This window comes from Serratia sp. CY32780 (assembly GCF_052169135.1).
Classification (GTDB): domain Bacteria; phylum Pseudomonadota; class Gammaproteobacteria; order Enterobacterales; family Enterobacteriaceae; genus Serratia; species Serratia sarumanii.
In genome coordinates, this window is the sequence record NZ_JBJNLI010000001.1 from 1 (window position 1) to 55,122 (window position 55,122).

The 55,122-nt window shown below is 59.4% G+C and carries 53 protein-coding genes, 3 tRNA genes and 2 rRNA genes; 38 read left to right on the top strand and 20 right to left on the bottom strand.

Annotated elements, in window-relative coordinates; genetic code table 11:
* The 4 genes from ACJ8HH_RS00005 to dkgB form a co-directional block, all read left to right on the top strand.
* A 23S ribosomal RNA gene (locus ACJ8HH_RS00005) occupies nt 1–233 on the top strand; the annotation flags it as partial.
* Between the two features lie 103 nt (nt 234–336).
* A 5S ribosomal RNA gene (gene rrf, locus ACJ8HH_RS00010) occupies nt 337–452 on the top strand.
* Nucleotides 453–546: 94 nt separating this feature from the next.
* Nucleotides 547–623: transfer RNA gene (locus tag ACJ8HH_RS00015), tRNA-Asp, on the top strand.
* A 212-nt stretch (nt 624–835) separates the two neighbouring features.
* Nucleotides 836–1,639, top strand: coding sequence for a 2,5-didehydrogluconate reductase DkgB (gene dkgB, locus ACJ8HH_RS00020; RefSeq protein ID WP_033649906.1), 804 nt, complete (start codon nt 836–838; stop codon nt 1,637–1,639).
* Between the two features lie 43 nt (nt 1,640–1,682).
* On the opposite strand, the gene yafC is transcribed toward dkgB, so the two are convergent.
* Entirely contained in the window at nt 1,683–2,570 is an 888-nt protein-coding gene (gene yafC / locus ACJ8HH_RS00025) for a DNA-binding transcriptional regulator YafC (RefSeq protein ID WP_033637190.1), read from the bottom strand.
* Nucleotides 2,571–2,901: 331 nt separating this feature from the next.
* Here yafC and ACJ8HH_RS00030 point away from each other — a divergent pair, with 331 nt between their 5' ends.
* The gene (locus ACJ8HH_RS00030; protein WP_028127832.1) at nt 2,902–3,696 is read left to right on the top strand and encodes an endonuclease/exonuclease/phosphatase family protein; all 795 of its coding nucleotides are present in this window, start codon (nt 2,902–2,904) and stop codon (nt 3,694–3,696) included.
* A gap of 52 nt (nt 3,697–3,748) precedes the next feature.
* Here the strand turns inward: ACJ8HH_RS00030 and mltD are convergent, their stop codons facing one another.
* Nucleotides 3,749–5,134, bottom strand: coding sequence for a murein transglycosylase D (mltD, locus tag ACJ8HH_RS00035; protein ID WP_033653353.1), 1,386 nt, complete (start codon nt 5,132–5,134; stop codon nt 3,749–3,751).
* Nucleotides 5,135–5,205: 71 nt separating this feature from the next.
* Complete coding sequence (gene gloB / locus ACJ8HH_RS00040) at nt 5,206–5,961, bottom strand: hydroxyacylglutathione hydrolase (RefSeq protein WP_060387313.1); 756 nt, start codon at nt 5,959–5,961, stop codon at nt 5,206–5,208.
* A 44-nt stretch (nt 5,962–6,005) separates the two neighbouring features.
* Here gloB and ACJ8HH_RS00045 point away from each other — a divergent pair, with 44 nt between their 5' ends.
* Nucleotides 6,006–6,725: a class I SAM-dependent methyltransferase gene (locus ACJ8HH_RS00045; RefSeq protein ID WP_033637192.1), complete on the top strand. Its 720-nt coding sequence runs from the start codon at nt 6,006–6,008 to the stop codon at nt 6,723–6,725.
* On the opposite strand, the gene rnhA is transcribed toward ACJ8HH_RS00045, so the two are convergent.
* Entirely contained in the window at nt 6,722–7,189 is a 468-nt protein-coding gene (gene rnhA, locus ACJ8HH_RS00050; RefSeq protein WP_060451942.1) for a ribonuclease HI, read from the bottom strand. The two genes, ACJ8HH_RS00045 and rnhA, sit on opposite strands and share 4 nt — an antisense overlap.
* Nucleotides 7,190–7,261: 72 nt before the next feature.
* Between rnhA and dnaQ the strand changes: the two genes are divergently transcribed.
* On the top strand, nt 7,262–8,005 hold the full coding sequence (gene dnaQ / locus ACJ8HH_RS00055; protein ID WP_004930195.1) for a DNA polymerase III subunit epsilon: 744 nt from the start codon (nt 7,262–7,264) through the stop codon (nt 8,003–8,005).
* Nucleotides 8,006–8,149: 144 nt separating this feature from the next.
* Nucleotides 8,150–8,226: transfer RNA gene (locus tag ACJ8HH_RS00060), tRNA-Asp, on the top strand.
* Between the two features lie 104 nt (nt 8,227–8,330).
* On the opposite strand, the gene ACJ8HH_RS00065 is transcribed toward ACJ8HH_RS00060, so the two are convergent.
* A complete protein-coding gene (locus ACJ8HH_RS00065; protein ID WP_060451941.1) occupies nt 8,331–10,571 on the bottom strand; it encodes a TonB-dependent siderophore receptor in 2,241 nt (746 codons plus the stop codon).
* 230 nt (nt 10,572–10,801) lie between these two features.
* Here ACJ8HH_RS00065 and ACJ8HH_RS00070 point away from each other — a divergent pair, with 230 nt between their 5' ends.
* The 4 genes from ACJ8HH_RS00070 (at nt 10,802) to hpxK (ending at nt 15,359) form a co-directional block, all read left to right on the top strand.
* The gene (locus ACJ8HH_RS00070) at nt 10,802–11,680 is read left to right on the top strand and encodes a siderophore-interacting protein (RefSeq protein WP_060451940.1); all 879 of its coding nucleotides are present in this window, start codon (nt 10,802–10,804) and stop codon (nt 11,678–11,680) included.
* A gap of 136 nt (nt 11,681–11,816) precedes the next feature.
* Nucleotides 11,817–12,656, top strand: a complete 840-nt coding sequence (locus ACJ8HH_RS00075; protein WP_060451939.1) for a MurR/RpiR family transcriptional regulator — start codon at nt 11,817–11,819, stop codon at nt 12,654–12,656.
* 208 nt (nt 12,657–12,864) lie between these two features.
* Nucleotides 12,865–14,109, top strand: coding sequence for a pyridoxal-phosphate-dependent aminotransferase family protein (locus tag ACJ8HH_RS00080; RefSeq protein WP_060437029.1), 1,245 nt, complete (start codon nt 12,865–12,867; stop codon nt 14,107–14,109).
* Nucleotides 14,106–15,359: an allantoate amidohydrolase gene (gene hpxK, locus ACJ8HH_RS00085; protein ID WP_060451938.1), complete on the top strand. Its 1,254-nt coding sequence runs from the start codon at nt 14,106–14,108 to the stop codon at nt 15,357–15,359. The genes ACJ8HH_RS00080 and hpxK overlap by 4 nt, the downstream gene beginning before the upstream one ends.
* Here the strand turns inward: hpxK and ACJ8HH_RS00090 are convergent.
* Complete coding sequence (locus ACJ8HH_RS00090; RefSeq protein WP_060387314.1) at nt 15,351–16,124, bottom strand: amidohydrolase; 774 nt, start codon at nt 16,122–16,124, stop codon at nt 15,351–15,353. The genes hpxK and ACJ8HH_RS00090 overlap by 9 nt on opposite strands.
* Nucleotides 16,112–17,272, bottom strand: coding sequence for a pyridoxal phosphate-dependent aminotransferase (locus ACJ8HH_RS00095; protein WP_039567062.1), 1,161 nt, complete (start codon nt 17,270–17,272; stop codon nt 16,112–16,114). The genes ACJ8HH_RS00090 and ACJ8HH_RS00095 overlap by 13 nt, the downstream gene beginning before the upstream one ends.
* 164 nt (nt 17,273–17,436) lie before the next feature.
* Here ACJ8HH_RS00095 and ACJ8HH_RS00100 point away from each other — a divergent pair, with 164 nt between their 5' ends.
* Genes ACJ8HH_RS00100 through ACJ8HH_RS00110 form a run of 3 tightly spaced genes read left to right on the top strand, consistent with a single transcriptional unit; the run spans nt 17,437 to nt 19,276 of the window.
* A complete protein-coding gene (locus tag ACJ8HH_RS00100; RefSeq protein WP_060427838.1) occupies nt 17,437–18,051 on the top strand; it encodes a methylthioribulose 1-phosphate dehydratase in 615 nt (204 codons plus the stop codon).
* Entirely contained in the window at nt 18,048–18,737 is a 690-nt protein-coding gene (gene mtnC / locus ACJ8HH_RS00105; protein ID WP_049233710.1) for an acireductone synthase, read from the top strand. Before ACJ8HH_RS00100 ends, mtnC begins: the two co-directional genes overlap by 4 nt.
* Nucleotides 18,734–19,276, top strand: a complete 543-nt coding sequence (locus ACJ8HH_RS00110) for a 1,2-dihydroxy-3-keto-5-methylthiopentene dioxygenase (RefSeq protein ID WP_015376726.1) — start codon at nt 18,734–18,736, stop codon at nt 19,274–19,276. Before mtnC ends, ACJ8HH_RS00110 begins: the two co-directional genes overlap by 4 nt.
* A gap of 17 nt (nt 19,277–19,293) precedes the next feature.
* Here the strand turns inward: ACJ8HH_RS00110 and mtnA are convergent, their stop codons facing one another.
* The gene (gene mtnA, locus ACJ8HH_RS00115; protein WP_060451937.1) at nt 19,294–20,322 is read right to left on the bottom strand and encodes an S-methyl-5-thioribose-1-phosphate isomerase; all 1,029 of its coding nucleotides are present in this window, start codon (nt 20,320–20,322) and stop codon (nt 19,294–19,296) included.
* Nucleotides 20,323–20,468: 146 nt separating this feature from the next.
* On the opposite strand from mtnA, the gene mtnK reads away from it, so the two are divergent.
* Entirely contained in the window at nt 20,469–21,668 is a 1,200-nt protein-coding gene (gene mtnK, locus ACJ8HH_RS00120; RefSeq protein WP_060451936.1) for an S-methyl-5-thioribose kinase, read from the top strand.
* Between the two features lie 73 nt (nt 21,669–21,741).
* On the opposite strand, the gene ACJ8HH_RS00125 is transcribed toward mtnK, so the two are convergent.
* The gene (locus ACJ8HH_RS00125) at nt 21,742–21,894 is read right to left on the bottom strand and encodes a Hok/Gef family protein (protein ID WP_004930217.1); all 153 of its coding nucleotides are present in this window, start codon (nt 21,892–21,894) and stop codon (nt 21,742–21,744) included.
* 290 nt (nt 21,895–22,184) lie between these two features.
* The gene (fadE, locus tag ACJ8HH_RS00130; protein WP_033649924.1) at nt 22,185–24,641 is read right to left on the bottom strand and encodes an acyl-CoA dehydrogenase FadE; all 2,457 of its coding nucleotides are present in this window, start codon (nt 24,639–24,641) and stop codon (nt 22,185–22,187) included.
* 246 nt (nt 24,642–24,887) lie between these two features.
* On the opposite strand from fadE, the gene lpcA reads away from it, so the two are divergent.
* Entirely contained in the window at nt 24,888–25,469 is a 582-nt protein-coding gene (gene lpcA / locus ACJ8HH_RS00135; RefSeq protein ID WP_004930220.1) for a D-sedoheptulose 7-phosphate isomerase, read from the top strand.
* A gap of 97 nt (nt 25,470–25,566) precedes the next feature.
* On the top strand, nt 25,567–26,370 hold the full coding sequence (locus ACJ8HH_RS00140; RefSeq protein ID WP_060451935.1) for a class II glutamine amidotransferase: 804 nt from the start codon (nt 25,567–25,569) through the stop codon (nt 26,368–26,370).
* Here the strand turns inward: ACJ8HH_RS00140 and dpaA are convergent.
* Nucleotides 26,305–27,075: a peptidoglycan meso-diaminopimelic acid protein amidase gene (dpaA, locus tag ACJ8HH_RS00145; protein ID WP_060451934.1), complete on the bottom strand. Its 771-nt coding sequence runs from the start codon at nt 27,073–27,075 to the stop codon at nt 26,305–26,307. The two genes, ACJ8HH_RS00140 and dpaA, sit on opposite strands and share 66 nt — an antisense overlap.
* Nucleotides 27,076–27,627: 552 nt before the next feature.
* Here dpaA and ACJ8HH_RS00150 point away from each other — a divergent pair.
* The 8 genes from ACJ8HH_RS00150 to nqrM are packed head-to-tail and all read left to right on the top strand — an operon-like array spanning nt 27,628 to nt 34,737.
* Nucleotides 27,628–28,977, top strand: coding sequence for a Na(+)-translocating NADH-quinone reductase subunit A (locus tag ACJ8HH_RS00150; RefSeq protein WP_039567060.1), 1,350 nt, complete (start codon nt 27,628–27,630; stop codon nt 28,975–28,977).
* A gap of 3 nt (nt 28,978–28,980) precedes the next feature.
* Nucleotides 28,981–30,222, top strand: coding sequence for an NADH:ubiquinone reductase (Na(+)-transporting) subunit B (locus ACJ8HH_RS00155; RefSeq protein WP_060437021.1), 1,242 nt, complete (start codon nt 28,981–28,983; stop codon nt 30,220–30,222).
* Nucleotides 30,212–31,006 carry a Na(+)-translocating NADH-quinone reductase subunit C gene (locus ACJ8HH_RS00160; protein WP_015376731.1) on the top strand — a complete coding sequence of 265 codons (795 nt, stop codon included), beginning with the start codon at nt 30,212–30,214 and terminating at the stop codon, nt 31,004–31,006. Before ACJ8HH_RS00155 ends, ACJ8HH_RS00160 begins: the two co-directional genes overlap by 11 nt.
* The gene (locus ACJ8HH_RS00165; protein ID WP_033653338.1) at nt 30,999–31,628 is read left to right on the top strand and encodes an NADH:ubiquinone reductase (Na(+)-transporting) subunit D; all 630 of its coding nucleotides are present in this window, start codon (nt 30,999–31,001) and stop codon (nt 31,626–31,628) included. Before ACJ8HH_RS00160 ends, ACJ8HH_RS00165 begins: the two co-directional genes overlap by 8 nt.
* A gap of 6 nt (nt 31,629–31,634) precedes the next feature.
* On the top strand, nt 31,635–32,231 hold the full coding sequence (gene nqrE / locus ACJ8HH_RS00170; RefSeq protein ID WP_015376732.1) for an NADH:ubiquinone reductase (Na(+)-transporting) subunit E: 597 nt from the start codon (nt 31,635–31,637) through the stop codon (nt 32,229–32,231).
* 15 nt (nt 32,232–32,246) lie between these two features.
* Entirely contained in the window at nt 32,247–33,470 is a 1,224-nt protein-coding gene (gene nqrF, locus ACJ8HH_RS00175; protein ID WP_039567058.1) for an NADH:ubiquinone reductase (Na(+)-transporting) subunit F, read from the top strand.
* Complete coding sequence (locus ACJ8HH_RS00180; RefSeq protein WP_060438108.1) at nt 33,471–34,502, top strand: FAD:protein FMN transferase; 1,032 nt, start codon at nt 33,471–33,473, stop codon at nt 34,500–34,502.
* A gap of 7 nt (nt 34,503–34,509) precedes the next feature.
* A complete protein-coding gene (gene nqrM, locus ACJ8HH_RS00185; protein WP_004930244.1) occupies nt 34,510–34,737 on the top strand; it encodes a (Na+)-NQR maturation NqrM in 228 nt (75 codons plus the stop codon).
* Nucleotides 34,738–34,770: 33 nt separating this feature from the next.
* On the opposite strand, the gene ACJ8HH_RS00190 is transcribed toward nqrM, so the two are convergent.
* Nucleotides 34,771–34,992, bottom strand: coding sequence for a hypothetical protein (locus ACJ8HH_RS00190; protein ID WP_033649930.1), 222 nt, complete (start codon nt 34,990–34,992; stop codon nt 34,771–34,773).
* 216 nt (nt 34,993–35,208) lie between these two features.
* On the opposite strand from ACJ8HH_RS00190, the gene ACJ8HH_RS00195 reads away from it, so the two are divergent.
* Nucleotides 35,209–35,742 (top strand): hypothetical protein, encoded by a 534-nt coding sequence (locus ACJ8HH_RS00195; protein ID WP_033649931.1) that lies wholly within the window; start codon nt 35,209–35,211, stop codon nt 35,740–35,742.
* A gap of 4 nt (nt 35,743–35,746) precedes the next feature.
* Nucleotides 35,747–36,166, top strand: coding sequence for a putative T6SS immunity periplasmic lipoprotein (locus ACJ8HH_RS00200; RefSeq protein ID WP_033649932.1), 420 nt, complete (start codon nt 35,747–35,749; stop codon nt 36,164–36,166).
* 65 nt (nt 36,167–36,231) lie between these two features.
* Here the strand turns inward: ACJ8HH_RS00200 and ACJ8HH_RS00205 are convergent, their stop codons facing one another.
* Nucleotides 36,232–37,128 (bottom strand): glycerophosphodiester phosphodiesterase family protein, encoded by an 897-nt coding sequence (locus ACJ8HH_RS00205; RefSeq protein WP_041033490.1) that lies wholly within the window; start codon nt 37,126–37,128, stop codon nt 36,232–36,234.
* 183 nt (nt 37,129–37,311) lie between these two features.
* On the opposite strand from ACJ8HH_RS00205, the gene dinB reads away from it, so the two are divergent.
* Nucleotides 37,312–38,373, top strand: coding sequence for a DNA polymerase IV (gene dinB / locus ACJ8HH_RS00210; RefSeq protein ID WP_033653334.1), 1,062 nt, complete (start codon nt 37,312–37,314; stop codon nt 38,371–38,373).
* Between the two features lie 42 nt (nt 38,374–38,415).
* Here dinB and pepD read toward each other — a convergent pair whose 3' ends face one another.
* Nucleotides 38,416–39,876, bottom strand: coding sequence for a beta-Ala-His dipeptidase (pepD, locus tag ACJ8HH_RS00215; RefSeq protein WP_033649935.1), 1,461 nt, complete (start codon nt 39,874–39,876; stop codon nt 38,416–38,418).
* Nucleotides 39,877–40,215: 339 nt separating this feature from the next.
* On the opposite strand from pepD, the gene gpt reads away from it, so the two are divergent.
* From gpt to ACJ8HH_RS00245, 6 genes are all read left to right on the top strand, one after another.
* Complete coding sequence (gene gpt, locus ACJ8HH_RS00220; RefSeq protein WP_033637215.1) at nt 40,216–40,674, top strand: xanthine phosphoribosyltransferase; 459 nt, start codon at nt 40,216–40,218, stop codon at nt 40,672–40,674.
* Between the two features lie 141 nt (nt 40,675–40,815).
* Nucleotides 40,816–42,063 (top strand): esterase FrsA, encoded by a 1,248-nt coding sequence (frsA, locus tag ACJ8HH_RS00225; RefSeq protein ID WP_033649936.1) that lies wholly within the window; start codon nt 40,816–40,818, stop codon nt 42,061–42,063.
* A gap of 60 nt (nt 42,064–42,123) precedes the next feature.
* Nucleotides 42,124–42,525, top strand: a complete 402-nt coding sequence (crl, locus tag ACJ8HH_RS00230) for a sigma factor-binding protein Crl (protein ID WP_004930258.1) — start codon at nt 42,124–42,126, stop codon at nt 42,523–42,525.
* A 116-nt stretch (nt 42,526–42,641) separates the two neighbouring features.
* Nucleotides 42,642–43,745, top strand: a complete 1,104-nt coding sequence (proB, locus tag ACJ8HH_RS00235; RefSeq protein ID WP_033637217.1) for a glutamate 5-kinase — start codon at nt 42,642–42,644, stop codon at nt 43,743–43,745.
* Between the two features lie 9 nt (nt 43,746–43,754).
* Entirely contained in the window at nt 43,755–45,008 is a 1,254-nt protein-coding gene (gene proA / locus ACJ8HH_RS00240; RefSeq protein ID WP_060387321.1) for a glutamate-5-semialdehyde dehydrogenase, read from the top strand.
* 181 nt (nt 45,009–45,189) lie between these two features.
* A tRNA-Thr gene (locus ACJ8HH_RS00245) sits at nt 45,190–45,265 on the top strand.
* A 181-nt stretch (nt 45,266–45,446) separates the two neighbouring features.
* Here ACJ8HH_RS00245 and ACJ8HH_RS00250 read toward each other — a convergent pair.
* Together ACJ8HH_RS00250 and ACJ8HH_RS00255 are read right to left on the bottom strand one after the other, a co-directional pair.
* Nucleotides 45,447–46,574 (bottom strand): MFS transporter, encoded by a 1,128-nt coding sequence (locus ACJ8HH_RS00250; RefSeq protein ID WP_047569141.1) that lies wholly within the window; start codon nt 46,572–46,574, stop codon nt 45,447–45,449.
* A gap of 140 nt (nt 46,575–46,714) precedes the next feature.
* Nucleotides 46,715–47,851 (bottom strand): alpha/beta hydrolase, encoded by a 1,137-nt coding sequence (locus tag ACJ8HH_RS00255; RefSeq protein ID WP_033647518.1) that lies wholly within the window; start codon nt 47,849–47,851, stop codon nt 46,715–46,717.
* 187 nt (nt 47,852–48,038) lie between these two features.
* Between ACJ8HH_RS00255 and ACJ8HH_RS00260 the strand changes: the two genes are divergently transcribed.
* Together ACJ8HH_RS00260 and ACJ8HH_RS00265 are read left to right on the top strand one after the other, a co-directional pair.
* Entirely contained in the window at nt 48,039–48,923 is an 885-nt protein-coding gene (locus tag ACJ8HH_RS00260) for a LysR family transcriptional regulator (protein ID WP_060387322.1), read from the top strand.
* A 613-nt stretch (nt 48,924–49,536) separates the two neighbouring features.
* Nucleotides 49,537–49,755 (top strand): TM2 domain-containing protein, encoded by a 219-nt coding sequence (locus ACJ8HH_RS00265; RefSeq protein ID WP_015376761.1) that lies wholly within the window; start codon nt 49,537–49,539, stop codon nt 49,753–49,755.
* Between the two features lie 50 nt (nt 49,756–49,805).
* Here the strand turns inward: ACJ8HH_RS00265 and ACJ8HH_RS00270 are convergent, their stop codons facing one another.
* Nucleotides 49,806–50,333 (bottom strand): hypothetical protein, encoded by a 528-nt coding sequence (locus ACJ8HH_RS00270; RefSeq protein WP_033647405.1) that lies wholly within the window; start codon nt 50,331–50,333, stop codon nt 49,806–49,808.
* 485 nt (nt 50,334–50,818) lie between these two features.
* On the opposite strand from ACJ8HH_RS00270, the gene ACJ8HH_RS00275 reads away from it, so the two are divergent.
* Nucleotides 50,819–51,934: a hypothetical protein gene (locus tag ACJ8HH_RS00275; RefSeq protein ID WP_226884603.1), complete on the top strand. Its 1,116-nt coding sequence runs from the start codon at nt 50,819–50,821 to the stop codon at nt 51,932–51,934.
* A gap of 3 nt (nt 51,935–51,937) precedes the next feature.
* On the opposite strand, the gene ACJ8HH_RS00280 is transcribed toward ACJ8HH_RS00275, so the two are convergent.
* The 3 genes from ACJ8HH_RS00280 to ACJ8HH_RS00290 are packed head-to-tail and all read right to left on the bottom strand — an operon-like array spanning nt 51,938 to nt 55,117.
* Nucleotides 51,938–52,642, bottom strand: coding sequence for a hypothetical protein (locus ACJ8HH_RS00280; protein WP_033647404.1), 705 nt, complete (start codon nt 52,640–52,642; stop codon nt 51,938–51,940).
* Between the two features lie 16 nt (nt 52,643–52,658).
* Nucleotides 52,659–53,834, bottom strand: coding sequence for a hypothetical protein (locus tag ACJ8HH_RS00285; RefSeq protein ID WP_033647403.1), 1,176 nt, complete (start codon nt 53,832–53,834; stop codon nt 52,659–52,661).
* Complete coding sequence (locus ACJ8HH_RS00290; RefSeq protein WP_033647402.1) at nt 53,831–55,117, bottom strand: hypothetical protein; 1,287 nt, start codon at nt 55,115–55,117, stop codon at nt 53,831–53,833. The genes ACJ8HH_RS00285 and ACJ8HH_RS00290 overlap by 4 nt, the downstream gene beginning before the upstream one ends.
* Nucleotides 55,118–55,122: the final 5 nt, after the last annotated feature.

Below are 55,122 nucleotides of genomic sequence, written 5' to 3' on the forward strand. Positions count from 1 at the left end.
TGAACGCACCACTGGTGTTCGGGTTGTCATGCCAATGGCATTGCCCGGTAGCTAAGTGCGGAAAAGATAAGCGCTGAAAGCATCTAAGCGCGAAACTTGCCTCAAGATGAGTCTTCCCTTGGACTTTGAGTCCACTGAAGGAACGTTTAAGACTAAGACGTTGATAGGCTGGGTGTGTAAGTGCAGCGATGCATTGAGCTAACCAGTACTAATGATCCGTGAGGCTTAACCTTACAACACCGAAGGTGTTTTAGAGACGAAGAGATTTTCAGCGAAGTTCCGAGATTGGTTCTGATGGCGACACGAGAGTGAAGCGGTTGGAATGAAACGAATTTGCCTGGCGGCAATAGCGCGGTGGTCCCACCTGACCCCATGCCGAACTCAGAAGTGAAACGCCGTAGCGCCGATGGTAGTGTGGGGTCTCCCCATGCGAGAGTAGGACACTGCCAGGCATCAAATAAACGTTATCAGCGTGACGACTGGTAATGCGCAAATCGCAGAGCGCGATATTGCCGGCATCGAAAGATGCAACGTAAAAGAATCGGTGGAGCGGTAGTTCAGTTGGTTAGAATACCTGCCTGTCACGCAGGGGGTCGCGGGTTCGAGCCCCGTCCGTTCCGCCACTTAATTGATAAGCCCTGAGTCTCTGACTCAGGGCTTTTTCATATGCAAAATTAATAAAGCCTCGTCGAATTTGTCGCCGTTCCTGCCGCTTCCCTCAATATTGTTGCCTGTTGATCAAAAGTCTTATGCCGAACCTGGCGTTTTTGCTCACTAAAAATATTGCCATACTCTCTCGCATCGCTATTTATCCACTAATGAGAGAGCAAATATTGTGAGCATCCCTGCATTTGGTTTAGGTACTTTTCGCCTTCAGGATCAGGTCGTTATCGACTCTGTGAGCACGGCACTCGAATTGGGCTATCGGGCTATCGATACCGCACAGATCTATGAAAACGAAGCGGCCGTCGGCCAGGCTATCGCCGCTAGCGGTGTGCCGCGTGACGAGTTGTTCATCACAACCAAGATCTGGATCGCGAATCTGGCTAAGGGCGCCTTAATTCCCAGTCTGCGAGATAGCTTGGCCAAGCTGCAGACCCCGTATGTCGATCTGACGCTGATTCACTGGCCATCGCCAAATGATGAGGTGCCTGTCGCAGAGTTTATGGCTGAACTGCTGGAAGCCAAGCGATTGGGGCTGACCCGTCAGATTGGTGTATCTAACTTCACCATCGATCTGATGCAGCAGGCGATTGATGCGGTTGGCGCCGATCAGATTGCGACTAATCAGATCGAACTGTCACCGTTCTTGCAGAATGAAAAAGTGGTGGCGTTCGCACGGCAACATGGTATCGCCATCACCTCTTATATGACGCTGGCGTATGGCAAAGCGTTGCAGGATGAGACGATCAAAAGCATCGCCGCACGTCACAATGCGACGCCGGCACAGGTGGTTCTGGCCTGGGCGTTGAAGCTGGGCTACGCGGTGATCCCTTCTTCGACCAAGCGCGAAAACCTGGAAAGCAACCTGTTAGCGCAGCAACTGACGCTGAGTGACGAAGATATGGCGCAGATTGCGGCGCTTGAAAGCAACGGCCGATTGGTCAGCCCGGAAGGCCTGGCCCCTAACTGGGATTAATCTCTGGACATCATGATGCCAGGCGCCCCAAGAGGGCGCCTTTTTATCGCTTTAGCCGCTCGCTGATAAAATCGATAAAGCTGCGCAGGCGATTACTGACAGCGCTATCGCTGTAGTACACCGCGTTGATCGGCATTTCGAGTGGCAGCGTGTCTCCTACCAGAAGGGGAACCAGGTTCCCGCGTTTGACGTCTTCATCACTCATAAAGTCCGACAGGCAGGCGATGCCGTTGCCGTGCAGGCACAGGTGGCGCTGGGTTTCGCCGCTGTTGGTGGTCAGCCCCGGAACGATCTCCAGTTGTCGACCATCGGCACAGGTCAGCGGCCAGCGGTTCAGGTTGGGCAGATCGTTAAAGCCGATGCAGCAATGGTGCTCCAGGTCGGCTACCGTCTTTGGCGCGCCATATTGCGCCAGGTAGGCGGGGGAGGCCAGGATGCGTCGATAGCTGGCCATCAGCTTGCGCGCTTTCAGCGTAGAGTCCGTCAGCTCGCCGACGCGGATTGCGATATCCACTTTTCGTTCGATCAAATTGATGAAGTTTTCCGAAGAGACCAGCGACAGGGACATTTCCGGATAGCGTTCACGAAACTCGGCGACCAGCGGCGTCAACAGATGCAAGACGACCGGCGTTGCGGCATCGACGCGCAGCAGCCCCTGCGGGCGTTGACGGCTTTCCATCAACGCATTTTCCGCTGCGGCCATATCGCTCAACACTTTCTGCACCTGCCGAAAGTAGTTTTCGCCTTCCTGGGTCAGACTGATTTGGCGTGTCGTGCGGTTGAGCAGGGTTACCCCCAGCTTGCTCTCCAGCTTTTTTACCGTCCGACTGACCACGGAGTTGGCCTGCTGCAGGCGCTCGGCCGCTCTGCTGAAGCTGCCGCTTTCCACTACGGTGACGAAGGTGATGAGCTCGTCCGAATTCGCTTTCATTTTTGCTCCAAAGGCAAACTCTGTTCTAAATTTTTAGCGATTTCGTCATTTAAACACGTCGGAGCATCGTCGTCACCCACAGGAATCTGATTGCGCATATTCCTGTTTCCCCGTCTGCATTTTGCTGGCTCTTTCGCATTTTTCACCTCTGCTGCATCACCTTTACACTGCTATACCCTCAGAAGATTGAAATCGCCGCAGGCGGCCCCTATAACTGAAAAGGTTATGCCTGTAAAAGCCATGCCCTCTGTGCGGGGCAGGCGTATAATCAATTCACCGTTGGCGAAGTCTTCATCGCCAGTTTCATGCTAATGGGTTATAGGCGAATCGCGTGCCGAAACGAACTTATGCAATGAGGTATGTTGCAGGCCAGCCAGTTGAGCGAATCTTTCCTGGCGCCGTTAATCAGCCGTTGCCGCCAGGGGCGGCGCTGCCGACGACCGGCGCCTTGCGCGTTATGGTGTGGAATATTTTCAAACAGCAGCGAGCCGACTGGCTTTCGGTGCTGAAAAACCATGGCAAAGATGCGCAGCTGGTGCTGTTGCAAGAAGCGCAAACTACGCCGGAGCTGGTGAGCTACGCTACCGCCAACTATCTGGCGGCCGATCAGGTGCCGGCCTTTGTGTTGCCGCAGCACCCTTCCGGCGTGATGACGCTGGCGGCCGCTCATCCGGTTTACTGCTGCCCGCTGCGCGAGCGAGAGCCGCTGCTGCGGCTGTCCAAGTCGGCCCTGATCACCGTTTATCCGCTGTATAACGGCGAGCTGTTGATGGTGGTGAACATCCATGCGGTGAACTTTAGTCTGGGAGTCGACGTCTACAGCAAGCAGCTGGGGCCGATCGGCGAGCAGATCGCCAGCCACCGGGGGCCGGTGATCATGGCCGGGGACTTCAACGCCTGGAGCCGCAAACGTATCAATGCCTTGTATGACTTTGCCGGTGAGATGGCGCTGCGCGAAGTGAGCTTCGCCGACGATCACCGCCGTAAGGCTTTTGGCCGCCCGCTGGACTTTGTGTTTTATCGCAATCTTGGGGTCGTAGAGGCGTCGGTACTGGTGACCAGCGCGTCGGATCACAATCCGCTGTTGGTGGAGTTCCACCCGGAAAAAGATTCTCCCGTCTGGTGAATCGCAGGCAATAAAAAAGCACCCCGAAGGGTGCTTTTTTTGTGCCGGAAACTTAGGTGTCCGGCGTCAGCTTGTTGCCGACAAACAGGGTTAACTTCAGACCGGGTTGAAGGCTGTTGCCTTTACCGAGCGTTGAATTCCAACGCATCACGTCGTTAATATCGACGCCGTGACGACGTGCGATACTGGCAAGCGAATCACCTTTACGAACCTGATAGGTAATACTGCTGTTACCGCCAGTATTGCTGGCCACTTGCAGGGTTTGCCCAACTTTTATGGCGCTCTTGGCGCGTAAGTTGTTCCAACTCTGCAAATCGCTGGTCTTAACGTTCAGCCGCTTGGCAATGCCCGATAAGGTGTCGCCGGAGCGTACTTTATACGAACTGCCACCGGTCAAACCGCTGTTCTTCGCCAACTGCGTCGTTGGCTGAGTCACGGCGATCTGGCCATCGGCCAGCGAGTCTTTCAGTTGCTCGGCATGCCCTTTGGGAACCATGATGTAATGGGGCCCGTTGGGTGCCGTAACGCCTTTTTTGTAGCCTGGGTTATACGCTTTCATCTTGGTGACTGAAAGCCCCGCCATCTCAGCCGCCTGAGTCAGCTGGATCTGCTGCCCGACATCGATACGCGCCAGCGCACGGGTTTCATCCGTTTTCGGGAGTTTCACACCGTACTTCTTGCTGTTCTTGATGATGTCGCTCAGCGCCAGCATTTTCGGGACATAGATTGACGTTTCACGCGGAAGCGACAATGCCCAGAAATTGGTTGGCTTACCCTGGCGTTTGTTTGCCTTCACCGCTTGCATCACGCGGCCTTCACCACTGTTATAGGCGGCTACGGTCAGTAACCAGTCGCCGTTAAACATGCGGTTCAAGCGCTGCATCATGTTAAGCGCAGCGGTTGTCGAGGCGACGACATCGCGTCGACCGTCATACCACTGATTGTTTTTCAAACCATAATTGCGACCCGTTTGCGGCACGATTTGCCATAGCCCTGCGGCGTTGGCACTTGACGTGGCGTGGGGGTCAAAAGCGCTCTCCACTATGGGTAGCAGTACCAGTTCCATCGGCATATTACGTTTCTTAATCTGCCCGACTATCCAGTACATGTACGGCTCTGCCCGTAATGTTACATCGTGGAGATAGCTCTTACTTTTTAAGTACTTTCTTTTCTGATCACGGATCCGGGAATTTTCCGGAACCTCCATCTTCAGCTCGTCGCTAATGAAGTTCCACAGGTCCTGTTGCGCGGCGGGACTGTTGTTATCCAACCACCGCGCCGAGCTCGCTCGGCCATTTGCTGTGTACTCTCCTGCTTCACCATCTTGACCAGCCGAAGACAAACTCTGTGCATGCTGTTCTGGCGCCGGTGCGTCCTGCCTGGACGACTGGCAACCCACTAGCAAGACTGAGGCGAGAAATATCGCTTTAGCCTTCATGTGTGTGTCAATGTAGTTGCTTAAAAGACGAGCAATAATACTTTGCTTCGCTAAATAACACAACTAAAAGCTTAGAAGTTATCTTTCCGCAGGCGTAATTCGGAAAAAACTGAATGAAGGCTTTCCGGTGGTGAATTAAAGCCTAATTTCTTTTGTAAATCAGCGTCATGGCAACGTAAAAACAGGTTAATTTTGCGCTCTAATTGCAATGTGGTTGGCACGCTGGCTTGGCCTTTTGCCCTTAACGCTTCAACATGTTGTTGATATGTTTCAATCTCTCGATCTTCCGGCAAAATAGCCCGCGCAAACTTAAGATTTGAAAGAGTATATTCATGCGCGCAGCAAATTAAGGTGTTATCGGGAAGTTGCGCGAGTTGTTGAAATGAGTCGTACATTTGTTTGGCGCTGCCTTCAAACAGCCTGCCGCAGCCGGCGGAGAAAATTGTGTCGCCGCAGAACAGATAAGGGGCACTATAGAATGCCACATGGCCCAACGTATGGCCGGGGACGGCGATAGTCTTGTATTGGCAGCCATCGATGGCAAAGGTGTCGCCGTCGCGTACGATGTGGTTGGCGCCTTTGTCCGCGGTTTCTTGCGGCCCATAGACAGCCAGGCCGGGATATTGCGCCACGATCTGCGCTACACCGCCGACGTGATCGTGATGATGGTGGGTCAGCAGGATCGCCGCCGGCGTCAGCTGCAGGCGCTGCAGCGCTTCGAGCACCGGCTGCGCCTCACCCGGATCGACGATAATGCAGCGCCCCTGCCGGTCATCCAATAACCAAATGTAATTGTCCTGGAAGGCGGGAATGCTGATAAGATTCATGGTGTACCTCTCGTTGGCAACGGCTTGAAAGAAGATAATAAATCATGAAACCAGCCCATACTCTACAAAAGCTCACCGGCCCGCAGTCCTGGGCGGAGCTGCCGTGGGGGGAATATTATCGTGAAGCCCTCGAGCGGCAGTTGCAACCCTGGTGGCCAAAGCTGTTTGGTTTCCATCTGCTGAAGATGGGCATGCTCAGCGCCGAGCTGGCCACGGATAAATGCGCGATTTCCCATCAGGTCAACGTAGGGTTGGAGGGGGAAGGGCTGCAGGTGATCGCCGATGCTTATCAACTGCCGTTTGCCGCCAAGTCGGTGGATGCCTGCCTGTTGGCGCATACGCTGTCCTATGCGGACGATCCGCACCGCATGCTGCGTGAAGTAGACAGGGTGTTGATCGACGATGGCTGGTTGGTTATCAGCAGCTTCAATCCGTTCAGCCTGCTGGGATTGGGCAAACTGGTGCCCGGATTGCGTCGCCGCCAGCCCTATGTCAGCCGCATGTTTACCCAGATGCGGCTGCTGGATTGGCTCAGCCTGCTGAATTATGAGGTGTTGTACCAGGCGCGTTTTCACGTGCTGCCATGGCACCGCAAGGGCGGCAAGTTTTTATGCACTCATTTGCCGGCGCTGGGCTGCATGAGCGTGATTGTGGCGCGCAAACGCACCTTGCCGCTGACGCCCACGCCGATGAAACTGGGGGCGAGAAAACCTTCTCTCAGCCGCGCGGTGGGCGCGACCAAGAGCTATCGCAAACTGCCTTAGGCTTCCGGTTGGTAACCGACGTCTTCCTGCGTCGGCTTACCGGCCGCTTCGCGCGCCAGCACGTCACAACGTTCGTTCTCCGGGTGGCCGGCGTGGCCCTTGACCCATTTCCATTTCACCTCGTGGCGCTGAATGGCCAGATCCAACCGCTGCCACAGATCGACATTCTTGACCGGCTTTTTGTCGGCGGTTTTCCAGCCGCGCTTCTTCCAGTTATGGATCCAGCTGGTGATGCCCTGGCGCACATACTGGCTGTCGGTGCTGAGCGTCACGGCGCAGGGCACGGTCAGCGCTTCCAGCGCCACGATCGCCGCCATCATTTCCATGCGGTTATTGGTGGTCAGACGAAAACCCTCGCTGAAGGTTTTTTCCGTCTGCTTATAGCGTAATATCGCGCCGTAGCCACCGGGGCCGGGGTTGCCAAGGCAGGAGCCGTCGGTGAAAATTTCTACCTGTTTGAGCATCTCTGGTAGACTCTTCCTATCAGTTTTATAAAAGCCAAGTCTGACATAAACGAGCGCTGTGAGCACTGCAATATGATCTCTACAACCACCAGACAGATTGTCCTCGATACCGAAACCACCGGTATGAACAAGCTTGGGGTGCACTACGAAGGGCACCGCATCATCGAAATCGGTGCGGTGGAGGTGATTAACCGCCGCCTGACCGGGCGCAATTTCCACGTTTACATCAAGCCGGACAGGCTGGTGGATCCGGAAGCCTACGGCGTACACGGCATCAGCGACGACTTCCTGGCCGACAAGCCGACCTTCGATCAGGTTGCCGAGGAATTCCTCGACTTTATCCGCGGCGGCGAACTGGTGATCCATAACGCGGCGTTCGATATCGGCTTTATGGATCACGAATTCCGCATGCTGCAGCAGGGCATCCCGAAGACAGAGACCTTCTGCACCATCACCGACAGCCTGCTGATGGCGCGCCGCCTGTTCCCGGGCAAGCGCAACAACCTCGATGCCTTGTGCAGCCGTTATGAGATAGACAACAGCAAGCGTACGCTGCACGGCGCATTGCTCGATGCCGAGATCCTGGCGGAAGTCTATCTGGCGATGACCGGCGGTCAGACCTCGATAGCCTTCCAGATGGAGGGGGATACCCAGCAAAACGACGCTGCACAAGAGATTCAGCGCATTGTCCGCCCGGCGACCGCGATGAAAGTGGTCTACGCCAGCGACGAAGAAGTGAAGGCGCACGAGGCGCGTCTGGATCTGGTGGCGAAGAAGGGCGGCAGCTGCCTGTGGCGCGGAGCGCCGGCCGAATAACGGCGTTTTTGCGTGAAAAAACCTCACCGGATGAACCTTCGTTGAAAAACTGTGCAAACGGTTCATTTGGTGAGAAAAAGGCGTTGACGGAACCGAAAGGCGTCCGTAATATGCGCCTCGTTCCCCCGCAAGAGGGAATGGCGCGGAGCGGTAGTTCAGTTGGTTAGAATACCTGCCTGTCACGCAGGGGGTCGCGGGTTCGAGCCCCGTCCGTTCCGCCACTATTCAGAAGCCCTGAGTTAGCGATAACTCAGGGCTTCGTCGTTTCTGCTCTCTGAAAACGGTGCGGCTCAATGAACGGGGCCGGCAGACCGGCCCCTTATCCTCAGAATAACACCGAGTAGTTCAAGCCGAAGGTGCGTCCACGGCCTTTATAGCTGTACAGCTCAGGCGAACCGTAGGTTGGGCTGTACAGTATCGGCGCGCGTTGGCCCCAAACGGTGGTGTACTCCTTGTCCAGCAGGTTTTCCACGCTGAAGCTGATTTTCCCCACCGGCAGGGCATAGCTGCCGAGGAAATCGAGGGTGTTGTAGCCATCGATCTTGCGGCCCTGAGTGGAATTGGCCTTGGTGTAATCACCGTCGTCCGACACGTCGAAGGTCTGCTGCGACTGTAAGCGCAGATTCCAGTCGCCCGGCGCCCAGCCGACATAGGCGGTGACTTTAGATGGGCTGGCGGTATCCACCACCAGCTTCTTCCATTCGCCGTTGACCTTGGTTTCGGAACGGATAACGTTGAAGTTGGTGCCGGCGCTCCAGTCGCTGTCTTCAAAGAAATAATCCACCGCACCTTCCACCCCGTAGATGCGGCGCTTATCCGCATTGACGTTGATGGTCATGTCGGTTTTGTTGATGGCGATGCTCTTGTCGGACAGCGAGTAGTAGGCGGCGATTTGCGTGCGCAGGTTATCGCCGGTATAGCGCCAGCCCAGCTCGTAAGCATTGACCTTGATGCCTTCCAGCCTGGAGTCGCCGACGTTAACGCTTTTCAGCAGTTGGTAGTGGCCGCCGTTCAGCGCGTAGGTGCCGTTGCCGTAATACTTGCCCGGATCCGGGATCTCGAAGCCCTGAGAGAAGTTGAACCAGGTTTGCTGGCGCTCGGTCAGGTGCGCCAACAGGCCGGCGTTGAACAGCGCATTGTTGTAGTCGGTTTTCCCTCCCGGAATGGCGTCGGCGGAGGCGGCGGCACCGGTAGCGATCGCCTGCTGCTGGTTATAACCGACGAAGTCGTCGATCTTGTTTTCGGTGTACTGGTAACGCACGCCGCCGCTCAGGGTGAAGATCGGGTTGATGTCGTAACTGGCCTGCAGGAACGACGCCAGATTGCTGGTGGTATAGCTCGGGTAGCGGCCGGTGCTGTAGGCGTTCTCCAGCGTCATGCCGCCGGATTGTTGCGCCTTCGCCAGGTTAAAGAACTGTTGGTTGGCGTTGAAGCTCTCATGCTCGGCGTCGATGCCGTAAGTCAGTGTCAGCGCGTCGACAGGTTTGCTGTTTAACGTCAGTTTGCCGCCGTAGAAGTCGGTTTTTTGCTGCGAGGCGCCAATGCTGCTGACGTAATAGTTCGGCGCTTTGCCCGCCAACGTCGGGAACGGGTAGAAGGTCAAGGTTTCGTCGCGGTAATAGACTTGCGCCACCAGGTCCTGGCCGAGGAAATCGGTGTTGGAATACTGCAGGTTGATCAGATGGCGTTCGGTGCCGGGGATACGGTCGGAATTTAAGTTGCCGCTGTTGTTGGCCTTGGCGTTGCCGGTCACCGCCGCGAAGTTTTCTCCCAGGAACAGGCCGTGGTCGCCGTCGGACTGGCTTTTGTAGTATTGGGTGGTCAGCTGCAACTGTTGATGATCGTCGATGTTGAGGGTGCCGGTGCCCATCACATCAAGGCGATCGGAATACTGCAGGCCGGTTTGGGTGTTGTCGATCAGCACCTCGTTGCCTTTGCCGTCATACCAGCCGCCGTAGCGCTGGTAAGAAACGGACAGGCGCCCCGAGGCGTTGTCGTTGCCGCCGCTGACCGCCGCCGCCACGTTCTCGTCGTGATCGTTATGGCCGCCAAAGCCGGTTTTACCGCCGATCTGCAACTCGACCTGCTGTTCCGGTTGCCCCTTTTTGGTGACGATGTTGATCAGGCCGCCGGTGCTGCCGCCGCCGTACAGCGATGTCGCGCCGGAAATCACCTCAATATGATCGATATTGAACGGATCGATAGAATCCAATTGGCGGCTGTCGCTGCGCGATGAGTTCAGGCGTACGCCGTCGATCATCACCATCATCGAACGGCCGCGCATATTCATGCCATAGTTGGTGCGGCCCTGGCCGCTGACGTCCATGCCGGGGATCAGCTGCGCCAACATGTCCTTGATCTCTTTGCCGCCCTGGACCTGCTGTTCGATCTCCTGGCTTTCGATGACCCAAATGGTCTGCGCCATTTCCGCCACGCTGCGGTGTGAACGGCTGGCGGAGACCACCAACTGCTCTTCGTTGCCGGTTTTCTGATCTTCTGCCCAAGCCGCCGGCGCAAGCATTGCCAGCAGACAAGGGTTCAATACCCAAAGGTGTTTGCGTTTCATCGTTATTTCCCAGGTGATTTTGTTATTACTCTATTTTTGAGAATGCTTCTTTTATCAATAACGTTTCTTGTTATCAATAAAATCATGATATGATTTTTTGCGATACATTAACGTAATTAATTAGTTTTATTAACATTTTATCCGCTGCGCGATCGCGCGCCCCACGCCGTCAACGCGGCAGCCGATCGGCTATACGTACAAGCGACAGCCGTTGCCGGAGAATTGAGAACATGTCCGCCAGCTACAGAATTTTTGATATCACCCTGAAAAGCAAAACGCTGATTTCGCCTTCGCTGGTGCGCTGCGTGTTTGAAGGTGCGGATATTCATCGGATGAAGCTTGAAGCGCCGGATCAGCGCATCAAACTGTTGTTCCCGGCGGCGGACGGCCAGAGCCCGCAGTTGGCCAACGGCCCGGATTGGTACGGCGATTACATGGCGATCCCCAAAGAACAACGGCCGGTGATGCGCACCTATACGCTGCGTGCGCTGCGCCGTGAGCAGAATCAGATGGACGTCGAATTCGTGCTGCATGGTGTGAACGGCCCGGCTTCCGCCTGGGCGACCCACGCCGAGCCGGGTGACGCCATTCAGACGGTCGCGCCCAACGGCGAGTTCGGCGGCGACAGCGGCGGCTACGAATGGGCGCCGCCGGCGCAGTTGCAGCAGGCGCTATTGATCGCCGATGAGACGGCGGTGCCGGCGGCGATGGGCATTCTGGAGCAGCTGGCGCAGCAGACCAATCCGCCGCGGGTGCAGGCGTTCTTCGAAGTGCCGGTGGCGGGGGATTGCCTGGATTTGGCCCGTTTCCCGTTCGCCGAGGTTTACTGGCTGCCGCGCGACGTGGGCCGCCAGTTGGCGCACGGTACGCTGCTGGTGGAAGCGGTGCGCCAGCGGGTCGATATCCCCGCGTCGGCGTGTGCGCAGGCGCAGTCCCTGGCGGAAAGCAGCCTGAGCGATGAGGTGCTGTGGGAGCGGGCGGCCGGCGGCAACGCTTTTTATGCCTGGGTGGCGGCCGAGTCTTCCACGGTGAAAACGCTGCGGCGTTATCTGATCGGCGAACGCGATCTGGATCGCGCTACCGTCAACTTCATGGCCTATTGGTGCTGAACGCGCGGCCCTTTTCCGGCATTGACGCGGGAGAAGGGCATGCCGCTGCCATTCCCCACCAACGAATAATCGCTTGCCAGCGGGTAGTTCGACCGTGTTATGTTCCGCTGAAACGAAGGTTACAGCGAGAACGATAATGCAACGGTTCGACGAACGCCTGCGCCGCGACTACCCACAGTTGACGCCGCAGGAGCAGCGGGTGGCCAACTTCATCTTCGATCACTATGACGATTTGATCGGCTACAACAGCGCCGAGCTGGCGCGTCTGAGTGGCGTTTCCAAAGCCACGGTCAGCCGCTTGTTCAAACGGCTGGGCTACCCCAACTACCGCGCCATGCGCGATGAGCTGCGCACCCTGCGCCAAAGCGGCATGCCGCTGACCGACAGCCGCGATGCGGTGCAGGGCGATACGCTGTTGGCGCGGCACTGTAAGCAGGAAATGGCCAACCTCACCCGCTGGGTAAAGCAGATCGATGCGGTACAGTTCAGCGCGGCGATCGCCGCACTGGCGCAGGCGCGAAGCGTGATGCTGCTGGGGCTGCGCAACAGCTATCCGGTGGCGATGCACCTGCGCCAGCAGCTGATGCAGGTGCGGGAGCAGGTGCTGCTGGCGCCGCAGCCGGGGCAAACGCTGGCGGAAGATCTGGCGGGGCTGACGCCGCAGGACATGGCGGTGGTGGTGGCGTTCCGTCGCCGGCCGCGCCAGATAAAGGCGCTGCTGGCGCTGTTGCAAAGCCGCGGGGTGCTGACGCTGCTGATCTGCGAACCGCAGGCGCAGGCGTTGTTCCCACTGGCCAACTGGCACTTGACCGTGCCGCTCGACAGCGTGTCGGCGTTCGACAGCTATGCCGCCGCCATGAGCCTGGCCAGCCTGCTCAGCAATGCGTTGCTGCATGAGCAGCTGGCGCAGGGGCGGCAGCGCATTCACCACGTCGCCGAACTGTTCCAGGCGCTGGACGAACTGGAGCTGCGTTAAGCGCGGCAGGCCATTTCCCTTCCTGCACCTTCCGCCGTTTAAGACGGATCGGTCACCTTATTATGTTACTTTGGTTTCATTAATTGATCATAAGAATCTTTTGTTTCAACTGAATTCCTATCGGGAGTAGGCTGTTGGGCAGCAAACAAACGTCATGTCGACGCTGAAGGCATAACTCAATAACTTACTAAGCTGACAGGGAATGAACATGTTGGATATCTCGCAATTCGATCAGATTAACCCGCCGGCGCGCCTGCTGATGGGGCCGGGGCCGATCAACGCCGATCCGCGCGTGCTGCGCGCCATGTCGAGCCAGCTGATCGGCCAGTACGATCCGGCGATGACCGGTTACATGAATCAGGTCATGGCGCTGTATCGCGCGCTGTTCCGCACCGAAAACCGCTGGACGATGCTGGTGGATGGCACCTCGCGCGCCGGCATCGAAGCGCTGCTGGTTTCCGCCATTCGGCCGGGCGATAAGGTGCTGGTGCCGGTCTTCGGCCGTTTCGGGCATCTGCTGTGCGAGATTGCCCGCCGTTGCCGCGCCGAGGTGCACACGATTGAGGCGCCGTGGGGCGAGGTGTTCAGCGCCGATCGCATCGAAGACGCGATCAAGCGTGTGCGCCCGCGCCTGCTGCTGACGGTGCAGGGCGACACCTCCACCACCATGCTGCAGCCGCTGGATGAGCTGGGCGATATCTGCCGCCGCCACGGCGTGCTGTTCTACACCGATGCGACGGCTTCCTTCGGCGGCAATCCGCTGGAGACCGATGCCTGGGGGCTGGATGCGGTCTCCGCCGGGCTGCAGAAGTGCCTGGGCGGCCCCTCCGGCAGCTCGCCGGTCACCCTCAGCCCGCAGTTTGAAGAGGCAGTGCGCCGCCGTAAATGCGTGGAGGCGGGGATCCGCACCGCCGAGCATGCCGACGGCGACGACGAGATGATTTACTCCAACTATTTCGACATCGGCATGATCATGGATTATTGGGGGCCGGAGCGCCTCAATCACCATACCGAAGCCACCAGCATGCTGTTCGCGGCGCGAGAATGCGCGCGGGTGATCCTTGAAGAAGGGCTGGATCAGGCCATCGTCCGCCACCGGCTGCATGGCGCGGCGATGCTGGCGGGCATCCGGGGCATGGGGCTGGCGGTGTTCGGCGATCTCGAACACCGCATGAATAACGTGCTCGGCGTGATGATCCCGCCGCAGGTGCATGGCGAACTGGTGCGGCAGATGATGCTGAACGACTTTGGCATCGAAATCGGCACCTCGTTCGGCCCGCTGCAGGGCAAGATCTGGCGTATCGGCACCATGGGCTACAACGCGCGCAAAGATTGCGTGCTGCAAACGCTGGCGGCGCTGGAGGCGGTGTTGAACCGTCTCGGCTTCGCCAGCAAGCAGGGCGAGGCGTTGCAGGCCGCCTGGAACGTTTATGACGCAGGCAAGCGTGGATGACGCCGCTGGAGGCGCAGCAGGCTGCCGCACGGGTGATGGCGCGCTGTGACGAGCTGGCGGCGATCAGCGCAGAGCCCGATCGGCTGACGCGTCTTTATCTCTCTGCCGAACATAAGCGCGCCAATCGCCTGGTCGGGGAGTGGATGCGTGAGAGCGGCATGCAGGTTTGGCAGGACAGCGTCGGTAATATCTGCGGCCGTTATGAAGGGCTAACGCCCGGCGCCTCCGCACTGCTGCTCGGTTCGCATCTGGACACGGTGCGTAATGCCGGGCGCTATGACGGCATGCTCGGCGTGCTCACAGCGCTGGAAACGGTGGCGCACTATCACCGTCAGGGGCATCGATTACCGCTGGCGCTGGAGGTGATCGGCTTTGCCGACGAGGAGGGCGCGCGCTTTGGCGTCACGCTGCTCGGCAGCCGCGGCCTGACCGGCCAGTGGCCCGCAGAGTGGCTGACGCGTACCGATGCCGATGGCGTGAGCATAGCGCAGGCGATGCACGACTTTGGGCTGGATCCGGCGGCGATCGCGCAGGCGCGTCGCGCACCAAACGAAATTCGCGCCTATCTCGAATTACATATCGAACAGGGGCCGTGCCTGGAGGCGGTCGATTTGGCGCTGGGCGTAGTGACGGCGATCAATGGCGCGCGCCGACTTAACTGCACTTTCAGCGGCGAGGCGGGCCACGCCGGCACGGTGCCTATGGTGCAGCGCAAAGACGCGTTGGCGGCCGCAGCGGAATGGATGATGGCGGTCGAAACGCTGACCCGCGCCGCCGATCCGCATTTGGTGGCCACCGTGGGGTGTATTGAATGCCTGCCGGGCGCGGTCAATGTGATCCCCGGCGAGGTGAAATTGACGCTCGACGTGCGCGGCCCGCAGGATGCGCCGCTGGCGGCGCTGTTGACGGCGTTGCTGGCGCAGGCGCAGACGATCTGCGCGCGCCGCGGCGTGCGCTTCGCCAGCGAGGAGTTTTACCGCATTGACGCCACCGCCTGTGATAGCGATCTGCAGCAATGCTGGCAGGCGGCCGTCGAGCAGGTACAGGGACGGAGCCTGGCGCTGCCGAGCGGTGCCGGGCACGACGCCATCGCCGTGGCGGCGCAATGGCCGGTCGGCATGTTGTTCGTGCGTTGCGCCGGCGGCGTCAGCCATCATCCGGCCGAAGCGGTGCGGCAGGCGGACGTGGCGCTGGCGATCCAGGCCTATTGCCTGACGATCGCCGGCTGGGAAAAGGGGGAGTCAGTCTAAACGCAGAAAGCTGTCGGCGTCGCGCCAGGCCGGGAAGGCGCTGCGGTAACTCTGCAGGGTTTCCAGCGACAGCTCGGCGTCCAGCCGCGTGGCCGCGCCTGGCTCCGCATCCGCCAGGATCTCGCCCTGAGGGCTGATGATCAGGCTGTCGCCGCTGTAGCTCAGGCCGTTGGGATCGTCGCCCACCCGGTTGCAGCCCGCCACATACACCTGGTTTTCAATCGCCCGCGCCGCCAGCAGCGTTTGCCAATGGTGACTGCGCGGCGCCGGCCAGTTGGCGACGTATAGCGCCAGATCGTAATCCTGCTGATAGCGCGCCCAAACCGGGAAACGCAGGTCGTAGCAGATCTGCGGCAGGATGCGCCAGCCGCGCCATTCGAAGATTTCACGCCGGTTGCCGGCCCGGTAGTGCAGGTGTTCGCCGGCCATGCGGAACAGGTGGCGTTTGTCATAGGCATGCACCTGGCCACCCGGCTCCACCAGCAGGAAACGGTTGACCGCGCCCTCGTCGGTTTTCAGCGCCACGCTGCCGCCGATTAACGCGTGGCTTTTCACCGCCCAACCGTGCAGCCAGTCGATCACCTGCTGTTCGGGCAGGGCGCTCTCGCCGGCATCCATGGCGAAGCCGGTGGTGAACATCTCCGGCAAGACGATGAGATCGCGGCCGGCGATCGGCGCCAGCAACGCGTCGAAGGCGGCCAGATTGGCGAGGCCGTCGCGCCAGACCAAAGGTTGCTGCAACAGGGTAATTTTTAAAGTCGACATAACCGCTCCGCAGCTGCATCCAGCGTGGCGTCCTGTTTAGCGAAGCACAGCCGGATCAATTTATGGGGGAAAGGATCGGCACAGAAGACCGACAGCGGAATGGCCGCCACGCCCACGTGCTCGGTTAACCAATGGCAGAACGCCACATCGTCCAGATCGGAGATGGCGCCGTAGTCCGCCAGCAAGAAGTATGTACCCGCGCAGGGTAAAATTTCCAGTCGGCTGCTCGCCAGCGCCTGCACAAAGCGGTCGCGTTTGGCGCGATAGAACGCCGGCAGCTGTCGCCAGTGCTCCGGCTCGGCGCGCAGGCTATCCGCCAGCGCCAGCTGGGCCGGGGTATTGACCGAAAAGGTCAGGTATTGATGCACTTTGCGCACCTCGGCGCTCAGCGCGGCGGGTGCCACGCAATAGCCCACTTTCCAACCGGTCATGTGGAAGGTTTTACCGAAAGAGGACACCGCGATCGCGCGTTGGCGCAGCTGCGGGTGGGCCAGCACGCTGGCGTGGCCGCCTTTGGCGAAGCAGATGTGTTCGTAAACCTCGTCGCTGAGCACGTAGATTTCGCGTTCGGCGATAGCGTGCCACAGCTGCTGCATGTCTTCCGCCTGCCAAGCGGTGGCGGACGGGTTGTGCGGCGTGTTGACGATCACCAGGCGGGTGCGCGGCGACAGCGCGGCGGCGAACGCTGGCCAATCCACGGCAAACGCGGGCGGCTGCAGGGCGATGCGTTTGAGTATGCCGCCGGCCAACGTCACCGCCGGCGCATAGCTGTCGTAGCTGGGATCGAAACAGACCACCTCGTCGCCGGGGCGCACCAGCGCGCTGATGGCGGCGAACAGCGCTTCGGTGGCGCCGGCGGTGACGGTCACTTCGCTGCCGGCGTCCGGCTGCCAGCCATACAGCTCGGCGGTTTTGTCGGCGATGGCTTCGCGCAGCGGCGCCACGCCGGTCATCGGCGCATATTGGTTGGCGCCCTGGGCGACGTGCCAGGCCAAGCGTTCTTTCAGGTAGTCCGGGCCGTCGAAATCGGGGAAGCCCTGCGACAGGTTGATCGCCTGGTGCTGCTGCGCCAGCGCGCTCATCTGGGTAAAGATGGTGGTGCCCAGCGAGGGCAGTTTGCTTTCGGGAATCAATGCGGAAGTGCTCATAGCGGGTGAATACTCCTGGCGCTTATATTGCCGTCAATATAACACGATGCTAGTATTTGGCAATCAAGACGCTTAGATGGCTAAATGCGAAAAAGTGCTTAGCCCGCCACGCGGCAGGCCAAGCCTCATCTGCCGGCCGCCTTACCGAACGGGAAACGATAATAATGACGGAGAATCCGCAACTTACCGCATTGCTGGCGGCCTGCCACTGGATTGGCGACAAAGGCTGGTGCCCGGCGACCGGCGGCAACATGTCGCTGCGCCTGGACGAACGTCAGTGCCTGGTCACCGAGTCCGGCAAAGACAAGGGTAGCCTGAGCGCCGCCGATTTTCTGCGGGTGGATATTGCCGACAATCATGTGCCGAGCGGCCGCACGCCGTCGGCGGAGACCGGGCTGCATACGCTGCTCTATCGCCTGTCTGCGCATATCGGCGCGGTGCTGCATACCCATTCTGTCAACGCTACCGTCCTGTCGCGGGTGGAACGCGGTGATGCGCTGGTGCTGCAGGGGTACGAAATGCAGAAGTCGCTGGCCGGCCAGCGCAGCCACCTGGACAGCGTGGCGATCCCCATATTCGACAACGATCAGGATATCCCTCGGCTGGCGGCGCGCGTGGCGGCCTATGCCGAGGCCACGCCGCTGCAATACGGCTTTCTGGTGCGCGGCCACGGTCTGTATTGCTGGGGAAGCCAGGTGGCGGAAGCTCGCCGCCATCTTGAAGGGCTGGAATTCTTGTTCCAGTGTGAACTGCAACGCCGTTTACTGGAGGCGAAATGATCCGCGCCATCGTGACTGATATTGAAGGCACCACCAGCGATATTCGCTTCGTGCATCAGGTACTGTTTCCTTACGCCCGCGAACGGCTGGCGGATTTTGTGCGCCGCCATGCCGCTGAGAGCGAAGTCGCCGCACCGCTGGCGGCGCTGCGCGCTGAAATTGGCCAACCGCAGGCCGATCTCGACGTGCTGATCGCCGCGCTGTACCGCTTTATGGATGAAGACCGCAAATCCACCGCACTCAAGGCGCTGCAGGGCATCATCTGGCGCAGCGGCTACCGCGAGGGTGATTTCCGCGGGCATCTGTATCCGGAAGTCGCAGGGCAGTTGGCCGCCTGGCAGCGGCAGGGGGTGAAGCTCTACGTCTATTCCTCCGGGTCGGTGGAGGCGCAGAAGCTGTTGTTCGGCCACAGCGACGCGGGCGATCTGCAGCCGCTGTTCAGTGGCTATTTCGATACGCACGTCGGCGCCAAGCGTGAAACCGCGTCGTACCGCAACATCGCGCAGGCTATCGGCATCGCGCCCGACGAGCTGCTGTTTTTGTCCGACATCCGCCAGGAGCTGGATGCGGCGCAGGCCGCCGGCTGGCATACCTGCCAGCTGATCCGCGATGAGGCGGACGCGCAGAGCCGGCATCCGCAGGTTAACCGTTTTGATCGTATCGATTTAGGGGAGTTCGTCTCATGAGTGGATTGACCATTTTCAGCGATACAGCGCCGCAGCAACCGCTGTGGCAGAGCCGTGATGCGCAGGAGATCCAGCGGCAGTTGGCGCAGATTGGCGTGCGCTTTGAGCGCTGGCAGGCGGATCGCGAGCTGGGCGACAATCCGCAGCCGGAGGCGGTGATCGCGGCCTACCAGCATGAGATCGATCGGCTGGTGGCGGAAAAGGGTTACCAGAGCTGGGACGTGATCAGCATGCGGCCGGACCATGAGCAGCGCCAGGCGCTGCGTGAAAAATTCCTGTCCGAACATACGCACGGCGAAGATGAAGTGCGCTTTTTCGTCGAGGGCGCAGGGCTGTTTTGCCTGCATCTGGACGGCAAGATCTTCCAGATCCTGTGTGAAAAGAACGATCTGATCTCGGTGCCGGCCAACACCCGGCACTGGTTCGATATGGGCTCGGCCCCGCATTTCACCGCGATCCGGGTGTTCGACAACCCGGAAGGCTGGGTGGCGCATTTCACCGGCGACAAGATCGCCGATGCTTATCCGCGTTTGGACTGAGTGCCGATGGGCGGGCGTTAACCCAACGCCCGCTGGAAAATCCCCGCTTCAACCTGCTGCGGCGTAATCACGCCGCTGTCGAATATCCATCCGCTGATGAGCTTCGCCGGCGTGACGTCGAACGCCGGATTGTAGACCGGCGCATCGTTCGGCGCCCACTGGCAGGCGCCGAAGCTACCTGAAACGCCGGTGACTTCGGCCGCCGCGCGCTGCTCGATCGGGATGGCTGCGCCGTCCGGGCAGTGCGGATCGTGGGTGGTGTGCGGGGCGGCCACGTAGAACGGGATGCCGTGATAGTGCGCCAGCACCGCCAGGCTGTAGGTGCCAATCTTGTTGGCGACGTCGCCGTTGGCGGCGATGCGATCCGCGCCGACCCATACCGCATCGACCTGGCCCTGCGCCATCAGGCTGGCGGCCATCGAATCGCAGATCAGGCGATAGGGAATGCCCAGCTCGCCCAATTCCCAGGCGGTCAGACGGCCGCCCTGCAGCAGCGGCCGGGTTTCATCGACCCATACCTGTTGCACTTTGCCCTGCCGGTGGGCGTGCAGCAGCACGCCGATGGCGGTGCCGACGCCGGCGGTGGCCAATCCGCCGGTATTGCAGTGGGTCAGCAGGCGGCTGCCGGGCTTGACCAGCCCAGCGCCGTGATCGGCGATGCGATCGCACAGCCGGCGATCTTCTTCCACCAGCCGCAGCGCTTCGTTCACCATCGCCGGCGCCCAGTCAGGCTCCGCCAGCGCCAGCTTCATGCGATCCAGATTATTCATCAGGTTGACCGCCGTCGGGCGAGCGGCGCGCAGCGTGTGCAGCGCCCGCTCCAGCTCGGCGCGCGGCAGACCGCGTTCCGCCAGCAGCGCCAGCAGCAGGCTGGCGGACAGCCCGATCAGCGGCGCGCCGCGCACCCGCAGGCTGTGAATGTGTCCGACCAGTTCCTCCACGCTGTCGCAGGCGTGCCACCGCTTTTCCTGCGGCAGGGCTTGCTGATCGAGGATCCAAAGGCGGTTGTCCTGCAGGGTCAAGCTGGTGGTGTTAAGCGCTTGCATCGGCGGTTAATTCCTTGTTGCGTGGTTATTGCATCTGAAACGCTATTCTGCCAACATGACTTCCAGATGTATAGACGTCCAAATGCTTTTACGTCTAAATAAACAGAATCGCTGGGGTCAGTGAGAGAGAACAGAGGGGTTGGGGAATGTCGCTTTATCGTACGTTTACGGCTGCCGATGCCGTTGAATATGCCCGCCAATACGGGCAGGTGGCCGATCCGCAGGCGCTGGTGAGCGCCGACGAGATCGGTGACGGCAACCTGAACCTGGTGTTCAAGATCCGCGATCGCGAAGGCGTGAGCCGGGTGATCGTCAAACAGGCGCTGCCCTACGTGCGCTGCGTGGGCGAATCCTGGCCGCTGACGCTGGATCGGGCGCGCATCGAAGCGGAAACGCTGCGGGTTCACGGCGGTTTCTGCCCGCGGCATACGGTAAAAGTCTTGCATCACGATCCCGAATTGGCGGTGATGGTGCAGGAAGATCTCTCCGATCATCGCATCTGGCGCAGTGAGCTGGTACAGGGCAACTATCACCCGCTGGCGGCCGGGCAGTTGGCTGAATACTTGGCGCAGACGCTGTTCCACACCTCCGATTTTTATCAGTCGGCGCAGCAGAAGAAGGCGGAAGTCAGACGTTTCACTAACCCCGAACTGTGCCAGATCACCGAAGACCTGTTCTTTACCGATCCCTATATCGACCATGAGCGCAATCAGTTCGAGGTGGCGCTGTTGCCGCAGGTGCAGGCGCTGCGCGAGGATGCGCCGCTGAAGTTGGCGGTCGCCGGCCTGAAACATCGCTTCCTCAGCAAGGCGGAGGCGCTGTTGCACGGCGATATTCACAGCGGTTCGATCTTCGTGACGGAAGGCCGGTTGAAAGCGATCGACGCCGAATTCGGCTTCTACGGCCCGATCGGTTTCGATATCGGTACTGCGTTAGGCAACCTGCTGCTCAACTATTGCGGGCTGCCGGGGCTGTTCGGGCCGCGCGACGCCGCCGCCGGGCGCGAGCAGCGCCTGCAGGATGTGCGCGAGCTGTGGCTGATCTTCGCCGATCGCTTTTTGGCGTTGTGCCATCAGCAAAGCCGGGATGCGGCGCTGGCGACGCCGGGTTACGCCGAGCTGTTCCTGCAACAGGTCTGGACCGATGCGGTCGGGTACTGCGGCACCGAACTGATTCGGCGCACCATCGGCCTGGCGCACGTCGCCGATCTGGACAGCATCGCCGACGCCGATATGCGCCTCGACTGTCAGCGCCATGCGCTGGGATTGGGGCGCACGCTGATCGTCAATGCGCCGCAGATCGAGCATATTGACGCGCTGTTGGCGCGCATTCGTCAGCAGGGCTGAAAAGGCGGGTGCTCGTGGATCTTGCCTGACACCATCAGCCAACGGACGGGGCGAACCCCGCCGTTGGGTTGCCTTACCGTTCGGATTCGTAAGCCAAAGTGGCCGCAACCTCCGAGTCTCCCAGCCTGATGCGCAGTTCGCACAGCGAACCGCGGGTTAGCCAGATGAACGCGATCAGCGTCATACAGACGATCACCAGCTTAAGTACGACCCGTTTTTGCTGCATTTTTGACCTCCCTATCCTTGCCTTGCGGCGGGTAAGAGGCTAACCTGATGTTGTTGGGCATCAGAGTGGCCTCGGGTTGATAATATCGACTCGGGGCCTTTCTCTTTCTCTCCTTTGCCAAGGCTCCGGACAGAAAGATCCAGAGCACCCGCTGCGCAGTCTACTCGAACTTCCTTCCCGTGAAATCCGCCGCTGCGCCAACCTGCGGCGCGGTGCGCAGTTTGTCATGAAAGCAAAAGAAAAAGGGGCGATGATGATCGCCCCTTGGATGCGTGAAGTTCGAATTGGCGCTAAGCCGCTTCGGTCTGCTGTTGGCGCTTAGACTGCGCCGCCGGCTTTTCCGGCTTGGCGGCCGCCAGCGCATCCGGCGCAAAGTCGTCCACGTTGATGGAGCGCAGGCGGCTCTCTTCGGCTTTCACCAGAATTCTCGCTTCATCGGCGCTGATCTTGCCTTCTTCCAGCGCGCGCTCCGCCAAACGATCCAGGCGGGTGAACGGCAGATTTTTGCCGGCCGCCTTGCACAGACGCTCGTGAATCGGCTCGGCGGCCATCACGTCGGCCAGCGCCGCTTCCAGCAGGCCGATTGGGTTATGCTCGCTCGGCGTCAGGTACTGACCGCGCCCCAGACGGCTGCGGGTGGCGGAAGGCACCTGCAGGATCTTGGCCAACTGGTGATCCAGACGGTCGGACGGTGCGGTATGCACGCGGCCAAACGGGAAGACCACGAAGCGCAGCGCGCCGGCGATAAAGCGGTTCGGGAAGTTGCGCAGCAGATCATCCAGCGCCTGTTCGGCTTTATGCAGGCTGTCTTGCACGCCCCAATGCACCAGCGGCAGATCTTCTTTCTGACGGCCTTCGTCGTCAAAGCGTTTCAGCACGGCGGAAGCCAAATACATCTGGCTGAGGATGTCCCCCAGGCGAGCGGAGATGCGCTCGCGGCGCTTCAGGCTGCCGCCCAGCACGCCCATGGAAACGTCCGACAGCAACGCCAGGTTGGCGCTCAGGCGGTTCAACTGCTGATAGTAACGACGGGTCGCGTCCTTGGTCGGCGTGGCGCTGGTGCGGCCGTTGGTCAGGCCCAGCCAGAAGCTGCGTACCTTGTTGCTGCCGACGTGGCCCAGATGGCCGAACAGCGATTTATCGAAGGCGTTCAGATCGTTGCTCTGCGCCGCCGCCATTTCATCCAGCACATAAGGATGGCAGCGGATCGCGCCCTGGCCGAAGATCATCATGGTGCGGGTCAGGATGTTCGCGCCTTCCACCGTGATGGCGATCGGTGCGCCCTGATAGGCGCGAGCCAGGAAGTTGGATTCGCCCAGCATGATGCCTTTACCGCCGGCGATGTCCATGGCGTCAACGATCGACTGCTGGCCGCGGTGCGTACAGTGGTATTTGACGATGGCCGACAGCACGGCCGGCTTCTCGCCCTGCACCAGCGCATAGGTGATCAGCGAAGCGGCGGCGTCCATCACATAGGTGTTGCCGGCGATGCGCGCCAACGGCTCTTCGATGCCTTCCATCTTGCCGATGGAGATCTTGAACTGACGGCGAATGTGCGCGTAGGCGCCGGTCGCCAGGGCGATGGATTTCAGGCTGCCGGTAGAGTTGGACGGCAGGGTGATACCGCGACCTACCGACAGACACTCAACCAGCATCCGCCAGCCCTGGCCGGCCATTTTCGGGCCGCCGATAATGTAATCGATCGGGACGAACACGTCGGTGCCGCGGGTCGGGCCGTTCTGGAACGGCACGTTCAGCGGGAAGTGGCGGTTGCCGATTTCCACGCCCGGCGTGCTGGTCGGGATCAGCGCGCAGGTGATGCCCGGGGATTCGTTGTCGCTCAGCAGGCGGTTCGGGTCATGCAGTTTGAACGCCAGGCCCAGTACGGTGGCGACCGGCGCCAGCGTGATGTAGCGCTTGTTCCAGGTCAGGCGCATGCCCAGCACCTGCTTGCCTTGCCATTCGCCCATGCACACGGTGCCCACGTCCGGAATGGCGCCGGCATCGGAACCCGCTTCCGGGCTGGTCAGCGCGAAGCAAGGGATCTCGTCGCCGCGCGCCAGGCCCGGCAGATAGTGGTTTTTCTGTTCTTCGGTACCGTAGTGCTGCAGCAGTTCGCCCGGGCCGAGGGAGTTCGGCACGCCGACGGTGATCGCCAGGATGCCGGAAACGCCGGCCAGTTTTTGCAGCACCATCGCCTGAGCATAAGGAGAGAATTCCAGACCGCCGTACTCTTTCTTGATGATCATCGCGAAGAAACGGTGTTCTTTCAGGTATGCCCAGAGTTCAGGCGGCAGATCGGCCAGTTCGTGGGTGATCTGGAAGTCGTTGGCCATGCGGCAGGCTTCTTCCACCGGGCCGTCGATAAACGCCTGCTCTTCTTCCGTCAGGCGCGGTTTCGGGTAGCTGTGCAGCTTGTTCCAGTCCGGCGCGCCGCGGAACAGATCGCCTTCCCACCAGGTGGTGCCGGCGTCGATCGCTTCCTTCTCGGTGGTGGACATCGGCGGCATCACCTTGCGGAAGGCGCGCAGCGCCGGCGCGGAGAGCAGGGAACGGCGCACAGAGGAAAGGTTCAGCGGCAGCAGCACGATAGCCAGCGGCAGCAACAGCCAGAAGCTCCACAGGCCGATCGCACCCATGGCGGCGGTGTACGCCACCAGGATCAGGCTGCTGAGGGTAAGGTTCACTCGGTGGTAGAACACCACGCCGAGGAGAGCCAAGAAAACGACGATACTAAGAACCATCATAAGAAGCTCCGAAGTAGTAAGAGGTCTGACCTGTTGTGTGTATGTAATAGGTTTTAGTACAAGGCAGAATTTTTATCAATGCGTTTACAGTTTAATTACAACTCAGGTCACAAACTGACAGCACCAATCATCAAAAACCTCTCCGCTTCCTTAACCGGCGCGCTGTTTGGCTGAGAATGCTTCTCGCTGTTTCCGCGATCCGGTACACTGCGGAGCGGAAGATTTGACGATAACAAGAGGTTCCTCATGTACCACGACCTTATTCGCAGTGAACTGAACGAAGCGGCTGATACCCTGGCGAAATTTATCAATGACGACGCCAACATCGACGCCATCCAACGCGCCGCGGTGCTGCTGGCGGATTCCTTCAAAGCCGGCGGTAAAGTGATTTCCTGCGGCAACGGCGGATCCCATTGCGACGCGATGCACTTCGCCGAAGAGCTGACCGGCCGCTACCGTGAAAACCGCCCGGGCTACCCGGCGATTGCCATCTCGGACGTGAGTCACCTGTCCTGCGTCAGCAACGACTTCGGCTATGAGTACGTGTTCTCTCGCTATGTGGAAGCGGTAGGCCGTGAAGGCGACGTGCTGCTGGGCATTTCCACCTCCGGCAACTCCGGCAACATCATCAAGGCCATCGATGCGGCGCGCGCCAAGGGGATGAAAGTGATCACCCTGACCGGCAAGGACGGTGGCAAGATGGCGGGCTCCGCCGATGTGGAAATTCGCGTGCCGCACTTCGGCTACGCCGACCGCATTCAGGAAATCCACATTAAAGCGATTCACATCTTGATTCAGCTGATCGAAAAAGAGATGGTTAAGGCTTGATAGCCTGCGGGGAGCTGCGGCTCCCCATGAATAAGACGGCGGGCGCCGCATGCTGCGCCCGCACAGCCTGTGTCAGTGTGGTTAAGGAGTGCTGGCGATGTGTGAACTGCTCGGGATGAGCGCAAACGTACCGACCGATATCTGCTTCAGCTTTACCGGCCTGGTACAGCGCGGCGGCCGCACCGGGCCGCATAAGGATGGCTGGGGCATTACCTTCTATGAAGGGAACGGCTGCCGCACATTCAAGGATCCGCAGCCGAGCTTCAACTCGCCGATCGCCCGCCTGGTGCAGGACTATCCGATCAAGTCCTGCGCGGTGGTGTCCCATATTCGCCAGGCCAATCGCGGCGAAGTGGCGCTGGAAAACACCCACCCGTTCACCCGCGAACTGTGGGGCCGCAACTGGACCTACGCGCACAACGGCCAATTGAAAGGCTATCGTCAGCTGGATACCGGCACGTTTCGCCCGGTCGGCCAGACCGACAGCGAATACGCGTTCTGCTGGCTGCTGCATCAGCTGGCGCTGAAATACCCGCGCACCCCGAGCCAATGGCCGGCGGTTTTCCGCTATATCGGCCTGTTGGCGAGCCAGCTGCGCAAGAAGGGGGTGTTCAACATGCTGTTGTCGGACGGGCGCTTCGTGATGGCCTATTGTTCCACCAACCTGTATTGGATCACGCGCCGCGCGCCGTTCGGCAAGGCGACGCTGCTCGATCAGGACGTGGAAATCGATTTTCAGCAGCAGACCACACCGAACGATGTGGTCACGGTGATCGCCACCCAACCGCTGACCGCCAACGAAACCTGGCACAAGATTGAGCCAGACGAGTTCGCGTTATTTCACTTCGGTGAGCGGCTTGTTCTGAGCGAAGGGATTGGTGTTGGGCGTCGGGCTGGCTGACGCGTACTGCGTCATCATGCCGCCGCTGCTCATCAGCGGTTGACCCAAGACGTACTGGCCATTGACCACGCCCATTGTCGGCGGCTGGTGGTTCTTCGCGAAGTAATCGTAGCCCGGCTTCAGCTGGCGCCAGAAGGCGATATAGCTGGATGACGCATGGCGCTTGAGGTTTTGCTCGGTCATGCGGAACGGGTAAATGCTGATGTTGACGCGGCTTTGGCCATAGGCGAAGGCGGCTTCGACGTAGCGATAGATCTCGTCCATATAGGTGTTGGTCATCGCGTAACAGCCAATCGATTTACATTCGCCGTGGATCATCAGATAAGCGCCGGAATAGCCCTGCGATTTATCGTAATCATTAGGGAAACCGATATTGATCGCCCGATAATACTTGCTGTCGGGTTTCAGATGGCGCGCGTCAACGCTATAAAAGCCTTCCGGACTTTTAAAGTCGCCTTCACGGCGTTTAGGACCCAGCCCGCCGGAGAAATTACAGATCGGGAACGTGCTGACCAGGCGGAATTCATTGCCCATTTTGGCATACAATTCCAGCTTGCGTTCCTCTTTGAAGATCTGAATATAGACCGGCGAACCCAATAATTGCTGTTTAACTACCGGCGCTTCGGGTACCTGCTCGCTGGCGCTGCAGGCCGTGATCATCGGCATAGAAACAAGCATCGCAAACAACAGCGCGATTTTGCTCATTATTATTCCTGCTTATATTTATTTGCCGGCGCAATGACGTTGGTCGGCATGCCACTGATATTGTTTTTACTGCTGCAAAACACCGCCAGATTACCAGCGCGTTTATTTTTAGCAATACGTGATATGTATAAAAAAACGACAAAGCTCGATAAAAGTGAAATGACCGGCAGATTTTAACGATAAGTAGTGAAAAACAGGCGAAATTTAATTGCGTTTGCTTGACCCAAGTCACGACGGAACGCAGAACAATGTTGCGAACAATGTTAATATTCCCCCTTCAATTTAACGCGCTGTGGCGATTGAAGCGGCAGGAGTTATGGCATATAACCCGGCCATTTTGATGGTTATTTGGCTACAGGCCGTTAACATATCGACCGTCGCGCTAACAACGGAAAGGGGGAATCAAGGGAATGCGCGTTACCCCAGTTTTTCACTGCGAGAAAGTTCATGTTGGGCGTGCCGCCATGCGCACTGCCCGGCAATCCTGGCATCGTCAGCACCCGCCTCTGGGGCCGGGCAGACGTGTAAACCAAACTACATCGTATAAATCCTATGATTAAGATCAGAAAAGGGTTAGATCTGCCGATAGCCGGAGCCCCGGTTCAGGCGATCCAAGACGGCCCGAACATTCAGCATGTTGCCCTGCTTGGGGAAGAGTATGTCGGAATGCGTCCCTCCATGCTGGTGCAGGAAGGCGATACCGTTAAGAAAGGCCAGGCGTTGTTCGAAGATAAGAAAAACCCCGGGGTTTTCTTCACGGCTCCCGCCAGCGGCCGCATCGCCGCGATTAACCGCGGCGAGCGGCGCGTATTGCAATCGGTGGTGATTGCGCTGGAAAACGGCGGCGATGACCAGCTCGAGTTTGCGCATTACCCGCTGGGTGAACTGGCCCAGTTGCCACGCGAACAGGTCGAGAGCGAACTGATCGCCAGCGGCCTGTGGACCGCGCTGCGCACCCGCCCGTTCAGCAAAACGCCGAGCCCCGGCAGCGAACCGCGCGCCATTTTCGTCACCGCGATGGATACCCGGCCGTTGGCCGCCGATCCGCAGGTGATCATCGCCGAGCAGCAGGCGGCGTTCAACGCCGGGCTGGTGGTGTTGGCGCGCCTGACGGCGGGCAAGGTGCACGTATGCCACGCCGCCGGCGCCTCCGTTGGCCAGCAGAGCGGCCCGCAGATCGCCTACAGCGAATTCGCCGGCCCGCATCCCGCCGGGCTGGTGGGCACCCACATTCACTTCCTCGAACCGGTCAGCCTGAAGAAAACCGTTTGGCACATCGGCTATCAGGACGTCATCGCCATCGGCACGCTGTTTACCACCGGTCAGCTCGATACCCGCCGGGTCGTGGCGCTGGCCGGGCCGCAGGTGGCGCAGCCGGCGCTGCTGCGCACCCGCCTGGGGGCCAGCCTCGATGAGCTGACCGCCGGCCGCCTGAAAAACGGCGAGAATCGGGTGATCTCAGGTTCGGTGCTGAACGGCATGCACGCCACCGGGCCGAATGCCTGGCTCGGCCGCTTCCACTCGCAGGTGTCGGTGCTGGAAGAAGGGCGCGACAAAGAGCTGTTCGGTTGGATCGTGCCTTCGCCGAACAAGTTCTCCATTACCCGCACCACGCTGGGCCACTTCCTGAAGAACAAACTGTTCGCCTTCTCGACCACCACTAACGGCGGCGAACGCGCCATGGTGCCGATCGGCAACTACGAGCGGGTGATGCCGCTGGATATTTTGCCGACGCTGCTGCTGCGCGATCTGCTGGCGGGCGACAGCGACAGTGCGCAGGCGCTGGGCTGTCTGGAGCTGGACGAGGAAGATCTGGCGCTGTGCACCTTCGTTTGCCCCGGCAAGTATGAGTACGCGCCGGTGCTGCGCGAGGTGCTGACCAAGATTGAGCAGGAAGGATAACCGATGGGCCTGAAGAATTATTTTGAGAAGATAGAGCATCACTTCACGCCGGGCGGCAAACTGGAAAAGTGGTACCCGCTGTATGAAGCGACTACCACGGTGTTTTACACCCCCGGCACGGTGACGCGCGGCGCTTCGCACGTGCGCGACGCCATCGATTTGAAACGCATGATGATCCTGGTGTGGCTGGCGGTGTTCCCGGCGATGTTCTGGGGCATGTACAACGTCGGCCAACAGGCGATCCCGGCGCTGCACCATCTGTACAGCGGCGACGAGCTGCAACAGGTGCTGGCGGGCGACTGGCATTATCGCCTGGCGCAGTGGCTCGGCGCCTCTCTGGTGGCCGACGCCGGCTGGGTCAGCAAGATGGTGCTGGGCGCCTGTTACTTCCTGCCGATCTACGCCGTGGTGTTTGTCGTCGGCGGCTTCTGGGAAGTGCTGTTCGCCATTATCCGCAAGCATGAGGTCAACGAAGGCTTCTTCGTCACCTCTATCCTGTTCGCGCTGATCGTGCCGCCGACCCTGCCGCTGTGGCAGGCCGCGCTGGGTATCACCTTCGGCGTGGTGGTGGCCAAAGAGATCTTCGGCGGCACCGGGCGCAACTTCCTCAACCCGGCGTTGGCCGGCCGCGCCTTCCTGTTCTTCGCCTACCCGGCGCAGATCTCCGGCGATCTGGTGTGGACCTCTGCGGACGGTTTCTCCGGCGCGACGCCGCTGGCGCAGTGGAGCGCAGGCGGGGCGCACAGCCTGAGCAACGTGGCTACCGGCCAGTCCATCAGCTGGATGGACGCCTTCCTCGGCAACATTCCCGGCTCCGTCGGTGAAGTCTCCACGCTGATGATCCTGATCGGCGGGGCGATTATCCTGTTCGGCCGCGTGGCCTCCTGGCGCATCGTCGCCGGCGTGATGCTCGGCATGGTGGCTTCCGCCCTGTTGTTCAACGCCATCGGTTCCGATACCAACCCGATGTTCACCATGCCGTGGTACTGGCATCTGGTGCTGGGCGGTTTCGCCTTCGGCATGATCTTTATGGCGACCGACCCGGTTTCCGCCTCCTTCACCAACAAGGGGAAATGGTGGTACGGCATTCTGATCGGCGTGATGTGCGTGCTGATCCGGGTGGTCAACCCCGCCTATCCGGAAGGCATGATGCTGGCGATCCTGTTCGCCAACCTGTTCGCACCGCTGTTCGATTATCTGGTGGTGCAGGCCAACATCAAGCGGAGAAAAGCCCGTGGCGAATGAAGCGAAAAACGACGGCATCGGTAAAACGCTGCTGGTAGTGCTGCTGCTGTGTCTGGTGTGTTCAGTGGTGGTGGCGGGCTCCGCCGTCGGCCTGAAGTCCAAACAGCAGGAGCAAAAGCTGCTCGACAAGCAGCGCAATATTCTCGACGTAGCCGGCCTGTTGCAGCCGAAAATGGAGAGCGAGCAGGTCAAGCGCCTGTACAGCGAGCGCATCGAACCGCGCCTGGTGGATCTGAACAGCGGCGAGTTTGTCGCCGGCAAGGCGGCGGCGTTCGATCTGGGTGCCGCGCTGCGCGACGACGCCAAAAGCGTGGCGCTGGCGGCGGGCGACGATCCGGCCGGCATCAAGCGCCGCAGCAACCAGGCGGAAATCTACCTGGTGCGCGACGAAAGCGGCCAGGTGAACAAGATTGTGCTGCCGGTATACGGCACCGGTCTGTGGTCGATGATGTACGCCTTCGTGGCGTTGGATAACGACGGCAACACGGTCAAGGGCATCACCTACTACGACCAGGGGGAAACCCCGGGGCTGGGCGGCGAGGTCGAGAACCCGTCCTGGCGCCAGCAGTGGGTCGGCAAACAGCTGTTCGACGACAACGGCCAGCCGGCGATCCGCGTGGTGAAAGGCGGCGCGCGTCAGGGGGATGTGCATGGGGTGGACGGCCTGTCCGGCGCCACGCTGACCTCCAACGGCGTGCAGCATACGTTTGATTTCTGGTTGGGCGAGCACGGCTTCGGCCCGTTCCTGAAAAAAGTTCGTGAAGGAGCGCTGAAAAATGGCTGATTCCAAAGAGATAAAGCGGGTCCTGCTGGGGCCGCTGTTCGACAATAACCCGATCGCCCTGCAGGTGCTGGGCGTCTGTTCTGCGTTGGCGGTGACCACCAAGCTGGAGACTGCGGTGGTGATGACCATTGCGGTGACGCTGGTCACGGCGTTCTCCAGCTTCTTCATCTCGCTGATCCGTCACCATATTCCCAACAGCGTGCGCATTATCGTGCAGATGGCGATCATCGCCTCGCTGGTGATCGTGGTCGATCAGCTGCTGCGCGCCTACGCGTTCGAGATCTCCAAGCAGCTGTCGGTGTTCGTAGGCCTCATCATCACCAACTGTATCGTGATGGGGCGTGCCGAGGCTTACGCCATGAAGTCGCCGCCGATCGAGAGCTTTATGGACGGCATCGGCAACGGGCTGGGCTACGGGGTGATCCTGGTGCTGGTCGGTTTCCTGCGCGAGCTGATTGGCTCCGGCAAGCTGTTCGGCGTCCCGGTGCTGGAAACGGTGCAGAACGGCGGCTGGTTCCAGCCGAACGGCCTGTTCCTGCTGGCGCCGAGCGCGTTCTTCATCATCGGCCTGCTGATCTGGGTGCTGCGCACCCTGAAGCCGGCGCAGATCGAAAAGGAGTAAAGGCCGATGGAACACTATATCAGCCTGTTTGTGCGCGCGGTGTTCGTCGAGAACATGGCGCTGGCGTTCTTCCTCGGGATGTGTACCTTCCTGGCAGTCTCGAAGAAGGTCTCGACCGCCTTTGGCCTGGGCATCGCGGTGACCATCGTGCTCGGCATTTCGGTGCCGGTGAACAACCTGGTCTACAACCTGATCCTGCGCGACGGCGCGTTGGTGGAAGGCGTCGATCTGAGCTTCCTCAATTTCATCACCTTCATCGGCGTGATCGCGGCGCTGGTGCAGATTTTGGAGATGATCCTCGATCGCTTCTTCCCGTCGCTGTATAACGCGCTCGGCATCTTCCTGCCGCTCATCACCGTGAACTGCGCCATCTTCGGCGGCGTGTCCTTCATGGTGCAGCGCGACTACAACTTCGCCGAATCGGTGGTGTACGGCATCGGCTCCGGCACCGGCTGGATGCTGGCGATCGTCGCCATGGCGGGGATCCGTGAAAAACTCAAGTATGCCAACGTGCCGGCGGGACTGCGCGGCCTGGGTATTACCTTTATCACCACCGGACTGATGGCGCTGGGCTTCATGTCCTTCTCCGGTGTTCAGTTGTAAAGGCGGGAAGAATTTATGGAAATTATTTTAGGCGTAGCAATGTTCACCACCATCGTGATGGTGCTGGTATTGCTGATCCTGTTCGCCAAATCGAAGCTGGTGAACACCGGCGACATCGCGGTGGAGATCAACGGCGATTTGGATAAGAGCTTCCATGCGCCGGCGGGCGACAAGCTGCTCAACGTGCTCTCCAGCCAGGGAATTTTCGTCTCCTCGGCCTGCGGCGGCGGCGGTTCCTGCGGCCAGTGCCGGGTGGTGATCAAAGAGGGCGGCGGCGATATCCTGCCGACCGAGCTCTCGCACATCAACAAGCGCGAAGCGAAAGAGGGTTGCCGTCTGGCGTGCCAGGTGAACGTGAAGCAGAACCTGAAGATCGAGCTGCCGGAAGAGATCTTCGGCGTGAAGAAATGGGAGTGCGAGGTTATCTCCAACGATAACAAAGCTACCTTTATCAAAGAGCTGAAGCTGAAGATCCCGGATGGTGAAGACGTGCCGTTCCGCGCGGGCGGCTTCATCCAGATCGAAGCCCCGGCGCACGACATCAGCTACGCCGACTTCGACGTGCCGCAGGAGTATCGCGGCGACTGGGACAAGTTCAACCTGTTCCGCTACCGCTCGACGGTGAACGACACCACGGTGCGCGCCTACTCGATGGCCAACTACCCGGAAGAGAAGGGCATCATCATGCTCAACGTGCGTATCGCCACGCCGCCGCCGAACAACCCGGACGTGCCGCCGGGCATCATGTCTTCCTATATCTGGTCGCTGAAGCCGGGTGACAAGGTGACCATCTCCGGGCCGTTCGGCGAATTCTTCGCCAAGGAGACCGACGCCGAAATGATCTTCATCGGCGGCGGCGCGGGCATGGCGCCGATGCGTTCGCACATCTTCGATCAGCTCAAACGCCTGAACTCGAAGCGCAAGATCACCTTCTGGTACGGCGCGCGTTCGCTGCGCGAGATGTTCTATGAAGACGACTTCAACCAGCTGCAGGCGGAGAACGACAACTTCACCTGGCACGTGGCGCTGTCGGATCCGCAGCCGGAAGATAACTGGACCGGCTACACCGGCTTTATCCATAATGTTCTGCTGGAGAACTATCTGAGGAATCACCCGGCGCCGGAGGACTGCGAGTTTTACATGTGCGGGCCGCCGATGATGAACGCCGCGGTGATCAAGATGCTCAAAGATCTGGGCGTCGAAGACGAGAACATCATGCTGGATGACTTTGGTGGCTAAATGCGCGCATTGGCGATGAAGAACTGGCTGACGGGCGTGGCGCTGAGCGCCACCCTGCTGCTGACCGGCTGCGGGCCGGAACAGGTGGATCTGACGGGTAAAACCATGGGCACCTCGTATTCGATCCGTTACGTGGCCGGCGACGATACGCCGTCGGCGCGCGAGATGCAGGCGGAGATCGATAAACGGCTGGAGCAGGTGAACGACCAGATGTCCACCTACCGGCCGGACTCCGAGCTGAGCCGCTTCAACGCCAGCCGCGATATTGACCGGCCGTTCCCGGTTTCGCCGGCGACTGCCAAGGTGGTGCGCGAAGCGCTGCGCATCAACCGCGTGACCGATGGTGCGCTGGACGTAACCGTCGGGCCGCTGGTCAACCTGTGGGGCTTCGGCCCGGAAGGGCGGCCGGATAAAGTGCCGAGCGAGGCGGAGCTGGCGCACCGCCGCGCCTGGACCGGTGCCGACAAACTGGCGGTGCAGGGCAGCGCGCTGGTGAAAAGCATCCCCGAGCTGTATGTCGACCTGTCGTCGATCGCCAAAGGGTACGGCGTGGACGTGGTGGCGGAGTATCTGCAATCGCAACACGTGAAAGACTACATGGTGGATATCGGCGGCGAAGTCCGCACCCGCGGGCGCAACGGCGAGCAAAAGCCGTGGCGCATCGCCATCGAGCGCCCGACCGCCGGTGCGCAGCAGCAGGCGCAGCTGGTGATCCAGCCAGGGGAGATGTCGATCGCCACCTCGGGTGACTATCGCAACTACTTCGAGCAGGACGGGGTGCGCTATTCGCACACCATCGATCCGATCACCGGCCGGCCGATCAACCACCGCCTGGTGTCGATCACCGTACTGAGCCCGACCTGTATGACCGCCGACGGCCTGTCCACCGGCCTGAACGTGATGGGGCCGGAGCGCGGCCTGGCGCTGGCCAATCTGCTCGGTATCCCGGTGTTCATGATCGTGAAAACCGCCGACGGGTTTGAGGAGCGTTATTCGGACGCGTTCAAACCCTACCTGAAAAAGAGTTCGTGAGGTTGCTATGTTGACGGTATTCGCCGCCACCTTCGTGTTGTTCCTACTGATCGTCGGCGGGATGTCGCTGGGTTACGTGTTCAAACGCAAAAGCCTGCAGGGCAGCTGCGGCGGCATCACCGCATTGGGGATGGAGAAAGTCTGCGACTGCCCGGAACCCTGCGATGCGCGCAAAAAGCGCGAAGCTAAAGCGGCACAGCGGCGCGAGCAGCTGGACAAGCACCGCATTCTGTAGCTGTAGCGAAAACCCGGCCTTGGCCGGGTTTTTTTATTTGGGGGAGGTATTTGATTTTGAATAGGTCAAGTTGCCGAGTGAACCTCCCACGAAACAGCACAACACTAAGCCAATCGCCAGCAACTCGAAGTTAGCCGACATCTGATCCTCGCCCTCAACGTGGCCAATAATCCAGTCTGAGAGAAAGGGAAAAGCCAGGAGCATGAGGCCGATACCTATTATCGCACCGGCAATAATTGCTGCTATCCGTTTCATATCACCTGCCAGAACCAGACTTCTTTTGATTTAAAGAAATCGCTAAAACGCCCATCGTAATCTTTAATCTTGCTCAGGATTAAATCGTAAGGTTGATACATCTCTCATTGTAGAATCATTCGGATCTTCCTGATAATTCTCAGCAGGTTAGTCTATTGACTCGGTTGGTTAAAATATCGTCTTATTAGGTTTCTTTTGGATTCAGGGAGTTCCAGGATGGGACAACAACAAGAAAGGATAAAACGGGCGTTAACGGTGGGTGAAATTAATTTGGCCCGTTCGGTGTTTGGCCGTTCAGTTTTCTATGAGAAGGTGTATGTCCACTGCGATAGCTATCTGCCGTTTGGATTGCAAGCCAGCAGAACGGCCATGGCGCCCAACGGAGAAATCTGGTTTAGACAAGCTTTGTATAAGGCTGACTTTTCCACGGCCGCCGCAGGTTTCCAGCATGTATTTATCCACGAAATGAGCCATGTCTGGCAGCATCAAAAAGGCATGTGGGTGAGAATCCGAGGGCTATTGAGTTGGGCTGCTGAATACAAATATCGACTCGATGGTAAACAGCTGTTGCATAACTACTCTATGGAACAGCAGGCTTCAATCATCGCTGATTATTGGTTCCTGAAGAAGTATGGTTACACTATCTGGCTGGGGGCGATTAACAATGGCGTCAATTTTCAGGGTGTAACGGATAAAACGATCGCCAGAAAATACGAATATGCGCTTTCTCAGTTTTTTAAGCAGAGGTAACAGGATGAACCGCATTATTTTGGCTGGAATGCTGACTTTGCTGCTCGCCGGCTGTATGCACATGAACGATCCGAGGCCAAAGAACTACGCGGCCAGCGTCACTGTGGTTGATAACCACGTTTGCGTGCGGGTTCAACCGGAAGGGGACGAGCGGTTGGCCGGCGTCATTATCGAAGAAATCGGCAACGCCAACGCTATCTTCGGCAAGAACTTCGCGGATAACGAGATGCCTGCGGTCACCGCGGCTACGTGTATTCCCGACGATAACTATAAATTCGAAGACGGGAAGTCTTACGGGGTATCGGTGACGCTGTTGTCGCGGGATAAACGAAGTAAAGGTATTGAGCCTGCTGCCCGGCTATTTGGGGCAGGGTTTAGTGTACGCAATGAAAATGGCATCATCCAGGTGGTTCCTGCTCACTAACGGATGTTTAAAGCCGGGGGCATAAGGTGGGTTTGTCGAACCGCCTTATGCCCTTGGCCGATGATTTATTTCGCCTTGCGGAAGCTTTTTGCCTCGGCCGGTGAGTTGACCATCACGCCGTCGGCGCCCAGCGCCAGCGCCTGCTGATAATCCTGCGGCGAGTTGACGCCGAACAGGATGATGTGCGCCGGGCCCTGCGAGCGGAAACAGTCCATCGACTCTTTATCCCAGGTCAGAAACGCCTTCGAACGCCCTTCGCCGAGGGTATATTTCTCCACCACTTCCACCTCGCGCTTCAGCTCCAGCCCGTACCAGCGCGGCTGGCGGTTGTCCGGTTTGACGTCGCACTGGTGCGCCATGGTGACGTTGGCCAGCAGCGTGCGGGTCTCGTCGCGGCTTTCGAAGCGCGGGATGGCCGGCGGCAGCGCCTGCAGGTATTTGGCGTCGGTGGAGTAGACGCGGATGCGGTTCAGGCTGTCGGTGCTTTCCAGCGTCGCCAGCAGCGCCCGGCCAAACTGCGCCGGATCGGCGTCCGGGGATTTGATGTCCAGATAGAAAGTCACGCGCGGAAAGGCCTTCAACACCTCATCCAGCCGCGGAATGCCGAGGCCCTGGCCGCGGAACGGGTGCGCATCCCCCTTGGCGAAAGCCCAGCCGGCGTCGATCTCGGCCAGCTGCGCGGCGGTATAGGCAGAGACCGGGCCCTGTCGGTTGGTCAACGTTTTCAGATCCGAAGGGCGATACAGCACGATGACGCCGTCTTTGGATTCTTGCAGGGTGATCCAGATGGCGTCGGCGCCGTTTTTCAACGCGGTTTCGATGGCGATGCGGGTGTTTTCCGGCGCATCGGCGGTGCCGCCGCGGTGGGCGACGATCGCCGGCGCGTGACCGGCGGCGGCGCTGGCCGCCAGCGCGCTCAGCGACAGCGCGGAAGCCAGCAGCAAATGAGAAAATCTGATCATGTAGGGTACCTTTTCGTTGTCGTTGTGGTGAGCCGCACGGGATGGCGGAAATCATACTATTGAAAAATTAAGCTTTTTTAACAACGCGGAAATATCTGGCGGAAACGGCGCTTTCGTCGAACCCTGCGGCCTTGAGCTTTCGGTATCTGACTGTATACTTATACAGTGTTACTGGAGGGTGCGATGCGTAAAATCATTCATGTCGATATGGACTGTTTCTTCGCGGCGGTGGAAATGCGCGACGATCCCAGCCTGCGCGATATCCCGCTGGCGATTGGCGGCAGCGCCGATCGGCGCGGGGTGATCAGTACCGCCAACTACCCGGCGCGGCGCTACGGCGTGCACAGCGCCATGTCCACGGCGATGGCGCTCAAGCTGTGCCCGCACCTCACCTTGCTGCCGGGGCGCATAGCGGCTTACAAAGAGGCCTCGCTGCATATCCGTGAAATCTTCGCCCGCTATACCCCGCTGATCGAGCCGCTGTCGCTCGACGAGGCCTACCTCGACGTGACCGACAGCCCGCAATGCAACGGTTCGGCGACGCTGATCGCCCAGGAGATCCGCCAGGCGATCGCCGACGAGCTGAACCTCACCGCGTCGGCCGGCGTCGCGCCTATCAAGTTTCTCGCCAAAATCGCCTCCGAGATGAACAAGCCGAACGGGCAGTACGTGATCACGCCGGCGCAGGTGCCGGCGTTTTTGCAGCAGCTGCCGCTCAGCAAGATCCCCGGCGTCGGCAAGGTGACCGCCAAGCGCCTGGAAGAGGTGGGGCTTATCACCTGCGCCGACGTGCAGCAATACGATTTGGCGCAGCTGCTCAAGCGCTTCGGCAAGTTCGGCCGGGTGCTGTGGGAGCGGTGTCAGGGCATCGATCGGCGCGAAATCTCTCCTGAGCGGCTGCGCAAATCGGTGGGGGTGGAGCGCACGCTGGCGGAAGACATTCACGACTGGGAAGATTGCGAAACGCTGATTATCGACAAACTCTATCCCGAGCTGGAGATGCGGCTGCGCAAGGTGAAGCCGGATCTGCACATCGCCCGGCAGGGCGTGAAGCTGAAGTTTCAGGATTTTCAGCAAACCACCCAGGAGCACGTGTTCCCGGTGCTGAACCGGCAGGATTTGCTGGAGGTGGCGCGGCAGGCGTGGCGCGAGCGGCGCGAAGGGCGCGGCGTGCGGCTGGTGGGGCTGCACGTGACGCTGCTCGATCCGCAGCTGGAGCGGCAGCTGGCGCTGCCTTGGGAATAAAAAAGCCGGCAAGTCGCCGGCTTTTTGCGTTAAGCGCGCGGCTTATGCGCGCTCAGGGATCGCTTTCAGCAGCGAGGTCAGCAGCTTCCAGTACAAACCGACGCTTTCGATATGCACCTGCTCATCCGGCGAGTGCGGGCCGGTGATGGTTGGCCCGATCGATACCATGTCCATGTTTGGATACGGCTTTTTGAACAGACCGCATTCCAGGCCGGCGTGGATCACCATGATGTTCGGCGTCTTGTCGAACAGCTCCTGATACAGCTCGCGCACCAGGTGCATCACCGGCGAGTCGGCGTCCGGCTGCCAGCCCGGGTAGCCGCCCTTCGGCGCCACCTTGGCGCCGGCCAGCTGGCCCAGCGCGGTCAGCATCTCGACCACGTAGTCTTTGCCGCTGTCGATAAGGGAACGGATCAGGCAGATGATTTCCGCTTCGTTTTCGCTGGTGGTGACCACGCCGACGTTCAGCGAGGTTTCCACCACGCCTTTTACCGCGTCGCTCATGCGGATCACGCCGTTCGGCGTGCCGTTCAGCAGCGCCAGGAAGCGCTGCTGGCTGTCGGCGCTCAGCGCCTGCGAAGCGCTGGTGGTCGGCTCCAGCAGCACGGTGATGTTCTTCTCTTTGGCGGAGAGTTCGTTCTGCAGCACCGCCAGGAACTCCTGGCTCAGCGCTTTCAGCGCATCGGCCTTGTCCGCCGGCACCGCAACCACCGCAGAGGCTTCACGCGGGATGGCGTTGCGCAGGGTGCCGCCGTTCAGATCCAGCACGCGCAGGTTCAGCGCAGCCGCATGGGCGAACAGGAAGCGCGCCAGCAGCTTGTTGGCGTTGCCCAGACCGACGTGGATCTCGGCGCCGGAGTGGCCGCCTTTCAGGCCCTTGAGGGTCAGCTTCAGGGTTTGATAACCGGCCGGCACCGCTTCGCGCTGCAGCGGCAGGGTGGTGATGAAGTCGATACCGCCGGCGCAACCCATGTAGATTTCGCCTTCTTCTTCGGAGTCGGTATTGATCAGGATATCCGCCTGCAGCCAGTTCGGCTGCAGCCCGAAGGCGCCGTCCATGCCGGCTTCTTCGGTCATGGTCAGCAGCACTTCCAGCGGGCCGTGCTCAACGCTGTCGTCGGCCAGCACCGCCAGGGCAGAGGCCATGCCGATGCCGTTGTCGGCGCCCAGCGTGGTGCCGCGCGCTTTCACCCACTCGCCGGCGATATAAGGCTGGATCGGATCCTTGGCGAAATCGTGCACAGTGTCGTTATTCTTTTGCGGCACCATGTCCAGGTGCGCCTGCAGCGCGACCGGCTTGCGGTTTTCCATGCCTTTGGTGGCCGGCTTGCGCAGCAGGATATTACCGACCCGATCGCGCTCGGCGTGCAGGTTCTTTTCTTTGGCCCAGGTGAGGATGTGCTGCGCCAGCGCTTCTTCATGATAAGAAGGGTGCGGGATAGAACAGATCTTGGCGAAAATATCCCACAGCGGCTGTGGCGAAAGCTGAGACAATTCAGACACTATAAGTCTCCTGTGACGGCAGGCTCCGACAGGACGGGCGTGCCGCGCGGTTAAGGTGAGCGGGTATCTGTGCGTCGTGGCACGATCACCAGAGAATATCACTTTATTTCCGGCGGTGCGCGCACCGTATTGTGCGGTTTAAGCGCTTGATCACACGGCTTCGCTGCGGGAACGTTCGCTTTTTCAGCATCAATCACCGAAAAGCCGCACGGCGGAAATCGCGAGGTTTTCCTCGGTACAACTGGAATTCAACGCGGCCAGTCTCTATAATCTCGCGCAACCTTTTTTCCCCTGAACTATAAAGTAAGCCGCTTCACCAGCCGGCTGGGACACGATTCTATGAGCGAAAAATACGTTGTTACCTGGGATATGCTGCAAATGCACGCACGCAAGCTGGCGCACCGCCTGCTGCCTGCCGACAAATGGACGGGCATCATTGCCGTAAGCCGCGGCGGCCTGGTGCCGGCGGCTCTGCTGGCGCGCGAACTGGGCATCCGCCATGTGGATACCGTCTGCATTTCCAGCTACGACCATGACAACCAACGCGAAATGAAAGTGCTCAAGCGCGCCGAAGGCGACGGTGAAGGTTTCATCGTGGTGGATGATTTGGTGGATACCGGCGGCACCGCGAAAGCGATCCGCGATATGTACCCGAAAGCGCATTTCGTCACCATCTTCGCCAAACCGGCGGGCCGTCCGCTGGTGGACGACTACGTGGTCGACATCCCGCAGGACACCTGGATCGAACAGCCGTGGGATATGGGCGTCAGCTTCGTTCCACCGATCGGCGGCCGCTAAGCCCAGCCAGTTCCAAGCAAACGCCCGGTTATGCCGGGCGTTTGCGTTATTTTGGTTTCTCCCGCCAGAGTTAGGTACACTACCTCCAGTTAAGTAGGCCTTTTGCGGCCTATCGCCAGATTTACGGAGGCTGTTGTTACCATGGCACAGGCCAACCTTTCTGAAATTCTTTTCAAGCCCAAATTCAAACACCCTGAAACCTCGACGCTGGTGCTGCGCGCGCGCAACAATGTGAGCGCCGCCATGCATTCCGCATTGGAAGGTGACACCACCGGCAGCTGGTACCGCATGCTGAATCCGCTGCTGTGGGCCTGGCGTGGCGTCAGCCCGATCGAAATCCACGAAGTGCTGGCGCGCATCGCCGCCTCGGACGCCGAACGCAGCAATCCGCAGCGGCTGGATACCGTGGTGGGCTACCGCAACGGCAACTGGATCTACGAGTGGATCCATCAGGGCATGCAGTGGCAGCAGCGGGCGACGGAGCAGCAGGATCCGCTGCTCGGCGGCCAATACTGGCTGAAGGCCGCGAGCCTGTACAGCATCGCCGGTTACCCGCACCTGAAGGGCGACGAGCTGGCCGAACAGGCAGAGATGCTCGCCAACCGCGCGTACGAAGAGGCGGCGCTGCTGCTGCCGTACCAACTGAAAGAGCTGGAGTTCCGCATCGAAGGCGGCGCCAGCGTCACCGGCTTCCTGCACATGCCGGAGAAGGGCGAAGCGCCGTTCCCGACGGTGCTGATGTGCGGCAGCCTCGATACGCTGCAGACCGACTATCATCGCCTGTTCCGCGACTACCTGGCGCCGCACGGCATCGCCATGCTGACGCTCGACATGCCGTCGATCGGCTCCTCCTGCAAATGGAAGCTGACGCAGGATTCCAGCTACCTTCACCAGCAGGTGCTGATCCAGCTGGCCTCGGTGCCGTGGGTGGATCATCAGCGGGTGAGTGCCTTCGGCTTCCGCTTCGGCGCCAACGTGGCGGTGCGGCTGGCCTACCTGGAGCCGCAGCGGCTGCGCGGCGTAGCCTGCCTGGGGCCGGTGGTGCATCGCCTGCTGTGCGACAGCAGCACCCAGCTGAACGTACCGGACATGTATATGGACGTGCTGGCCAGCCGCATGGGCATGGCCAACGCCTCCGACAACGTGCTGAAGGTGGAGCTGAACAGCTACTCGCTGAAAATGCAGGGGCTGCTGGGGCGCCGCTGCCCGACGCCGATGATCTCCGGCTACTGGGAGCGCGATACGCTCAGCCCGAAAGAGGAGTCGCAGCTGATTGTCACCTCCTCGGTGAGCGGCAAGCTGGTCGCCATCCCGCGCACCCCGGTTTACGACAGTTTCCACCGGGCGTTGCTGCAAATGTCCGGCTGGCTGAAGGACAAAATGCGTTAATTAGTTGCTAAATTTTAACAGTTTGTTAAAAAGAGTGGTCTACATTGAGGAGGTTAGAGAATGACGTTACCGAGTGGTCACCCTAAAAGCCGACTAATGAAACGTTTTGCCAGCTTGGGGCCGTACCTGCGTGAAGGGCAATGTGAAAACGACCGTTTTTTCTTTGATTGTTTGGCTGTCTGCGTCAATGTAAAGCCCGCTCCGGAGAAGCGCGAGTTCTGGGGCTGGTGGATGGAGCTGCAGGCGGAAGAGGCGCGCTTCACCTATTCGTACCAATTCGGCCTGTTCGACAAAGAAGGCGACTGGACGGCGCAAAACATTAAGGATGATGAAGTGAACGCCAAGCTGGAAGACACCCTGCGCGACTTCCATCGCCGCCTGGGCGAGCTGCTGGCGACCATGGAACTGGGGCTGGAACCCGCCGACGATTTCAAAGAAAAACTGATCAAACTCTCCGCCTGACCCCGTTTGACCACGTATTGTGCTGATTTCGCGTTGTGCCTGTTGGCATAACGCGTCTCTCCTGTTACAAAGACCTTTGCACTCTTCTTCTCATCATTACACACGGCAGAAATACTATGAACGGCAGCCAGACATTGGTTGTGAAATTGGGCACCAGCGTGTTGACCGGCGGATCGCTGCGTCTGAACCGCGCCCACATCGTCGAATTGGTGCGCCAGTGCGCGCAGCAACACGCCGCGGGCCACCGCATCGTCATCGTCACCTCCGGCGCCATCGCCGCCGGGCGCGAACACCTGGGCTACCCCGAGCTGCCCGCTACTATCGCTTCCAAGCAGCTGCTGGCGGCGGTGGGGCAGAGCCGGCTGATCCAGCTGTGGGAACAGCTGTTCTCCATTTACGGCATCCACGTCGGGCAGATGCTGCTGACGCGCGCCGATCTGGAAGACCGCGAGCGCTTCCTCAACGCGCGCGATACCATGACGGCGCTGCTGGACAACCGCATCGTGCCGGTAATCAATGAGAACGACGCCGTCGCCACCGCCGAAATCAAGGTGGGCGACAACGATAACCTGTCGGCGCTGGCGGCCATTCTGGCCGGGGCCGACAAACTGCTGCTGCTGACCGATCAGCAGGGCCTCTACACCGCCGATCCGCGCAACAACCCGCAGGCCGAACTGATCCGTGAAGTGCACGGCATCGACGACGCGCTGCGCGCCATCGCCGGCGACAGCGTCTCCGGCCTGGGCACCGGCGGCATGGGCACCAAGCTGCAGGCGGCCGACGTGGCCTGCCGCGCCGGCATCGACGTGGTGATCGCCGCGGGCAGCAAACCGGGCGTGGTGGCGGACGTGATCGAAGGCAAACCGGTGGGCACCCGTTTCCACGCGCTGGAAACCCCGCTGGAAAACCGCAAGCGCTGGATCTTTGGCGCGCCGCCGGCCGGCGAGATCACCGTCGACGATGGCGCGGTGGAAGCGATGATGGCACGCGGCAGTTCGCTGCTGCCGAAGGGCATCCGCGACGTGAAGGGTGACTTCTCGCGCGGCGAAGTGATCCGCATCCGCAACCTGGCGGGGCGCGATCTGGCGCACGGCGTCAGCCGCTACAACAGCGACGCGATGCGCATGATCGCCGGGCACCACTCGCAGGAAATCAGCGAAATCCTCGGTTATGAATACGGTCCGGTGGCAGTGCACCGCGACGATATGATTGTCAGTTAAGGAGTGAGCATGCTGGAGCAGATGGGAAAGGCCGCCAAGCAGGCCTCCTGGCAGCTGGCGGTGCTGAGCACGGCGAAGAAGAATCAGGTGCTGTCGGTGATGGCCGACAGGCTGGAGGCCAACAGCGAAGCGATCCTGCTGGCGAACGAACAAGATATGGCGCAGGCGCGCGCCACCGGCATGAGCGAAGCGCTGCTCGATCGCCTGCTGCTGACCCCGGCGCGGCTGGCGGCGATCGCCAACGACGTGCGCCAGGTGTGCCGCCTGAACGACCCGGTCGGCCACGTGCTGGACGGCAACCTGCTGGACAGCGGGCTGAAGCTGGAGCGCCGCCGGGTGCCGCTCGGCGTGATCGGCGTGATTTACGAGGCGCGGCCCAACGTCACCATCGACGTCGCCAGCCTGTGCCTGAAAACCGGCAACGCGGTGATCCTGCGCGGCGGTAAAGAGACGCATAACACCAACCAGGCGACGGTGAAAGTGATCCAGCAGGCGCTGGAACAGTGCGGCCTGCCGGCGGCGGCGGTACAGGCGATCGACAGCCCGGATCGCGCGCTGGTGAACGAGCTGCTACGCCTGGATCGCTATGTCGACATGCTGATCCCGCGCGGCGGCGCCGGCCTGCACAAGCTGTGCCGCGAGCAATCGACCATCCCGGTGATCACCGGCGGCATCGGCGTGTGCCACACCTACGTGGATGCCGACGTCGATTTCGACAAGGCGCTGACGGTGATTGAAAACGCCAAGATCCAGCGCCCGAGCGCCTGTAACTCGCTAGAAACGCTGCTGGTGAACCGCAGCATCGCCGCCGAGTTCCTGCCGGCGCTGAGCGCTAAAATGGCGGCGGCGGGCGTGACGCTGCACGCGGCGGAAAACGCGCTGCCGCTGCTGCAGGGCAGCCCGGTGACGGTGGTGCCGGTGAACGCGGAGGATTACGACGACGAATGGCTGTCGCTGGATCTGAACGTGTTGCTGGTGGACGATATCGATCAGGCCATCGACCACATCCGCACCCACGGCACCAACCACTCCGACGCGATCCTCACCCGTTCGCTGAGCAGCGCCGAGCACTTCGTGCGCGCGGTGGACTCTTCGGCGGTGTACGTCAACGCCAGCACCCGCTTCACCGACGGCGGCCAGTTCGGCCTGGGCGCGGAAGTGGCGGTGAGCACCCAGAAACTGCACGCCCGCGGCCCGATGGGCCTGGACGCGCTGACCACCTACAAGTGGATTGGCTACGGCGACGATCTGGTGCGCAGCTAAGGCCGGATTGAAGTAGTAAAGACGTCAGGGCGCAGCGTGCTGCGCCCTGAGTGTTTTTGGGGGGCACGGCAGTATCACTGCTTGCAAAACAACCAAACACCCCGGCGGCTATTGACTCATTTCGCGCGCAGGTCTACCTTGTTCAACGCACTTCCGGCTTGCCCCGCAGGCCCGGTTCGATGCCGATATAGCTCAGTTGGTAGAGCAGCGCATTCGTAATGCGAAGGTCGTAGGTTCGACTCCTATTATCGGCACCATCTCTTCTTCCTGTAACATCCTTCACTATCCCCAAACGCTTTGAATTACAATGAATCGATTGGTTTGTTGTCCGGTAAAATCCGGCGCGCGCGTACTTCTGTTCGGTCTTGAATTGTTATTCGCCATTTCGGCTAGCTTTCACTGCCATGGCTGAGAGTTCGTTTGAACAAACTGATTACGCTAGTACGTATTGCTATTTTGACGGGACGTAAGAAACGCCATCGCTACCGCACCAAGAAGTAATAAGCCACTCAAGCCAAAAGTACTTCGCCATCCCAGGCTGTCAAACATCATGCCACCTGCCGTTGAACCAAGGGCAATCGAGAGCTGAATCACCGCAACCATCAGGCCGCCTCCGGCTTCCGCATCCTCGGGCAGCGTGCGTGTAATCCATGTCCACCATCCCGTTGGCGCGGCGGTTGCCAGCATGCCCCAGAGGCCTAACAGCAACGAGACAGCCCAAACGTGATGCCCGGCAAGAATCAGGGCGATGGCAATGACAGCCATCAGCCCAGGAATGGCCATCAGCGTTAGATAGAATTTCCTATTGAGGAATGCCGGGACAACCAGCGTGCCAATAAAACCGGCTACACCGATAACCAGTAAAATTAACGACAAGCCAGAGAAATCAACCCGCGTCACCAACTCCAGAAACGGACGCACATAGGTAAATAACGCAAACTGCCCCATAAAGAACAGGCCACAAGCCAGCATGCCAATGGAGACAACAGGGCGACTGAGCAGGCGCAATACGGATCCGCGTGACGCAGGGTTATTATTGCCATTCATACCCGGCAGACTCACGCACTGCCAGATAAAGGCCGCGGCCGCGACGGGGACCAAGCACAAGAAAGCGCCTCGCCATCCGATGGTCGCTCCAAGATAGCTACCCAGCGGCGCTGCCACTACCGTCGCCAGCGCATTGCCGGCGTTGAAAATAGCCAGCGCACGCGTAACCTGATGCTGTGGCACCAGACGAATTGCCGTTGCCGCAGACATCGACCAGAATCCACCGATCGCAATACCTATCATCGCGCGGCCTGCCATATACATCAGATAGTTGGAAGCCAGTGCGATAACGAGCCCCGACACGGCCATCAGAATCGTCATCCCCAGCAGTAAGTACTTGCGATTCACATTTCCAGCCAACGTCGAAAGCGTCAGGCTGGTCAGAACGGCCAGCGCGCCGGAGATGGCAATTCCCTGTCCCGCCAGCCCCTCCGTCACGTCTAAATCACGGGCAATCGGCGTAAGCAGGCTGACGGGCATAAATTCCGATGCAATCAGCACAAAGACGCACAGGGTCATGGCAAAAATGCCGCTCCAGTAAGCGGGCTGATTATTCGGTGATGGTGTTTGGCTAAGTGCAGACATAGTCAGATTTCACGGAAGTCAGAATAAAAGCCACCCGCGTAGACAGGCGGCTTTTAATGTTGTCAGTAGAGGGGCTATTTCAGATTGGCTTTGAAAAATTGTTCGAACTTAGCGAAAGGTATTTTACCGGCCGCATTGTCGTACAGGTCCACATGATTTGCACCGGGGACAATCACCAGCTCTTTTTCTTTACTGCCGACCGCCTTATAAGCATCTTCGGCAAAATAGCGTGAATGGGCTTTTTCACCGGTCACGATAAGCGTCGGGATAGTAATTTCGCTGGCGTAGCTCAGCAGCGGCATATTCATAAACGACAGCGGCATCGTTGCCGTCCACGCCCCGGTCGAGTTAACGGAGCGTTCGTGGAAACCGCGCGGCATGCGGTAGTAATCAAAGAACTCCTTCAGCACCGGATGCGGATCGGCCGGCAGGGTTTCTGGCAGAATGCGCTCACCCGCGCTGACCTTGCCATTGCTGTCGACGTTAATATCATGGCCACCTCGTGCGAACGTTCCGCTTTCCGCATCCTTCCAGCGTTGTTCATTCAGATACTGCAGAACGGCACGACGGTCGGCGGTCGAATAACGGTCTTTGCCATCACCTACGCCATGGCCCATCGCCCGGCTCATGTCGTACATCACGCTGGTGGCCACCGCTTTGACGCGGGTATCCATCGCGGCGTCGTTTAACGCCATGCCGCCCCAGCCGCAAATGCCGAGCAGCCCAATACGGTTGCGATCCACCTCTTTTTGCAGCCCCAAGAAATCTACCGCCGCGCTGAAATCTTCCGTGTTGATATCCGGCGAGGCGACGTTACGCGGATAGCCGCCGCTTTCCCCCGTATAAGAAGGGTCGAACGCCAGGGTAACAAATCCCTGTTCCGCCAGCGTTTGCGCATACAGGCCGCTGGATTGCTCCTTCACCGCGCCAAAAGGCCCGCTGACGGCAATCGCCGCCAGCTTGCGATCGCCACGATCTTTGGGGAGATAAAGGTCGCCCACTAAGGTGATCCCATATCGATTCTGAAACGAGACCTTACGATGATCGACTTTCTGGCTCTCGGCAAACGTCTTGTCCCATTTATCGATCATCGAAACAGGAGCATTCGGATTGACTGAATCAGCATAACTCATTGTCGTGACTCCACTTAATGATGCGAATAACAGCATGGCAGGCATTGCGGTTTTTAGCGTTCGGGTGAAAGCTTTCATAAAAATCCCCATGAAAAACAAGATAGAGAGACAGGTTTCCTACGGACAACGCTGCTGTGCTTTGTTTTGATGGGCTCATTATAGTGAGCAGAATTAATGCTGATTAGAGGGAGATAATTGCTAGGATTAATACCATATTGTTATAAATTAATGCTGAGACTGGCGTCATTCTTGGGGGAGTAAATCAATGGCAAAAAGGGAGAACTACAACGAGCTTTACCTGTTTATGCAGGTGGTACGGGAAGGCAGTTTTACCGCTGCGGCTCACAGGCTTGGCCTGGCTCAATCGGGGATAAGCCGTTCTGTTCGCGAGCTTGAAGAAAGGTTAGGTGTCCAGCTACTGGTGCGCACCACGCGTAAGCTATCGCTGACGCAAGCGGGTGAGCAGCTCTATCAGAAAACGGAGTCCGGATTTGATACCTTAGATCTTGGGCTTGCGACACTGGCGCATTATCGTGAGACCCCTTCCGGCACGGTCCGCATCAATGCCAGCCAGCACGCGATTGATAAATGCCTGCTGCCAAAGCTTGCGGTATTTAAACAGCGCTATCCTGATATCAGGCTCGAACTCATGAACGAGAGCCGGTTCGTCGATATTATCGAGGAAAGATTCGATGCAGGCGTCCGTCTTGGGCCTGAAGTAGGCCAGGGCATGGTCGCGGTGCGTATTACGCCCGATATGGAGATGGCGATTGTGGGGACTCCTGAACATTTTCGTCGTTACGGTTTTCCACAAAATCCTGCGGATTTAAAGACACATCCCTGTATCGCCTATCAGCTTGCCGACGGCAGCCTATACCAGTGGGAACTCCATCAGGATGATAAAAAAATCACTCATCGGCCGGAAGGGCAATGGGCCTTATCTGACAGCTATATGGAGGCAGAAGCCGCGCGGCTGGGCCTGGGGCTGGCCTATGTTCCTGTCGAGTTGGTTGCCGATGATTTAGAGCGTGGAGCACTTATCAGGGTATTACAGCGTTACAGCCTGCGAATGGAAGGGTTATTTCTTTATTATCCCCATCGCAATGTATCCCCCGCCCTAAGAATGGTCATTGAGACATTGAAAATTTGAGAGTTGCGATGGCCGCTCCTGCACTGTGCAGGATGGACGGCAAAGCCGCTTGTATAAAGCAGACTTAGTTGACATCAAAATGAATGATGGAAATGAGGTAAACCGATTGGCGAAATACAACGCCGTATGAAGGACGATGCGTCGGGCGATAGGGGCGATAAATATGTAATGGCTGAGCTGCCTGGCCCATTAGATGCTCACTTGTCACACCGGCTTTGACGCCATTGGTTCAAATAGGCGAACCCTGGTGTACGGTAGGGTGATGACTGTTAATCGGGTAATTAATTGAATTAAATAATAAATTCCGATTGCCAACAGAGAGTGCAATTTTCCTGTCACTCTTTTGCAGCGGATTAAATATGGCGTTGTTAATAACTTATGCCTCAGGGATAGTACGGAGGGATAACGCATAGTCAAATCAATGCGATCTCCCATTTGTCTACCGTTTCGCCGGTTAAACAACCGTTTAATTAATTACTGTTATAATTACCCCCGTTGAGCCTTGCAGGAGTGAATGTTTTTCTCCGTAAGCATTGCGATGCGGCGCTCTGTGGAGCGGCATCCGTTTTTTGGACATGCCGGTGGTTCGGTGAGAAGTAAGGAGAAGTGTACTATGAGCAGAAAAGACAAGCTCGCGGCGGCCCTGCTGGCCATCTTCCTGGGTGGGCTGGGCATTCACAAGTTTTACTTAGGGATGAAGTGGTGGGGGCTGTTCTACCTGCTGTTCTGCTGGACGGGGATCCCGGCGATTGTCGGCTTTATCGAAGGCATTATTTATCTGTTCCAATCGGAAGAGAAATTCAATCAGAAATACAATCCTGGTCTGATTTAAGGCTTTGCTGAAGGCGCTTCCTGTTAAGGGAAGCGCCGTTTTTCGTTCCGTTACTGTTTCTTCATCTTGCCGCGCATTTCTTCACTCATCATTTTATTCGAGCTGGAAATTACGCAGTTATATTGCTTGCCTTGGTTAATTACCATAAAGGTGCTGACCGGATTTTTAAAATCTTTGTCGATGGTGAAATAAATATAAGCCTGCGGCAGCGCGGCCGGTTTAAAGGCGCCGAAGGCATACACATCCGCCAGGCCTAGCGCGGAGAGATCGACCGTCAGTTCCATCGGCTGTTTATCGTTTGGCGATGGGAACATCGATTTGGCCGACATCATCATGGTGCTGCTGTTGATGGTGTAATCGGTTTTGACCTTCATGCCCATATATTTCGATTCCGGCATGGAAAGTTCTTTTTTGCAGGCGGCGTCGTGCTGCGGCGCCGGGCTGCCGTTTTCCATCACGGCGTGCACGTGTTCCAGCGTCACTTCCGCGTTGCCGGTGGTAGGCTGCGCATCGGCCGCGTAAGCCGCGCCGCTGAAGGCGGCCACAGAGGTAAGGATAATGCCTGTAACGATTTTCATTGTCGCTCTCCGAAATGCTAATAATGATATTAATTGCGGTGTGTAGCCTATTGGCCTGATAAAACGCAAAGTTACTCGTTCCGTGGAGATCAAATATCCTCGGAATTTTATAGTAAAGAGTGTTTCACCCACGCGGTGCGCGAGGTTGGTTTAATTATCTTGAGAGCCTTGCTCTTTTGTTTTTCAGTATGTTTACCTGCATATAAAGAGTATGTCTAAACATAGTCAATGTTTAGAATATGCACAAATTATTGCGGTTTTTTCCCGCTTTAATTCTTCGGTTTTTAATACGGATTTAAATATTGTATTGAGATACAGAGAGTTATCTTTTCTACGTTAAAATCACTCAGTGAAACGTTATTTATGTGATCTTCATGGTCACAGAAGTAACGCTGAAATTATTGCCTTTCTATTTAACGGCTAATTATTCATGGCATAGGCTTCAACCCCGCTAACCGCTTGCGCTAGAATCAGGCGGTTTGCTCTTGAAAAAGGATATCGTCATGGCCGCCTGGGCCTTTTTGATCGTCGGTTGGCTGTTGATTTGGCGGGATTACCCGATTTTCGGCGCGTTGTGCATCGCGCTGTTCGCCGTGCTGCAATGGGCGAAATACGCCGCAAAAGGCGTGCAAAACCCCGAAGAGGCCGCAGAGTGGCGCAAGACCGACTGGCGTTCGCAGCCGATTGAAATGACGCACGCCGGCGACAGCGACCGGCAGATTGGCGGCGTGGGGGAGCTGGGCATGGGCGGCCCCAGTTTTTGGACGCTGCTGCTGCGCGACGGAGCGATTGTGCATGGCGCCTGTGCGGCGCCGCAGGACGTGGACGGCGGCAGGTTGCGCCTGATCCCGACCCGCAGCCGCGAGGGTGAGGGGCTGACGGTCTACGAACCTGCCGCCCGGGCGATGTACGCGCTGCCTGCGCTGACCGATCGCGAGCTGGAAGCAGTGGCCGGCGGTTCCGCCGAGGCGCTGGCGCGGCTGCGGGCGAGCTGTCGGCAGGCGGTGGCCACGCCGCTGCGTCAGGTGCGCGGTCTGTGGGTGCCGCAGTGGGCAGAGGATCCGGCGGATCGTCTGGAGATCGCCTTGCCCAGTGGCCGCGCGCTGGCGGCGCGCTCGACGTTACCGGCGGATTTGCGCCATGCGGACGATCCTGCCGCGCTGCTGCACGCGCCGCCTTATGAGCTGTTGCTGGATAACCGGCCGACCGATCGCTTGGTGTGCGATCTCGAACGCGTGGCGGAAGCGCCGACGGGCGACGGCTTGAGCGTCGGCGGCTGCCAGTTCCGCGGCGAACATATCGTCGACGGTCTGTACCATCTCTACTTCGCCGGCGAGTGGTTCAGCCTGCTCTCCTACGCGCACAAACCGGCGGGCGGGCGCGGTTCGGACACCACCTTTTTTGTCGAGCGGGTCGAGCCGCAAGACGGCGGCGTATTCGTGATTGAATGGGATGCCTACAGCGTGGGGCCCGACGGGCGTGCGCCGCGCGTAGCGGCGCCGCCGGTATTGGTTATCGCAGTAAGCTGGCAGGACGCGCCGCTGCGGCTGCCCACGGCCAATAACCGCGTGACCGTGCGCTTGCCCAACGCCACGGCGTAAGGCTTAAGGCAGCACCCTGACTTCGCCGTTGTGCAAGGTCAGCACGGCGATCGGGCTGCCGGGGAAGCACTCTCTAAAGATCCAGTCGCTGGGCCGAAACGCCGCCGCAGGCAGCCCGGCCTGCCACTCTTCCCACTGCGGGGCCGGCTTATCCGGTGGTAAAGAGAAAGAGACCAGCCAACCCGCTTCGCAGCGTACCCTTTGGCCGCTCGGGCGGGTGAAGGTGTGCGCGCTCGCCAGCTCCATTACCGGCGGTAAAACCTCGAAGGCAATGATCGGCACGCCGGCCACGCTCTGCGGCCGAGGAAAACGCACGGCGGTCACGCCGTCCATCGTGATGGGGCTGTTTTCGGTGCCGGGCAGGCGCGGTTCCTGCCGGTTTACCCAGCTGCCTTTCGTCAGCGTGATTTCTCCGAGCGGTTTGGCTTCGTCGAGCGTCAGGTAGCTGCGCCGATTCCAGCGTTCTTCCGCCCGCTGGCTCTTGAGATCCTGGATGGCGATGTCGATCAGCATCAGCACGAACGCCACCGGGTAGATCGCCAGCGCCGAGGCCAGCAGATAGCCGCCCCAGGAAAGCGGCGGGCGTGGGCGGCCGCAGCGGGCAGAAGCGTAGCGCCAGCCCCACCAGGCGAGCAGGATGCCGGCGAGCAGCAGCGCCAACAACAGCGCCACCAGCCCTGCAACGCCGGCGCCATAACCTAACAGCATGGCAAGTTCCTCATGTTCACGGCGTGGTGGAACGGTAGCGAACGAAGTAGGGCAGCGCCGGGGGCTCCCCGTCATCGCCATAGTGGCTTTCCGGTTCGATCACGGTTTGGCGTGCGTCGTCGCGCCCGTTGTAGCGGTACTCCAACGGCTGGCGGTAGCGCACGTCGGATGAGCGCAGATCTAAAATCAGCGAAAGGCGCGCATCGCCGTTATCCGTTTGGGCGACCAGCTTGTCGTTGCCTGCCCACAGCTGATACAGCGATTTATCGCCGGTCTCCAGCAGCACCTTCAACTGCCCGTCGGATTGATAACGCAGGAGCTGATACAGCCCTCTTTCCAGCGTCTGTGCGATCAGGTAGATGCCGCCATCCGGGGCCTGCGCACTTTCCGTCACGCGCACCGTGAGCCAATGCGGTTCGGCCACCTCGCCGGTTTTGCCGTTAACGGCGATGTGCAAGGCGCCGGAGCCGAGCACCGGATTCATCCAGAACAGCACGCGATCGCCGTCAACGGCGGTAAAGATCTCGGGTATGGATTTGCGCTTGCCGGAGGCGTAAGCCGTCGGTGAGTCCTCCTCGCCGCGCTCAAAACCCAGCAGCTGTCGCGCTTCCAACAGCGCCGGCAGATCCAGCGTTTGCCGCCAATGGGCGCCAAAGTCCGGGCTGTAGAATACGCCTTCGGTGCTGATGAGATACAGCGCGCGTTTACCCGGCAGCGCCACCAGTTTGCCGCCGATAAAGGAAGGCCGGTTGTCGTCGCCCTCCGGCCAAGGGATCAGCGCCCCGATGGTGCCCTGTTTCACATCGACCATCCGGCGCCCCTTGGACAGAAAAAGCACGCACTCCTGCCCGCCGCAAACCGCATCGTGGATAGACTCGTCGAGTTCCCCCAGCATCTGCAATCCCTGCGGGCCGCTGAACAACACCTGGCTGAGATAGTTGGCCGCCCAGCCGTAAAAGCTATTGTAGGCCCCGCGCTCACTCCTTTTGCTGATGAGCAGCAGGGCGCCGTCCTGCGCCGGGTAGCTGTGGATGAGATCGTAATGGGCTATCGTCGGCAATGCTTCGTCGCTCTGGGTCCATTGCCACTGCGCATAGCGTTGTTCTGGGGCGAGGAAATAGACGCCCAGCGCGCTGGCCAAAAACAGCGTCAGGATAATAAGGGGTCTTTTATAAAGTGCTAACGTCATCATTTCAGCTCCGTCACCTGATCCTGCTGCCATAACCTGCGGCGCAGATTGCGCAGGTATTTAAACGTTTTAAACGTGCGGTGCTGGTCAAAAGAGTAAAGGCGGCAGATCTGGGCGAAGCCCTCGATCAACAGCGCGAGGCCGCTGACCATCAGCATCATTAAGAGAAGAATCGGTGGCAATTCGCTGCCGAGACGCTGCAGGGTCCAGGCATCCAGGTAAAAGCCCGCCGGGGTATCGGCGTTATCCGCCACCGCCAGGCCGAGCACAAAGCACGTCACGATCGCGCCGAGAATGAAGACAACGCGCGCGCACAGGTTAAGGCCGGATTCGGTGAAGTAGCGGCGGCCGCCGATGAGGTAAGTCTGGCGATCGCGGTGGTTGATGATCCCACGCACCGTAGGCAACTCGGGGACGGTGTCGTTCTCGCAATACAGCACCTGCAGCGGATCGCCTTTGGCGATGAAAAGCGGATGTTGCCGACGAAATACCGGATGCAGTTTGGTATTGGGGACGTTGAGCGCACGGGTCGTCAACGCGAAGTGCGTCTCCTTCTGGCGCCACGCATAGGTGTCCAAATACTGCACCTGCCGCGGGATCTCATAGTGGCGGAGTTCGTAGCTCAGGGCGTTGACCGTCTCGATGCCGGAGGCCTCGACGCCGTCAGGGAGGGGAAACTCGGTTTGTTGCGTTGTGGGCACTGACGCGGCGTCTGCACTGACGGCGCGGTATCTGATGCCGGGGATTTTCAGGCTGAGCGATCCGGGCGGCGTGACGTCTTGCCCCTGCAGCACGCGATCCAGCGCCTTGAGCAGGCGCCTGCGGCCGCGATGCCCGATCAGCAGCAGCTCAGAACCGACGAACAGCACCATGCCGATGCCGACAAGGCCGGCGATTACGGCGATAAAGAACAGAACGATGGTCAGCCAGGAATCTTCCCCGTCCATGATGAAAAAGGCTGCCGGAAAACCGCCGGCCAGCGCCGCGCCCAGCACCAGCAGGGCGAAGTATTTCAGCTTGTATTTCAGCGTTCTGTCGGGCTCCAGCCGGCCTTTTGTCTCGTGCAGCAGCCAGTGCAGCCAGTAGCTGCCGTCCTGCAGGCGATGGGCGCCAATCTTCACCCGATCGCCGGTGGCGAGCGTGGCCAGCAGATTTTCGCTGTCGCTGAAGTCGTCACGGTAAAAAAAGAACGTTTGGCCGGCGGCGATGATCCTCACCAGGTTGTCGGGCGCCGTCTGTTGGCAGGCACATTGTTCGACGGTCACATTAAAAAATTGGGTTTGCATGTCAT

What these genes read in the sequence shown, in the direction of transcription:
- ACJ8HH_RS00190 (WP_033649930.1), bottom strand. Translation starts at nt 34,992, where the DNA reads ATGAAACGGATAGCAGCAATTATTGCCGGTGCGATAATAGGTATCGGC.
- ACJ8HH_RS00125 (WP_004930217.1), bottom strand. Translation starts at nt 21,894, where the DNA reads ATGCAGCAAAAACGGGTCGTACTTAAGCTGGTGATCGTCTGTATGACG.
- ACJ8HH_RS00270 (WP_033647405.1), bottom strand. Translation starts at nt 50,333, where the DNA reads ATGAAAATCGTTACAGGCATTATCCTTACCTCTGTGGCCGCCTTCAGC.
- proB (WP_033637217.1), top strand. Translation starts at nt 42,642, where the DNA reads ATGAACGGCAGCCAGACATTGGTTGTGAAATTGGGCACCAGCGTGTTG.
- mltD (WP_033653353.1), bottom strand. Translation starts at nt 5,134, where the DNA reads ATGAAGGCTAAAGCGATATTTCTCGCCTCAGTCTTGCTAGTGGGTTGC.
- mtnA (WP_060451937.1), bottom strand. Translation starts at nt 20,322, where the DNA reads ATGCAAGCGCTTAACACCACCAGCTTGACCCTGCAGGACAACCGCCTT.
- mtnK (WP_060451936.1), top strand. Translation starts at nt 20,469, where the DNA reads ATGTCGCTTTATCGTACGTTTACGGCTGCCGATGCCGTTGAATATGCC.
- ACJ8HH_RS00140 (WP_060451935.1), top strand. Translation starts at nt 25,567, where the DNA reads ATGTGTGAACTGCTCGGGATGAGCGCAAACGTACCGACCGATATCTGC.
- lpcA (WP_004930220.1), top strand. Translation starts at nt 24,888, where the DNA reads ATGTACCACGACCTTATTCGCAGTGAACTGAACGAAGCGGCTGATACC.
- ACJ8HH_RS00095 (WP_039567062.1), bottom strand. Translation starts at nt 17,272, where the DNA reads ATGAGCACTTCCGCATTGATTCCCGAAAGCAAACTGCCCTCGCTGGGC.
- yafC (WP_033637190.1), bottom strand. Translation starts at nt 2,570, where the DNA reads ATGAAAGCGAATTCGGACGAGCTCATCACCTTCGTCACCGTAGTGGAA.
- fadE (WP_033649924.1), bottom strand. Translation starts at nt 24,641, where the DNA reads ATGATGGTTCTTAGTATCGTCGTTTTCTTGGCTCTCCTCGGCGTGGTG.
- mtnC (WP_049233710.1), top strand. Translation starts at nt 18,048, where the DNA reads ATGATCCGCGCCATCGTGACTGATATTGAAGGCACCACCAGCGATATT.
- ACJ8HH_RS00250 (WP_047569141.1), bottom strand. Translation starts at nt 46,574, where the DNA reads ATGACCCTGTGCGTCTTTGTGCTGATTGCATCGGAATTTATGCCCGTC.
- ACJ8HH_RS00290 (WP_033647402.1), bottom strand. Translation starts at nt 55,117, where the DNA reads ATGCAAACCCAATTTTTTAATGTGACCGTCGAACAATGTGCCTGCCAA.
- ACJ8HH_RS00070 (WP_060451940.1), top strand. Translation starts at nt 10,802, where the DNA reads ATGTCCGCCAGCTACAGAATTTTTGATATCACCCTGAAAAGCAAAACG.
- ACJ8HH_RS00280 (WP_033647404.1), bottom strand. Translation starts at nt 52,642, where the DNA reads ATGCTGTTAGGTTATGGCGCCGGCGTTGCAGGGCTGGTGGCGCTGTTG.
- frsA (WP_033649936.1), top strand. Translation starts at nt 40,816, where the DNA reads ATGGCACAGGCCAACCTTTCTGAAATTCTTTTCAAGCCCAAATTCAAA.
- dpaA (WP_060451934.1), bottom strand. Translation starts at nt 27,075, where the DNA reads ATGAGCAAAATCGCGCTGTTGTTTGCGATGCTTGTTTCTATGCCGATG.
- ACJ8HH_RS00080 (WP_060437029.1), top strand. Translation starts at nt 12,865, where the DNA reads ATGTTGGATATCTCGCAATTCGATCAGATTAACCCGCCGGCGCGCCTG.
- ACJ8HH_RS00255 (WP_033647518.1), bottom strand. Translation starts at nt 47,851, where the DNA reads ATGAAAGCTTTCACCCGAACGCTAAAAACCGCAATGCCTGCCATGCTG.
- dnaQ (WP_004930195.1), top strand. Translation starts at nt 7,262, where the DNA reads ATGATCTCTACAACCACCAGACAGATTGTCCTCGATACCGAAACCACC.
- nqrF (WP_039567058.1), top strand. Translation starts at nt 32,247, where the DNA reads ATGGAAATTATTTTAGGCGTAGCAATGTTCACCACCATCGTGATGGTG.
- ACJ8HH_RS00165 (WP_033653338.1), top strand. Translation starts at nt 30,999, where the DNA reads ATGGCTGATTCCAAAGAGATAAAGCGGGTCCTGCTGGGGCCGCTGTTC.
- ACJ8HH_RS00200 (WP_033649932.1), top strand. Translation starts at nt 35,747, where the DNA reads ATGAACCGCATTATTTTGGCTGGAATGCTGACTTTGCTGCTCGCCGGC.
- ACJ8HH_RS00260 (WP_060387322.1), top strand. Translation starts at nt 48,039, where the DNA reads ATGGCAAAAAGGGAGAACTACAACGAGCTTTACCTGTTTATGCAGGTG.
- crl (WP_004930258.1), top strand. Translation starts at nt 42,124, where the DNA reads ATGACGTTACCGAGTGGTCACCCTAAAAGCCGACTAATGAAACGTTTT.
- ACJ8HH_RS00205 (WP_041033490.1), bottom strand. Translation starts at nt 37,128, where the DNA reads ATGATCAGATTTTCTCATTTGCTGCTGGCTTCCGCGCTGTCGCTGAGC.
- ACJ8HH_RS00150 (WP_039567060.1), top strand. Translation starts at nt 27,628, where the DNA reads ATGATTAAGATCAGAAAAGGGTTAGATCTGCCGATAGCCGGAGCCCCG.
- nqrM (WP_004930244.1), top strand. Translation starts at nt 34,510, where the DNA reads ATGTTGACGGTATTCGCCGCCACCTTCGTGTTGTTCCTACTGATCGTC.
- ACJ8HH_RS00110 (WP_015376726.1), top strand. Translation starts at nt 18,734, where the DNA reads ATGAGTGGATTGACCATTTTCAGCGATACAGCGCCGCAGCAACCGCTG.
- proA (WP_060387321.1), top strand. Translation starts at nt 43,755, where the DNA reads ATGCTGGAGCAGATGGGAAAGGCCGCCAAGCAGGCCTCCTGGCAGCTG.
- gloB (WP_060387313.1), bottom strand. Translation starts at nt 5,961, where the DNA reads ATGAATCTTATCAGCATTCCCGCCTTCCAGGACAATTACATTTGGTTA.
- hpxK (WP_060451938.1), top strand. Translation starts at nt 14,106, where the DNA reads ATGACGCCGCTGGAGGCGCAGCAGGCTGCCGCACGGGTGATGGCGCGC.
- ACJ8HH_RS00100 (WP_060427838.1), top strand. Translation starts at nt 17,437, where the DNA reads ATGACGGAGAATCCGCAACTTACCGCATTGCTGGCGGCCTGCCACTGG.
- rnhA (WP_060451942.1), bottom strand. Translation starts at nt 7,189, where the DNA reads ATGCTCAAACAGGTAGAAATTTTCACCGACGGCTCCTGCCTTGGCAAC.
- ACJ8HH_RS00180 (WP_060438108.1), top strand. Translation starts at nt 33,471, where the DNA reads ATGCGCGCATTGGCGATGAAGAACTGGCTGACGGGCGTGGCGCTGAGC.
- ACJ8HH_RS00285 (WP_033647403.1), bottom strand. Translation starts at nt 53,834, where the DNA reads ATGATGACGTTAGCACTTTATAAAAGACCCCTTATTATCCTGACGCTG.
- ACJ8HH_RS00155 (WP_060437021.1), top strand. Translation starts at nt 28,981, where the DNA reads ATGGGCCTGAAGAATTATTTTGAGAAGATAGAGCATCACTTCACGCCG.
- gpt (WP_033637215.1), top strand. Translation starts at nt 40,216, where the DNA reads ATGAGCGAAAAATACGTTGTTACCTGGGATATGCTGCAAATGCACGCA.
- ACJ8HH_RS00265 (WP_015376761.1), top strand. Translation starts at nt 49,537, where the DNA reads ATGAGCAGAAAAGACAAGCTCGCGGCGGCCCTGCTGGCCATCTTCCTG.
- ACJ8HH_RS00065 (WP_060451941.1), bottom strand. Translation starts at nt 10,571, where the DNA reads ATGAAACGCAAACACCTTTGGGTATTGAACCCTTGTCTGCTGGCAATG.
- ACJ8HH_RS00195 (WP_033649931.1), top strand. Translation starts at nt 35,209, where the DNA reads ATGGGACAACAACAAGAAAGGATAAAACGGGCGTTAACGGTGGGTGAA.
- ACJ8HH_RS00045 (WP_033637192.1), top strand. Translation starts at nt 6,006, where the DNA reads ATGAAACCAGCCCATACTCTACAAAAGCTCACCGGCCCGCAGTCCTGG.
- ACJ8HH_RS00075 (WP_060451939.1), top strand. Translation starts at nt 11,817, where the DNA reads ATGCAACGGTTCGACGAACGCCTGCGCCGCGACTACCCACAGTTGACG.
- dinB (WP_033653334.1), top strand. Translation starts at nt 37,312, where the DNA reads ATGCGTAAAATCATTCATGTCGATATGGACTGTTTCTTCGCGGCGGTG.
- ACJ8HH_RS00090 (WP_060387314.1), bottom strand. Translation starts at nt 16,124, where the DNA reads ATGTCGACTTTAAAAATTACCCTGTTGCAGCAACCTTTGGTCTGGCGC.
- nqrE (WP_015376732.1), top strand. Translation starts at nt 31,635, where the DNA reads ATGGAACACTATATCAGCCTGTTTGTGCGCGCGGTGTTCGTCGAGAAC.